Origin of the sequence: Chthonomonas sp. (assembly GCA_016788425.1) — a bacterium.
Taxonomy (GTDB): Bacteria; Armatimonadota; Fimbriimonadia; order Fimbriimonadales; family Fimbriimonadaceae; genus JAEURQ01.
On record JAEURQ010000003.1, the window covers coordinates 397,913 to 454,889 of the forward strand.

Consider the following 56,977-nt stretch of genomic DNA (forward strand, 5'->3'; position numbering starts at 1 on the left):
TTCAAATCGGAGAGTTGCTGCATTGGCGAGAACGTCACAATACTAACCTAAATAGACGCGAAAGGGCGACAGTATTTGCCGGGGTTCGACCAATAGCTAGCACTTTTACGATGCAAAAAAGCTATCCAACAATCGGTCGGAACACTCGCGTTGCAGCGGCGCATATTCTCCGCTGGCAACCTTGCCCGCGACCTTTTTGGCGATGCGATACACCTGCCCGCTGGTGCGCCCAAAGTAGCAGGCGACCTGATCCTCGCTGAGGGCGTGAACCTCCAGCATCATGTAAATCGCAAACTCCTCTCGGGCGGTGGTGGCGAGCGCGGAGAGCGGCGGCTGCAGCGATTCGAAGATGTGGTCGCGTACATCCCAGCCGCCTTCTTCGCCAAGAATCGGGCCGAGGATCCCCGCCGCGCGCAAGGCCATGTGCGGCTCATGCCAATCGGGCGAGACTAGTTGCAGGCGTTGCAGCGCGCTCGAGATGGAAGTGCCGGTGCGGCCGGCGCGACGGGCGACAAAGCTGACGAGGTGCGGCGGAAGGCGCAAGTCGCTGTTCAGGGACATCTGGTGCACCATCACCACGCGCTCAGCCAGCGTAGGCGTCTTGAGCGTGGCCTGTCGCCAATGGGATCCGCCCGGCAACAACAGTGGCAAAAATCGGCCGCCGCGCTCCTGCGTGTGGGTGAGCACCGTCGGTTTGCCGCCGCGAATCCGGCGTTCCAAGATCAGGCGAAGGCGTTGCCTAACGCGGGGGCTCGCGCCGATGATCTGCACGTGCTCCAGTAGAAGGGGCGCGGGCGAATCGGCCCGCTCGGGCTTGAGGATCCAGCTCTCGCCGCGGTGAATGGGAACCGTCTCGCCGAGACGCTCGGAGAGCACCTGCGCCAGGTTCCGTAGCAGGTGACTTTTCCCCCAACCGCTCGGGCCGGAGAACAGTACGAAGCGGCTCATGCCTTGCAGCAAGGAGATCGCCGATTCGCAAGCGTAAGCGTTGCTGGGAATGCGCACAAATCGGTCGAAAAGGTGCCGTTGATCCACCTTCGAGGAATTGGATTCGTGGGCAAATTCTGACATGGATTCGTATTCTCGGCGCACCTCTGGACCCATCCCCTAACGGGCCGAGAAGTCACGTTATTGTTACCGATGCTGGACCGCGAAACATAGGGGTTTCTGACCGCAATAACGATATTTTCCCCTGAGTTTTCCACCGCAGCATGTGCCCCGGGATAATTGCCTAGAAAGGTCTCTACTAATCCTCGCAAGGGTTGACACGGGTCAAGTCTTGCGGGCATAATTCTGTCCATGCGAGGACTTTTCGTAAATCCAAATTTCTATGGCGGCACTACCATGCCGACCATCTGGACGCGCGTCTAGCACCTCGATAAATCTAGCAAATTCGAGATTGGGCTCGCGCCGCAAAGCGAGCCCAATCTCTTTTTGCGTGCGCCTTCCCATCTCCTCAACAGGAAAACCAATGCACAACTATGATGGAATACCCGTTTGGGGAGAGCCAGTCCAAGAAGGAGCTCTCACCCAGATCAGAACAATTGCTCAAGAGGCCGACCGAGTCGCCCTCATGGCGGACCACCACGTCGGCTATTCGATGCCGATCGGTGGGGTCGCCGCGTACAAGAACCACATCTCGCCCAGTGGCGTGGGTTACGACATTGCCTGCGGCAATAAAGCTGTACTGACCGACATGACCGGCGTCGAACTTCGCCGCCGGTTGACCAAGTTCATGGACGAGATCGAGGCGAAAATCAGCTTCGGGATCGGTCGCGCCAACCAGGAGGTGGTGGACCATGAACTGTTCGACGACCCGCTTTGGTCAAGCGAGGTTCTCGCCGGCCACAAGGCGAAAGCCCAGGCGCAACTCGGCACCGTGGGAAGCGGAAACCGTTACGTGGACCTCTTCACTGACGAGGCCGATCGCGTGTGGGTCGGCGTGCACTTCGGTTCGCGCGGACTTGGCCACCACATTGCCACTTGGCACCTGAAGGCGGCGGGGGCGCGCACCGGAATGCACGACCCCGCTTGCTTGCTGGAAGTCGGCTCCGAACTGGGCGACAGCTACTTGGCGCACATGCGTCTGGGTGGGGAATATGCCTATGCCGGGCGTGACTGGGTGTGCGGCAAGGTGGCCCGCATCTTGGGTGCGCACATTCTGGAGGAGGTTCATAACCACCACAACTTCGCGTGGCGAGAAACCCACGACGGCGAGGACTTTTGGGTCATCCGCAAGGGGGCAACGCCCGCCTTTCCGGGCCAAAAGGGCTTTGTCGGCGGATCCATGGGCGACATCTCCGTGATTCTGGAGGGGGTTGAGCACGAGTATTCGTCGCTGGCCATGTACTCGACCGTCCACGGAGCCGGTCGCGTGATGTCGCGCACGGAAGCCGCGGGCAAAAAGAAGGGAATGAAGCGCATGGGAGGCGCGGTGACCGTGCGAATGATGGAAGCCTGGCTCGCCGAACAGAAAGTGATGCTTCGCGGCGGCGGGACGGACGAATCGCCGCACTGCTACAAGCGACTGCCCGAGGTGCTCAAGCTGCACAGTAAGACCGTGCGGATTCTGCACACTCTCACTCCGGTGGGCGTGCTGATGGCGCCCGCCAAGACCTATGACCCCTATAAGGATTAAGCTCGAAGGTCTCTTAGTCGTTGTAAATTGACGCCGTGCATGGTCTCGGCGTCAGGGGTTTCGAGAACGATCATCGTCTGCTCGAGCCGCGGATCGTTGACGAGGCAGCGGAACGCTTCGGGCCCAATCTCGCCGTCGCCGATGGCTTCGTGCCGGTCCACGCGGCTGCCGTATTTCTTTTTGGAATCGTTGCAGTGGACGCATTTGAGCTTGTCGAAGCCAAGCAGACGCTCGAATTCGGCCATGGATGCCTCGTAGGTTTCTGGCGTACGGATGTCGTACCCGGCGGCGAAGATGTGGCAGGTATCTAGGCAAATGCCCAGGCGCGCCGGGTTGCCGAGTAGCTCCATCACCAGCGCCCAATGCTCAAAACGGTAGCCCAAGTCGCGGCCCTGGCCGGCGGTCGTCTCCATCAGCAGCATCACGCTGTCGGGGGTTTCGCCGAGCACGCGCCGGGTGTTTTCGGCGATGGTCGCCAGGGCGGGCGCGGCGTCGCGACCGGACCCCATGTGGCTGACGCAATAGGGAATCTCGAGCAAGGCACAACGGGTGAGCTCGCCGACCAGAAAGTTGATGGACTTCTCCTGGTTTTCCGGAATCTCGGAGCTGAGGTCCACCAGGTAACTATCGTGCGACACGTACGCCTGAATCGGGCTGACGGCCTTGCGCGCATGCCACTTTTGCAGCACCTCGTCGGTCAGCGGACGGGCAGCCCACTGCCTCGGGCTGGTCGTGAACACTTGTACAGCGGTGCAGCCGATGGCTTCGGCGCGGTCGAAGGCGGTGACCAAGCCTCCGGCGGTCGGGACGTGCGCGCCGAGCAGTTGCGCGCTCATCGGGCAGTCGCCATGGCCGAAGTCAGGTTGGCGTAGGCCATCTCCGCGACGCGGGTGGCGGCCAGACCATCCTCGCCGGTGCACCGCGGCGCGCCGCCCTCGGCGATGCATCGCAAGAAGTCTTTCACCATAAGGTCATCTAAGTTGGCGCCGTAACTATCCATTCGGTGGGATGGCTTGGTGTCGGAGTAAACGTCGATGCCCGGGCCGAACAAATCCACTTCAATCACCCCCTCGGTGCCGACGATGTTGAGCGTGACATCGCCCCACGTGCGGTAGCTGCTGGTGCGCGACCACGACGCATCGAGCGTGGCGAAGACCCCGCTTGGGTAGTTCATCGTGATCATGGCGGTGTCCTCCACCGCGCCTTGCCGAAGGTTGTTGCCGACCGTGGCGGCCACGCTGGTCGGCTCTTCGCCGAGCAAGCGCCGAAGCAAATCGGCGACGTGAACCGAATGGTCAAGTAACGCGCCGCCGCCACTTTGGGCGGGGTCCATAAACCAGCCGCCGGGGCAGGTGCCGCGATTGGTCGCGCAGACGGCTTTGAGCGTCCCGATTTCGCCGCGCTGAACCCGCGCCAACGCGCGCTCAAACGCCGGAGAATAAGGGCAGGGGAACGCCGTCATCAGCACGCGATCCGCCTGCTTGGCGGCGGCGATCATCGCCTCCGCGTCGGCTATGGTGGGCGCCAGCGGCTTCTCGCAGAGCACGTGCTTGCCCTGCGCAAACGCGGCCAAAGCGATCGCGCGGTGCGAGACGTTGTTGCCGGCAATGACAACCGCGTCGCACGCATCCAAAAGTGCGTCGAGGCTCGCGAACACGGTTTCGCCGCGACCGAAATCTCCGCCGTCTTCGTCCCAAAACCCGATGTACGCGTCACCCAGGCAAGCGCGGTAACTGCCCGCATGGACGTGGCTCACTCCGGCCAAACCAACTCGAACTGACATGCCGCCAGTCTACTCACTCATCCGGGGTTTTCCACTTTTCCACAGGTTTTCTCCATATGGTTAAGAAATGGCAGCGCCAAACAAACCACGCTCGGCGTCCAGACATTTACACCAATTCTACGGAAGGTGTGCATGGATCAAGGAGTGAACGTGAAACCAGAAAGTCTTTTCGACAATCAGGCCAATATCAAGGTCATCGGCGTGGGTGGCGCTGGTGGCAACGCTGTTAACCGAATGGTGGAAGTCGGCGTGGCCGGCGTCACGTTCGTTTCGCTCAACACCGACGAGCAAGCCCTCGAGGCGAGTCGGGCCAACATCCGCATGCAACTGGGCACGGGCGTGACCCGCGGCTTGGGTGCAGGCGGCGACCCCGAAATCGGGCAGCGCGCGGCCAAGGAAAGCGAAAAGGAAATCGCCGAGCTGCTCGCCGGCACCGACATGGTGTTTATCACCGCCGGCATGGGCGGCGGCACGGGCACGGGTGGCGCCCCGGTTGTCGCGCAAATCGCGCGCAGCCTCGACATTCTCACCGTCGGGGTGGTGACCAAACCATTTTTGTTTGAAGGTCCGCGCCGCAAGCGCCAAGCCGAAGAAGGTGCCGCGCGACTCCGCGAGCACGTGGACACGCTCATCACGGTGCCCAACGACAAGCTTGTTCAGTTTGTCGAAAAGAAGACCACGATGCAGGCCGCGTTTAAGGCCGCCGACGATGTGCTGCGGCAAGGCGTCCAGGGCATCAGCGACATCATTTATCTGCCGGGCCTCATCAACGTGGACTTTGCCGACGTGCGCAGCGTGCTCAAGGAAGCCGGCGTGGCGCTCATGGGGATGGGTCGCGGCATCGGCGAGCAACGCGCTCGATTGGCGGCTCAAGCGGCGGTCAGCAGCCCGCTCATCGAAACCAATGTCGAGGGCGCGACCAAGCTGCTGGTGAACATCACCGCCGGACGCGACTTTACGATCGGCGAGGCTCACGACGCGATGGAATACATCATGCAGTTTGCCGACCCCGAGGAAGCCGAGGTTTACATGGGTCAGGTCACCCGCGACGGGCAGGAAGGCGAGGTTTACATCACGCTGCTGGCCGCGGGCATGCCGGAAAACGCGCGCGCCGCCGCGCGACCGAACGCCGTCTTTACGAACACGGTGCCGACGGATCGCCCGGGCGTGGTTGCCCCGCAACCGTCGACCCCGCAACCGACCATGCCGCAGGACATTGCGCTGGACGAAGTAGACGTTGACATTCCCGCCTTCCTTCGCCGCCAAAAGTTCGGCATGAACTAAAGAGAACGACTTAGAAGCATAACGCTACGTACTGGTCCAACACTCGCCCCGGCCACCCCGGGGCATTTTTTTGCCTCAGAAAAAGTCAGGACACAGCGTCGGCGTCGGAGAAAGCAACCGCTCGGCTTCCGCGATCCGCTCCGGTCGATGAACCTGGATAAGCCCCAACTCGGCGAATTCGCGTAGGCTCGGCTGACCGAGAAAGGCGGGCGAAAGCTGGCGGATGTCGAGCGAGAAATCGGGATCGCTTCCCGGCTCAATCGTCACGCCCGCGGGCGAGAAGTTGACTCGCCATGTGCCCGCGTTGTCAGGCAGGAGATCGTCGGTGAGAGCAAAGCAGAAACTGCCAGACTCGTTCGTTTGCAGCCGACCAAAGGTGCGAGGCACGTCCAAAACTCGCCACATGGTTAAACGGTCGTACGAGACTTTGACGTTACTATCCAAATGGTGAATAACGAACGGACTCAGGCTGGATTCGCGCCAGGATATCGCCCCGCGATTGATGCCGAGCGTGCGCAGAAAGCCGAGCGCCGACTCGTAGCCTTCACGCGTGGCGTAGATGAGTTCGCCGACCGTGAGGTCGTCCCAAAACATTCCTTCCAGGCTCGTCCAAAGATAGGCTTGCGCGGGTTCGCCAAAGGCATAAATCATCGGCGGAGTTTCGCCGAGGCGGCGCTGCCAGTTGTCAGCGGAGCGAAGGTTCACCCCGCTGTGCCGACGCGCGTAGGGAACCAGCGCGGAATCCAAGTCGGCCACATTCTCGGGCGCAATGCGTCGCACAGGCAACGTCATGGGCAAGTCGGGCATGCGGTCGCGCGGACATTCGATCATCACGCGCACGCCGGCGGTCGCGTAGCCAAATTTGCCGTAGTAGGTCTCGCGGAACGGATAAAGGCACGCGAGGTCGTAGCCGCGATCGCGCATGGCGGCCAGCGACCAGCGCATCATGGCCGAGCCGAGCCCGCCATGCCGCGCCTCGGGCAACACGCCCACCGCGGCCACGCCCGCGCAAGGCAAGGTCGCGGCGCGCCGCGAAACCTGCATGTCCATCACCAAAAATCCCGCGCCAACCCGGCCATCCACCAGGCCGATCGCGCCGATTTCGTCCGGCTTGAGCTGCGGCGGATCGACGGGTTTGCCGCGGCGATACACGTCGGCCAGCACCAACAATAGCGCATCCAAATCGGCTTGCGATTCTTGCCAACGAAATTCGACCATGGGCAGAATCTACCCGCTAGCCAAGTCCGAGCTTTTCCCAGATCGAATCAATTCGCGAAACCACGTCCGGCGACATCTTGATGAGCTTGGGAAAGTCGCGGTTAAAGCCGTTTTCGCCGGGCCATTTGTGAGTGCAATCGAACCCGATTTTGCCGCCGAACCCCTCAATCTGCGCCGCGTGATCGAGCTGATCAATCGGTCCGCGCGAGTGCAGCACGTCGCGGCCCGGGTCGCAGTTCGCTCCTAAGCGAAAGAGCACTTCGCCGATATCTTGCACGTTGCAATCCTCGTCGAAAATGAACACCATTTTGGTAAAGCTAAGCTGCCCCAGCCCCCAAATCGCGTTCATCACCTTGTATGCGTGGCCGGCGTACTTTTTCTTTATCGAGACAAACGCGACGTTGTGGAAGCAGGCGTCCACGGGCAGGTTCATGTCCACAATTTCGGGCACGGTCAGCTGAATCAGCGGCATAAAAATGCGTTCCACCGCCTTGCCCATCCAGCCATCTTCCATCGGCGGCACGCCGACAATCGTCGCGGGCCAAACGGGGCTTTTGCGCATGGTCACGGCGGTCACGTGCAGCACCGGGAAGTCGCCCGCCAGTGAGTAGTAGCCAGTGTGGTCGCCAAACGGCCCTTCCAGGCGGCGCTCGCCCGGGTCCACGTAGCCTTCAATCACCATCTCGGCGTCGGCCGGCACCTGCACGTCCACGGTTTTGCACTTCACCGTCCGCACGTTTTCGCGCCGCAAGAACCCGGCGAACAGCATCTCATCGATCCCGGGTGGCAACGGCGAGATCGCGCAGAAGTTGTAAACCGGGTCGCCGCCCAGCACCACCGCGACCTCGAAGCGTTTGCGCCCAGCGGCCCCGGCGTCTTCCATTTGGCGCATGCCGGTTTTGTGAATCTGCCAGTGCATGCCGCACGTGTTCTTGTCGTACAACTGCACGCGGTACATGCCCACATTGCGCTTGCCCGTGTTGGGGTCGTGCGTAAAAACCAGCGGCAGCGTGACATAGGGGCCGCCATCCTCCGGCCAGCAGGTGAGAATCGGAAACTGGGTCAGGTCCACCTCGTCGCCCAGCATCACAATCTCCTGGCAAATGCCGGTGGAGACCTCCTTGGGGCCGACGGTTTTTACCTCGCCGAGCGCATCCAGCCCGAACCGAATTTTCTCGCCGATAGACTTGGGCATGTTGCCGGGCGCTTGCAACAGCTTGCGCAGGCGGTCGGCGTGCTCCTCAAAGTCGTCGCAGCTCAGCGCCATGGCCATGCGTTTGCGCGAGGCCATGGTGTTGATGGCCACCGGAGTTTCGTATTTGTGCGCGCCGGTGGGGGCGCTGGCCGGGTGGATGCTCGGCTGGTTCATCACGGCGCTGTGGGGGTTCGGCGTGCCGCAGCGATGCGGCGGTCCCACAACGTTGTTGAACAGCAGCGCCGGGCCGCCCGCCTTGACCACGCGATCGGCGATTTCGGTGATTTCGAGATAGGGACTGATCGGTTCCGAAATCACGCGCAGCTCGTTGGCGCGGGTGAGCGCATCGAGGAAGTGTTGGTAGTCGCGGTAGGCCATGTCGTGCTCCTAGATTCTACGCGGGTGGGGTGGGGTTCGGCTTGCGGATAGGGTGTTTGGGTTTCTTGGGGTCGCGAGTTTGGCTCAGCGAGTTTTGCACAGGCACTCAGCTTTCAGCTCAGCGCCAGCACTAGCCGCGTCGGGGCGGGAGGACGACGCGAGCCCCGCGAGCAAGTCCGGGGGAGTGGCCGTGGGCCGACGCGGCTGAAACTTGGTCATCGATTTTCGCCAGATGTGGCTTATACTGTGTGTTCAGGTGGATTTCGCCTACGATTTGTGTCTCATGAGGAACTTGGAAATTGCGCTGAAGACGAATTCTCTCAACGAGGGGAGTGGGCTTTGGCAGATGAAGCAAGAGCTAAACACGTTCTTTACTGGAACTGAGCCAGCGAGTAGCTTCTCGAGCGACCGTGTCATGCGCGGCCATGTGGAGTTGTGGGCGGGGGACGGGCTTCAGCACGCGATCCCGACGGATTCGCACCCGAAGGATTTGAGTGCGCATTATCTTTACGTTTGGCACCCGGACATGGGTGGGTACGTCGCGGCTGATCCAGAGGATCCGCCCAATCCACCTCCTACGAAGTTCTCCTACCGGACGCTGCTGGATAAGGAGGGCCGGTTTGCCGTGAAGCTGCCGACGACTTGGGCCTATGTGTTCGTCCGCACAGAGCAATCGCTGTGGCGCAAGGTCGGCTTTGTGGTACGCGGCCCTGGTGGGCTCACTGATGAGTCGCGAGTCTTCCTTCCTTGGCAGGATATCAATGCATGGCAGACTCTAAAACTGGCCTACGGCGACATGGATGAAGATAATGTCATTGAGAACTTCTATCCTGAAGATCACGTTGGAGGCTGGATGAATTCGGCCGCAACCGACTTGAATCAATACGATGCCAGAATTGACGCAGTCGTTAGACTTATTACTGGTTCCCAAGAACAGAGCATCAATTACTATCATCTCGGCGTTGATCTTAACCGTAATCGAAGGATTGAAGATGATGATTATCAGATTCTTGCAAAATATCCCAATGGAAACATCGCAGGAGCCACTCCATGAAAGTGATTGTTCAGTTAGTGGCGTTGACGTTTGTGGTGCAGTCTGCTGCCACCACCCGTGATTTTCGCTTTTACTTATCTTACGGCGATCAACAACTCGTAGATCTGGCAAGGTCAGCTGGGGCCGACCCACATGCTGTGATTGGCAGCGAGATTCCGGCTAACTCTGGTCTTAGGGTCCCGTCAATGTCACAATTCAAGGTAAGGCTTGGCGTCCAGCATATTGACAACGGATTTGGGCCCGCGTATGCCCAGACCCTCTACAACTTTATTGCATATGATCAAGCGAGCTTGACAAATGTTAGCTATACCACTGCCCCACCTCTGGACCAGTTTTCATTCCGCAAGATATCACCGGTGTTTACGGGAGCTGGGCAGTTATTCCAAAACCTTAGCAACTATCGCCAAGCCATTGTCTATGATTTGAACAGAAATACCGTTGATGGCAACTCCGACGGAGTACCTGACGTAGCTACATACCGCTCTACCTCCGGCAACGGGGTCGGAGCGTACATATCGGGAAACGACGATCCTCGACAAGTGAGACCCGTTGGAGCTTCCTACGCGATACGGCCTTATTATGTTTTGCCTAGTGGTATTTCCGGAAACGGTTGGTTCAAAATTCAGCCTGGCGAAAGAATCGATATTTGCGACATTAGTTATAACAATTCGTTGCAAGTTAATGAAAGCTACGGTTCGCAACCAGGTGAGACTGGATTGCTCCTTCACACGACTAACGCATCTCAAACAGGTTATGGAAACAATCTTGGTTATCGACGCACATCTGGCGTAGACCTCGAAGAATGGCACAATTTTGGCGCGAAGTACACCCTTATCGGGGCTGCGCCTGTGCCAGAGCCGGGGGGGATGGTGGGCTTGCTCGCTGGACTCGGGATGTTGATTCGCCGTCGCCGCTAGCTCCGCTCCGACCCAACCCCGCGCAAAGCGTTCTGAACCCACCTTCCGCCGCGTCGGCCCACGGCCACTCCCCCAGACTCGCTCGCGGGGCTCGCGTCGTCCTCCCGCCCCGACGCGGCTGCGGCCAGCCCTGATAGGAGCAAAGTGGATGGCGAAAGTGCCCAAGCCGGACTCGCTCGCGGGGCTCGCGTCATCCTCCCGCTCCGACGCGGCTGAGACTGGCGCTAATGAGAATTTAAGTGGTTTGCCGGAGCTGAGCCGCTCCCTGGGCTCGCGTCGCCCTCCCGCTTCGACGCGGCGGAAAGTTAGTCATCGATTTTCACCAAATGTGGCTTATACTGTGTGCTCAGGCGGATTTCGCCTACGATTTGTGTCTCATGAGGAACTTGGAAACTGCGCTGAAGACGAATTCTCTCAACGAGGGGAGTGGGCTTTGGCAGATGAAGCAAGAGCTAAACACGTTCTTTACTGGTACTGAGCCAGCGAGTAGCTTCTCAGGCGACCGCGTGATGCGTGGGAACGTTGTCTGGCGCACGGGCGAGGGCCTTGACGATCCATTGCCGTCCCAGTCGGATCCGGGCGACAAGAGTTCGCACTACTTCTATGTATGGCACCCGGACATGGGTGGTCCGCTTGGAACTGGTCTAAACCCGCCGACGCGGTATTCCTACCGCACTCTGCTCGACAAGGGTGGTCGCTTTGCGGTGAAACTCCCAACCTCGTGGGCGTATGTATTCGTCCGAACCGAGCAGTCGTTGTGGCGGAAAGTCGGTTTTTCCGGACGCGGACCTGGTGGGACGAATAGTCCGCCTCCGGGTGAGTCGCGTACGTACTTACCTTGGCTAAATATCAATGCGTGGCAACCGCTGGAACTGGCCTACGGAGATATGGATGAAAACAATGAGATCAAGAACTCATCCACATCTGGTCATCCGGACGGATGGATGAATGCTTCAGCTACGGACCTTGATCAATGGAAGGCTAGGGATACTGCAAGCGTTAAGCTTGTCACCCCTTTTGGGAAATTGGCGATCAACTACTACCACCTTGGCGTCGATCTAAATCGAGACCTTAGCGTTGATAGTTATGATTTTCAGGCACTCGACAAGTACCCCGCCAACCCTGCTCAGCCAATCTATGGAGCCCGGCAATGAAGCTGTCAAGGCTGATCATCATTGGAACTTTGTCGCTCGCATTGTTACCAGAGATAACATTGGGCCAAAGGCAGTTTAGGTACTTCCTCACATATCAAGACTCGCAGCTGGTGCAATTGGCTCGTGGTAGCGGTTACGATCCTGATGCGGAGTTAGGGGCGGAGATCCCATCGAATGTTCCACTCTCTGTTCCATCGATGTCCTCGTTCACCGTGGGGTTGTCAATGCAGTATGTTGCAAATGGCTTTGGGTCGCTGTTTTTGAAAGGGTTCCGGAACTACGTGGTTTACGATCGAGCTAACGGTGATAATGGCGCCTACTTATCGGCGGTACCGCTAGATGAGCACTCCTTCCGTAAAGTTTCGCCAGTCTACACCGGAATAAGCCAACTCTCTCAGAACTTGAGCAACTTTGGATCTGGAGTAGTTTATGATTTACATGGAAATACAGTGGATATAAACGGTGATGGCATGCCCGACGTTGCAACGTATTCTGGAAGTGTTGCGCGTGGAGTAGGCGCATATGTAGCGGGCAACGATAATGCGGTGCAGATTCGGGGCGTTGGAACTTCATACTTTATGACACCTGACTATGACCTTATGAATGGATTTATCGGTTCAGGATGGTTCAAAATTCTTCCAGGCGCGACTCTTCATTTCTGTAATGCGACGTACACTAACACACTCGGTATTGGCGAAACGTATGGTAATGGAGGTGGGGAGACGGGCTTGCATCTGTACACCACCGGTGGGGAGCAAACTGGCTATGCCAACAACATGGGATTTCTCCGGAACGTTGACGACTATCCCGAAGCTTGGCAGAATATTGGTGCGAAGTACACCCTCATCGGGGCTGCGCCTGTGCCCGAGCCGGGGGTGATGGTGGGCTTGCTCGCTGGACTTGCGATGTTGATTCGTCGTCGCCGGTAAGTCGCCTGCGACTCAACCCCGCGCAACGCGTTCTGAACCCACCTTCCGCCGCGTCGGCCCACGGCCACTCCCCCGGACTCGCTCGCGGGGCTCGCGTCGTCCTCCCGCCCCGACGCGGCTGAGACTGGCGCTATGGAGGAGTGAGATCGTTTGCGAAGTCAGGGCTGTACCGGACTCGCTCGCAGGGCTCCCGTCCCGTCGCAACTGCGCGTGACCCCGAGCGCGGCGACACTAAACAAAATAACAGCCCCGTCGCTAAAACAAAATGGACTGGCGGAGAGAGAGGGATTCGAACCCCCGGTGGTTGCCCACAACGGTTTTCAAGACCGCCGCATTAAACCGCTCTGCCATCTCTCCGAACCGCAGGCAAGTATATCAGTTTCCCCCGAGAGCCGCGTGAATCCGCTGCTCGACTTCGGAGTTCGGCGTGGCATATTCGCGCGCTCGATTCAAGTAGTCTTGCTGCTCGCTAAGGCTGCCCATAAGGCGGGCACGCTCGGAGGCGTTAAAATAGGCCCCCGCCACCGCGTCGCGGTACCCACTGTTGCCGCCCGATAGCTGCATGGCCTGCTTCCACTGCGCGGCCGATTGGTCGTAGAGCAGCGACGCCTGGTGCCCGTCGGTGGTGCGCCGCGCGGCCTCGGAATACAAACTACCCAGGTTGGTGTAGAGCAACGCGTTGTCTTTGTCGTACGAAATCGCGCGCGAAAAATCGGCCTCGGCCAGTTCCAAGCGACCTTGTTGTTGCCACACTTTGCCGCGCTGTTCGTAAAGCGCAGCGAGATCACCCATGGCGTCGCTTATCAGCGCCTTGTCGGTGAGTTGCTTGAGCTTTTCCTCGCCGATGCGCACCTTGTCATCCAGCGTGGTGCCGGGATTGCCCGAGCCGACCATGTCGCGGATGGACATTTCCTTTTTGCGGACGCGGTCGCGCTCAATCACGTTGCTGATTTCGCGGATGCCGACAAACACCAGCGCAAACAGTGAACCCACCAACAGCGAGATCACCGCGAGCCGACGGAAGAAGAGCCGCGTTTCGGGCGCAAAGAGCGGTTGCCGCGGAGGCGGCGGATAGTAAACCGGAAGCGGATTGGGGGCGCCGGGGTTGTAGTTTTGTCCGTAGGTTGGGGCCGGCTGGTTCGGATTCTGGCCGTATGGGGTGCCGAACACCGGGCCCACCGGCGCGCCTTGCGGCGGCATGGGATTGTAGGCGTACGATGGCGGGGACGGAGCCGGCGTCGGGATGGGCATGGCCGGCGGCGCGACGGGCGTCGGGCGGTTGGCGTTGGCGAGCGCGGCGATCATTTCGCCGGCATCGGCAAAGCGCATGCTCGGCTGCTTTTGGAGCGAGCGCTGCACAACGGCCCACATGGGGTCGGACATTTGCGCGGGCCGGGCGGGGTGCGCGTGGACAATGGCGTGCGTAATCGCGACGATGCTGTCGCCGGGAAACGGCTTTTGCCCGGTGATCATCTCGTACAGCAAAATGCCGACGCTAAACACGTCGCTGCGGCAGTCAATCTCCTTGCCCGTCACCTGCTCGGGGCTCATGTAGCTGGGCGTGCCAAAGACTTGCCCGTCCATGGTCAGGTTCGGCTCAAAGGTCAGGCGCGCGATGCCAAAGTCGGTGATCTTGACCCGTCCGGATTCGGTCAGCTGGATGTTGTCGGGCTTAATATCGCGGTGAATGACGCCATGGCGGTGGGCGAATTCCAACCCCTCCAAAATCTCGGTGGCGGTTTTCACCGCGCGGGCGATGTCCATAAAGCCGCGCGTGTCAATCTCGTTGCGCAGGGTGTGGCCGTCCAAAAATTCCATCGCCATGTAGTGGCGATCGCCCTCCATGCCGACCTCGTAGACGGTCATGAGGTTGGGGTGGGCCAGGGACCCGGCGGCCTTTACTTCGCGCTGAAATCGGCGGATGCGCTCGTCGCGTTGGGTCGTGGAGCTTCCGTGCGGAATCGCCAGCTCCTTGAGCGCGACGCGACGATTCATCAGGGGATCGTACGCCTCGTAAACAATGTCGTTGGAGCGCGCGATTTCCCGGATGATCTGATACTTGCCGAGGGTGGCGGGCGTCGAGCTCATCTTGGTCTTGCTGTACTTACGTTATCGGTGACGAATTGGATCGTAAGCAGAGTTCGCCGGTATGAAATTTAATGTCCCGCGCCGGGCGCGCCTTCGCGAATAATCACCGGCGGTTCTTTCACGCCGAGCTTGTCGAGCTCGGCGCGGCGCTTGCGTACCTCGGCGATCAATCCGCGCTGGGCGTGGGGTGCCTTCTTGCGCTCCTTAAACGCGGATCGGAAAATGTCCCACACGTCGTCAATTTTGTGGCTGAGGTCGAACACCATGACGCCTTGCGTGGACCCGGCGGCGGCCTGTAGCGCGCGCTTGAGACCCTCGCGATTGTTGTAGAAGTCCATCAGCATAATGCCGGCGTAGCTCCACGCCTCGTCGCGAATCGCGCGATTGGTCAGCTGACCCGCGGCTTCGACTGTGCGTCCGGCGGGCAACATTTTCTCCATCGCCTCGGCGATGGTGGCCCGCGGATAGTAGCAGCCCGAAATCATGAGGTCGAGTTCGCTGGCAAACCCGGCCTTGCGGTAGCCGTCCGTCATAAACGAGAATCCGGCGTTGAACTCGCTGCTGCCGTAGTGCGCGCCGTACTTGTTGTATTCGCCAAACCACGATCCGGCGTAAACGCCGAACAGCCCGTCCGGCTTGATCGCGCGGATGGTGCTGCGGGCTTCGGCGACCCAGTTGCGGATGGTCTCGGCGCGGAACGCCATCCAGGCGTCGTACCACTTGCCGGGCTTGATTCCGCGACCCAGCCCGGGGGTGTAGGTGAACTGGAACACGTCGTCCGGCCAGGTGAGTTTTTCGCCGACCAGCTTCTCAAATTCGGCGCGGGTGATGTCGCTGAAGTCGGCGTTGAGGCCGCCATAGCGCAGGCGATCGTCGAACATCACGCCGTCCACGTCCTTGTAGTTGGTCAGAATCTCGCGGATGAAGTCGAGGCCGCGCTCGCGTACCCGCGGGTGGTGCGGATTCATCATCAGCGGCATTTGCTGCTCGGGGCGATCCGAGATTTTGACAAACGTCGGCTTGCTGGCGTAGCCGATGCCGAAGCCCATGCGAGCGTTGCGAATCAGGTATTCGCCGGCCTTGCCGACACCCACCAAAAGCGACCCGTTTTCGGGCACGGCCGTGATATCCCACGTCTCGGTGGTGCGGATCATGATGACCGCGCCGCGATCGTCAATGACCACTCCAACCGCCCGGGCGGGCGGGTTTTTGGTGCGGTCGGCACGGGTGATCACGCTAATCGCGCGGTCGCTGGTCGGCATGCGATCGGTCGAAGGATCAATTGGATACGTCTCCGAACTGAACGGCACGCGCGCTTCCAGCACCGGCTCGTACAGCACAGTTTGTTGGTCGGGCAGATCGTAGCCGGGCCCGGCCTTCGGCCCGAAATCTTGGCGATTGCCCGCGAGCGCTTCCTTGGCGATGCGGTGGCCTTCGCTAAACGCGTTGAGGCTCACCAGCAGCGTCACGCCGCGGCGCTTACACTCGCGGGCCATGAACTTGAGCGGGTCGAAATCCTTGGGCAGATTCTGGCCCTTCCAGGTCGTGAGCTTGTCGGTGAGTTTGCTCGGATACAGCGTGTAACCGACGATCGGCTTGACGTCGAACACGATGGTGTTGAACCCCACCTCGGCGATGCGGTTGACGAGATTGACGATTTTCGGCTCGCTGGAAACGCGCTCCAAGTTGGCGGTGCCGTCCACCCAGAGGATGCGGCCTTGCAGATTTTTGGCGCGGGCCCAGGTTTGGGCGACGCCCCAGCCGTTGCCGACCGCGTCGAGTGTGACGGTGGGTAGCGAGGGAAACGGTGCTTGTCGCTGGAAGCGACTTTCCTTCGGCTTTTGGTGAGGGCCAGGTTGGGCCAGGCTCGCGGTTCCGGCGAGGACAGTCAGGGCCAAAAGCAAGGGGAGACGCATAGTGCCAGTTTATCCCGTTTTGAGGTTGGCCGCGAGGGCCTTCATCAGGCGGATCATGCCCATGAGGCCCATGCTCTTGCCCATGGAGAGCTCGCGTCCGAAGACTTCGTAGACGATATTCTCGTCGATCGCGGCGATGTCAGCGGCGCTCAGGCCGTTGATGGTTTGGGTGAGCAGCGCGGCCATCGCCATGGCCGACATGCCCTGCGGGTTCTCGACGGCGACATGAAACTGCACCTGGTTCGCGTCGCCGACGGCGAACACATAGACTTCGCTTTCGCAGCCATGCACCTGGTGATTCCGGTCGTAGGGTCGGGCGGCGACCGACTCGGGCACGCCCTGCCACTGGTTGGCAAGGTCAATGAGCGCCTGAATCCGCTCCGAGCGATCCTCGAAGAAGTTCAGGTCGTCAATCGCCTCGCGGAGCCGCGCGGGAGTGCTCATCGCTCGATGGGCACGCCCACCGAATTGCCCCATTCCGTCCAGCTGCCATCGTAGTTGCGGACATTTTGGAAGCCGAGGATGTGGCGCAGCACAAACCAGGTGTGGCTCGATCGCTCGCCGATGCGGCAGTAGGCCACGGTCGGCGTGTTGGGGTCGAGTCCTTGCTGGTCGCAGTAGAGTTCTTGCAGCTGCTCGGCGCTCAGAAACTTGCCGGTCGTGGGATCGGTGGCCCGAGCCCAGGGCACGCTCTTGGCGCCGGGAATGTGGCCGCCGCGCAACGCGCCTTCTTGCGGATAGCCCGGCATGTGGAGAGCCTCGCCGCTGAATTCTTGCGGGCTGCGCACGTCCACGAGCGGCAAACCTTGCTGAATGTGGCTCAGAACATCCTCGCGGAATGCGCGCTGAGTACGGTCGTCGCGGTCGTTGGCCACGTACATGGTGGGGTTCGGGCGGGCGACTTCGCGGGTGAGCGGCCGACCTTCTTGCTCCCACAGCAGGCGGCCGCCGTCGAGAATCTTGGTGTTGGTGTGGCCGAAGAGCTCGAACACCCAAAGGGAGTAGCAGGCCCACCAGTTGCTCTTGTCGCCGTAAAACACAACCGTAGTTTCGGGACCGATGCCGCAACGCGACATGAGCGCGGCGAAGGCTTCCTTGCCCACGTAGTCGCGGACGAGCGGGTCGTTGAGGTCGCGCACCCAGTCGATCTCGAGCGCGCCGGGGATGTGGCCCGACGGATAGAGGAGCGGATCCTCGTTCGATTCGATAATGCGAATGTTGGGGGCGTCGAGGTTGTCCGCCAACCACTCGGTGGAAACCAGCTTGTCAGTGGCGATCGGCGTCTGTACGTTCATAGTTCTATTTTGAAGCAAATGGGGACGAAAAGGTATGATGTAGGGCCGTCTGGAGAGAACTCGTGAGTGGAACCTACAAACAAAAACTTCTCCAGGACTCCCTGTTTGACTTACTCCTGCTCCACCTGAGCCTGTTCGCCGCCTATGCGATTGGCAACGAACTTCTGTGGGATTTGGCGTGGCAAGACTTCCGCCGCGGTTACAGCATTCCGGTCACCATCTTCGCGATTGGCATCCTCGCCTGGCGTGGCATCTACCGTATTAAGCCGCGCTACATGGGGCTGTACGACGCGGCCAACATTCTGCTGGTCGGCCTGCTTTCGACCCTATTGCTAGCCGCAGCCGAGGGCTTTGTCAACCAAACCCGCGACTTCCGCCACGTCGTGCTGATCCCCTTTTTGTTCGGCTGTCTCGTAGGCGGTTCGCTGGTGGGCATTCGCCTTGTGCGGCGTCAACTGGAATACCGTTCGGCGGCGCGGGCCGGCCAGGGCCGACGCCCGAAGAAAACGCTCGTCGTGGGCGCCGGCGATGCGGGTGAACTTATTGTTCGCGAGATTGGGCGATCGCGCATGAGCGAGCACATGGCGGTTGGCTTTGTGGACGACGACCCGCTGAAGCGCGACTTGATTATTCACGGCGTGCCTGTTTTGGGCAAGCTTGACGACGTCCCGCAGCTCGTCAAGGACTACAACATTGACGAGTTAATCCTCGCAATTCCGAGCGCGGAGGGCACCTTGTTCCGCCGCGTGATGGAACTCTGCGAGCAGTCGAAGGTGCCGCTGCGCACCTTGCCGCCGGTGGCCGAGATATTGCGGACAGGCAACCGAATTCGGCACCAAGTCCGCGACGTGCAGATCGAAGACTTGCTTCGACGCGAACCCGCGCAGACCGACTCCGAAATTGCGCGCGGCTATCTGGGCGGCGAGACGGTGCTGGTGACCGGCGCGGGCGGCTCCATCGGCAGCGAACTCGCGCGGCAAATCGCGAAGCTATCGCCGAGCAACCTCATCCTGCTGGGTCGCGGCGAAAACAGTATTTTCGAGATCGAGCAAGAGCTGATTCAAAGTGGGGTTCACCCGATCTCGATCATCGCCGACGTGCGCGATGAAGCGGCGGTGGAGTCGGTGTTTCGGCGCTATCAGCCGGCGGTGGTGTTCCACGCGGCGGCTCACAAGCACGTTCCGCTGATGCAAGCGAACGTCCACGAAGCGATCTCCAACAACGTGCGCGGCACCCATCGCATGGCCGAGATCGCGGCGCGTCACGGTGCGCGCAAGTTTGTATACATCTCGACCGACAAGGCGGTGAATCCGAGCAATGTCATGGGCGCGACCAAGCGCGTGGGCGAGTTCATTATTCGCGCCATCGCCGAGCGTAGCGAGACGGAGTTCGGCATCGTTCGTTTTGGCAACGTGCTCGGCAGTCGCGGAAGCTTGGTGCCGGTGCTTAAGCAGCAGATTCGGCGCGGCGGGCCTGTGCGGTTGACGCACCCCGACATGACCCGCTACTTTATGACCATCCCCGAGGCGGTGCAATTGATTCTGCAAGCTGGCGCGATGGGCGAAAAGGGCGAGCTGTTTATTCTCGACATGGGCGAGCCAATCAAGATCGTGGATATCGCCAAGGACCTCATTCGCCTGCACGGCATGGTCCCCGGCGAGGACATGGAAATCACGTTCATGGGCGTGCGGCCCGGCGAAAAGATCGAGGAAGAATTGACCTACGCGCAGGAGTCCTTGATTCCGACCACGCACCCCAAGATTCGCATGGCGCAAGCCGATCGCGGCCTGGATCGCGAGGCGCTCGGCGTGGCGCTGGATAACCTCTACGCGATGAACGAGTCGGGCGAGACGGAGCAGGTACGGCAGGCGCTGATGACGATGGCGTGGGCCAAGGATCAAGCCCCGTTCCGATACGCGGTCGTGGACGATTCTCAGTCAATCAGCGCGTCGGAGAACCCGCCGGGCCAAGTCTGAAACACTTCGTTCTGACCGTCGATTAGTCTCAAAAACTCGTTGCCGATGAGCGCGCCCAGCAGGTACGAACCCTGGCGCAGCGGCCCCTTGCGAACGCGGACCTCGGCTGAGCGGGTCTTGTCCACCAATCCGTTCAGGCGGGCCGCCTCGTCGGTCGTAAATTTTTGCAGGGCCTCGGCCACGCCCGGATTACTCGGCGCGGCGGCGAGCAGCGCGATGAGCACTCGCTGGTGACCCGACTCCATGAGGTCGGCAAAATCGCCCAAGTGACTTCGCAAAGACTCGCCATCTTTGGCGGATTGCGACTTGCTGAGAGCTTCGCTCCATGTGGCCGCAGCCTGGCTGGCGGTGGCGGCGAGCAGGTCGGCGCGGCTTTTGTAGTAGTAGTGAACGCTCGCGTGATTGATGTTGAGCCGCGCCGCAATGCTCCGAGCGTGCAAGCCTTCCAGCCCCTCCTCGCGCAAAATCGCTAGCGCGGTCTCGAGAATTTGGGGACGAAGTTGGCTGGTACGGGGCATGTTAGTTCACGTATTGTTGGAGCAGGCGATATTCCTGCTCGGTGTCGAAATCGAGGGCGAGTCCGGGGTGACCATCCAGGTCGATCCACACTCGCGAAACGCCGAGCGTGTTGGCGATAATCGCCTCCGCTTGCTCTCGGTCGAGGCGGCCCAGCATGTAGCGGACGAGGTTGCCCCACCCGAACTTGCCGACCATCGCCAGCGGGCTTTTGCGCTTCTCGCGGAACTCCGCCACGCTCTTGGTGAGGGTGACGAAGCTGCGGTCGTCGCACGCGAAGATCGCGCCGGAGAGGAAGTGTCCCTCGCGAAGCCGCAAGGCCTTGGTGGGGACGTCGGGGTAAGCGCGGCGAAACTTGTCCAGCGTCGTGAGACTCACCGCCGCGCCACCGGTAAACCGCCGCATAAACCGATTGATGTCGTCGGCGTTGAGGTCGGGCGAGTCAGCCGGAAGCATCAGATACTGGCCAAATCCCGGGATGGCGGCCATGCCGAGGGCGACGTTTTCAACCGCATGGTTGCCTTCGGGCACGAACTGAGCGCCTTGGCAGTGCGCCTGCACGGCGCTCGGGCCGACCACGGCCACGCGGGAGCACTCGGTTTTGGCGAGCACGTTCAGTACCCGCGCCAAACTGGTGTGACCCTTGAAGCGGGCGAGCGCTTTGTGAGGCGAGCCCATTGCAGTAGCAAAAGAACCTTCTTCTTTGCCACCGGCCGCAATGACGGCTGCCCAACTCATAGGCGGGATTATAGCGAACCGAAGGCGCGCATTGTCAACCATATGGTCATGAATAGGCCATAAACGACGACGGCGGACTTGAGTCGCGAGGGATCCACCCGCTGCGAAACCCGCGCCGCGACGAGGCCGCCGAGCATGGAACCCGCCATGACGAGCAGGCACGGCGCCCAGGCGATCTGTCCGCGAACCACGAAAAACAGCGACGCGCTGAGGTTGATCAATACGGCCAGCACCGACTTGAGCGCGTTCCAATCGTGGATGTTGCGGTCGGGGAGGATGGTGCGGAACAGCGCCATCATGAGGATGCCCATGCCCGCGCCGAAGTAGCCGCCGTAGAGGCTGGTCGCAAACTGCAATCCGTGGATCGTGGGTCGGCTCAATGGCTTGCGGCCCGGCTTTGGCGTTCGGGCGAGCAGAAGCGTCGCGAACAACACTAGCGCCGGGACCAAAAAGTCGAACACGCGCGCCGGAGTGGCGAGCAACAGAACCGCGCCGAGCACGCCGCCGATCAGGGTGGTCGGCCAGAGATCGCGCGTGGGTTCGGTGATGGCCGGCCAGCGGTTGCGAAATCCCCAGGCCGCCGACGCCGACCCGGGCCATTGCGCAAAGGCGTTGCTGGCGTTCGCCGTGACCGAGGGAACCCCGAGCGCGAGCATCGCCGGAAAGCTCACGAGCGATCCACCGCCCGCGATGGCGTTGAGCGCGCCGCTGAGTACGCCCGCCCCGAGCAAAAACGCGCCGTTGCCGGCGGTGAGGGTCACCCGCCCACCGGCGCTTCCGGTGTCACCGTGAGCTTTAGTTCTTGGTCGCCACGCATAAGCACCACTTCGAGGGGAACCCCGGCCTTGGCTTCGACCAAAATCTGCTGCAGGTCTTGCACGTTGTTCACCGCCTTGCCGCCAATCGAGAGCAAGCGGTCGCCGGTCTTGATTCCAGCCTTGGCGGCGGGGCTATCGGCGGTCACGCCGTTCACCATCAGGCCCTTGCCACTCACCTCGTTCATGTCGGGCTGCACGCCGAAGCGAACTCGGCGCGGTCGGCTGGGATCCCCGCTCGCGCCCCCGGCTTGTCGCGAACCCGTGAACCCGAGTTTCGGCGCTTGGTCGAGCTGCAAAATCGTGCGGATCACGTAGTCGCCGACCTGACCCATGCCGGCCACATTGATCGTGCCGAACACGTCGCGCTCGGTGTGATATTCGTCGTGAAGGCCGGTATTGAAAAAGAGCACGGGCACGCCACGCGTGCTGAAACTTGCGTGATCGCTATTGCTCGGCGAGGTCGTTTGCCGCGCTAACTTGAGTTGGCCCGGCGCGGCGCGGTCGAGGATGGCGTCCATCTCGGCGGCGGTTCCGGTCCCGTAGATGGTCAGCCCTTCGGCGCGCAATCGGCCCACCATGTCTAGGTTCACCATCGCCTGAATCTGGCCGAGGTCCGATTCGTTGTCGAGGGTCCAAGCGCGCGAGCCAAGCAGGCCGATCTCCTCGCCACTGTAAAACTGGAACAAAATCGGTCGCTGGTTGAGTTTGGCGCGGGCGAGGGTGCGAGCGATCTCAAGCACAGTCACGGTTCCGGAGCCGTTGTCATCCGCGCCGGCGTGCATCGAGTCGTGCCCGGTGCGCGAGGAGGTTTCGCCAAACCCGAGGTGGTCGTAGTGAGCACCCACAACCAAGAGTTCGCGGTTGCTCGGGTCGCGCCCGGGAAGCTTCGCGATGACGTTGATCGCGCGGCCGGTTTGGGGCGCGGATTCGGTGACCAAGCGGACTTCGGGAAGTGTGGCTGTTGCTAGTGTCGAGCCGGTGCGCCGCGCTTCGGCGAAGTCCAAGCCGACGAGGTCGCGGAACCACTTACGGTGCACGGTCGCGGCGGGAATTCCGCCGCGGGCGACGCTGAATCCGCTGGCCAGCGGGGCGAGTTCGCTTCCGCCCGTCTGCTCCGGCCCGACAAATAGCACCGCCGCCGCGCCCTTCGCCGCTAGCCGCGCGGCTTTGCTGCTCATCGCGTCATTTGTGTCGTCGGGCATCCCGCGCAGAGCCACGGCGACCATGGCATCGAGCGATTTGTCCTGCAAGTCCGCATCGCGCGCGAACCCGACATACACCACACGTCCCCGAACCAGGCGCATGTCGGTCGAGCCGTTGCATGGCAGAAAATCCTCGCCGAGCCGCAGGGCGCGCCCGCCGATGGTGAGCAGGTTGCGGGGCGTGGCGACCCGGTTGATCGTCACCTCAAAGTCGTGGAAGTAGGTTCCGTTGCGTCCAGCCGGTTCGAGCCCGGCGCGTCGAAGTTCGGCGGCCAAAAAGTCGGCTGTCTTCTGCATGTAGGGGCTCAGCGTCATGCGTCCGCCAAACGCCGGACTGGAGATTTTGGCGAGATCGCGCCCCATCCGGGCCACGTCGACGGTCGGCGAATTCGAGACTAAAGTGAGAGCGAGCAGGGCGGCGGAAAACATGCCTGGAAGACTACCCGCGCGACCCTAAAATTGAACGGCGAGACCGCCTCGTTTCCGGGTAGAATATCTAGGTTCGGCGCAGGTTCATTTTGAACCTAGCCAACGTCCTTTAACAATATGATGTCTGACGACGAAAATCTGCCCCAGGACCAGCCCGTGGAAGAGGCGCTTACCAGCCGCGCCGCCGACGATGGCGAATCCATTGCCTCGCGGGTAGAAACCTCCTACGACGAAAGCTCGATTCAGGTGCTTGAGGGCCTCGAAGCGGTCCGCAAGCGTCCGGGCATGTACGTGGGCGACAACGGTCGCAAGGGTCTGCACCAGATGTTCCGCGAGGTCATTGACAACGGCGTGGACGAAGCCTTGGCCGGCTACTGCGACGAGATTCGGGTGACCCTTCACGAGGACAATTCGATGTCGGTGCAAGATAACGGTCGCGGGATTCCGGTGGGGACGCACGAAAAGATGGGCATCTCGACCCTGACCGTCGTTATGACCGTGCTCCACGCGGGCGGTAAGTTCGGCGAGGGCGGCGGCTATAAAGTTTCGGGCGGTCTGCACGGCGTCGGCGTTTCGTGTACCAACGCGCTGAGTAAGTGGATGGTCTCCACGGTTCGTCGCGACGGCAAAGTGTACGAGCAGCGCTTCCATGCGGGGGTTCCGCAAGGTGAAGTCGAGGTCGTGGGCAAGTGCGGAAAGGATGAAACCGGCACCACCCAGCGATGGTTGGCCGACGACACCGTGTTGACGGATACCACCTACGATACGCACATCATCATGAGCCGCATCCGCGAGCTCGCGTATCTTAACCCAACGGTTAGATTCGTCTTCACCAATGAGCAAAATCCGGAAGAATCGGAAGAATTCTTCTACCAAAAGGGAATTATCCAATTGGTTGAAGACATCAACGAAGCCAAGACCGAGATTCACAAGCCGATCCACTTTAAGCGCATCAAGGACCGCTATGAGGTGGAAATCGCGATGCAGTACCACGATGGCTACAACAACACCATCCTGGCGTACTCCAACAATATTCACCAACCGGATGGTGGAACTCACGTCTCCGGTTACAGCACGGCTCTTACGCGGGTCATTAACAGCTACGGCCGCAAGGTTAACCTGATTAAGGAGAAGGATAAGAACTTCACCAACGACGACGTGAGCGACGGTCTGACCGTCGTCATCGCGCTGAAACTGGAAAATCCGCAGTACAACTCGCAGGACAAGGTCAAGCTGGTGACCCCGGAAGTGCAAGGCGTCGTCAACTCGCTCACCGGCGACGGTCTGAGTACGTTCTTGGAAGAAAACCCGGGCATCGCCAAGCGCATTATCGAAAAGGCGCAGATTGCCCAGCGCGCTCGCGAAGAAGCCCGCAAGGCCTTCGAAGCGGTCAAGCGCTCGAACGTCATGGACTCGTTTGGCCTGCCCGGCAAGCTCCAAGACTGCACCAGCAAGGACCCGACGAAGTGCGAAATCTTCCTCGTCGAAGGGGACTCGGCGGGTGGATCGGCCAAGGACGCGCGCGACCGCACGATTCAGGCGATTCTGCCCCTGCGCGGCAAGATTCTGAACGTCGAACGAGCCCGCCTCGACAAGGCGCTGGACAACGAGGAAATCAAAACCCTCATCGCCGCGCTGGGCGTGGGTATCGACGTGCAAGTGGGCCGTAGCGAAGACGACGACGACCCCATGGCCGTGAAGAAGGAGAAGGAAAAGTCGTTCGACATTACCAAGCTCCGCTATCACAAAATCATCTTGATGACCGACGCCGACGTGGACGGCGAGCACATCCGGACGCTGCTGCTCACGTTCCTGTATCGCTACATGAAGCCGCTGGTCATGGAAGGCTACATCTACCTCGCGCAGCCGCCGCTCTACGTGGTGAAGGTGGGCGCTAACGAACGCCTGTACGCTCGCGACGCGGCTCACCGCGAGGAGATCACCAAGGGACTCGGCAAGAAGAAATTCGAGATCGGCCGCTTTAAGGGTCTCGGCGAAATGAATGCCGAGGAGCTCGAAGTGACGACGATGGACCCGGCGACCCGCCGGTTGGTCCGGGTGATTTACGATCCGGCCTTTGATATCGAGGTCGAGGAAATGTTCAGCCGCCTGATGGGCGACAAGGTGGAGCCGCGCCGCGAGTTCATTCAGCGGCACGCCAGCCAAGCGCTGAACGTGGACTGGCACTACTAATCTGGCATTTTTGCGAGGCGAATTCTTATACTTCTTTGATAGAATAAGGAGGTCTGGGTCAACTATGGCTCAGCAACTTAAACAAAGGAGCATAATGAAAAAAGTAATTTCCCTCGCGCTGGTCGCGGGTGCGGTGGCTTCGGCCAATGCCGCGATCATCTATTCGAGCACCGTTCAGACGGGATCCCGTGTGAACGCCAACAACCCTGGATTCTTGGCTGTGACTGACCCGGGTAGCCAAACCCGCATCAACTTTGACGATGTGAACATTTCGGCGGCGACCATGGGCGCGAACACCGCACTCAAGCTGAACAGCGTCACCGTCGGCATTCGACGTGGCCAAGGTGCCCTCCAAAACAATGTCCGTGTTTACGCATCTGCGGTTGCCGCAAATGGGAACGTGGTCGGTAGCCCCATTCTTCTGGGCAATCAAGTCCTGGCCGCACGAACAGCCGCCGGATTCGTGACCGAACTGGTGACGATTTCAAGCTTGACGCAAACCATCGGGATGCAAACTGGTTTTGCGGTCGGATTCTCGACCCTCCTCATTGGCGTTGCTTTGGATGCTGACACGACTGCTGGTAGCTCCGGATGGCGCATCACCAGTGGAACAGGCCCCAATGCTGGTGGCTTTGCCAACGCATACGAAACCGCTACTTCTACCAACTTCGCATACAGCTTCGGTGCTGCGCCCAACCCACCGGCAACGTTCTACATTGAGCTCGATGCCACTCCCGTGCCTGAGCCCGGTTCGGCGATCGCCCTCGTGGCGGGTCTCGGAGCCCTGGTTCTCCGCCGCAAGAAGGCCTAAGGCCGTCTGACCGTCGTTGATGCCTCACCCCGGAAAGGGTGGGGCATTTGCTTGTTTGCCATAATGATAGTTTGATGCCCTTGCCTTCCCTCATTGGTCTGACCTCGCCCGAGTTGGTGCAAGTTGCCCTCGAGCTAGGCGAATCCGCGTACCGAGGCAAGCAACTGGCGCAGTGGATTTACAAAAAAGCCGCTCAGTCGTTCGACGACATGAGCGATTTGCCGGCCAAGTTTCGCGAGGCGTTGGCTGAGCGCTATATTGTCTCGCCGCTGATTGTCGCCGATCACAAACGCAGCACGGATGACGTGGACAAGCTGCTGATCCACAACGGCGATGAGCAGGTTTTTGAGTGCGTGCTGCTCCCCTATGCCGACCGCGTAAGCTGCTGCGTTTCCACGCAAGTGGGTTGCCCGATGGCCTGCACCTTCTGCGCCACCGGCCTCGGCGGTTTCGACCGCAATCTGACCGTCGGCGAGATCGTGGGGCAGTACTTGTTGCTGCAAAGCATCTCCACTCGGCGCGTGGATCATCTCGTGTTCATGGGCATGGGCGAACCACTGCTCAACTACGACAACTTGGTGCGGGCGATGCGGATTTTGCACGACGAAATCGGCCTCAGCTACCGGCACATCACGGTGTCCACGGTCGGATTGGTGCCGCAAATTCAGCGTCTGGCACTGGAGAAGCTGCCAATCCACCTTGCGCTGTCGCTGCACTCGCCGCACAACCCGGTTCGCGATCGGCTGATGCCGGTCAACCACAGGTGGCCGGTCGAAGTGGTGGTCGGCGCGATGCGCGACTACTACCGCGCGACGGGCCGTAAGGTCACGTTCGAGTACCTTCTTATCCAAAAGGTTAACGACTCGCCCGACCAGGCGCGTGCGTTGGCCCAGTTGGTTCGCGGACTGCCGTGTGTGGTGAATCTGATTCCTTGGAACTGGGTGGATACCGGCCAAGGGTTCGCGCGACCCGATCGCGATCGGGTGCAGTCGTTCCGCAACATTTTGGCCGCGGCCAAGGTGAACGTAACCGAGCGCGTGGAGCGCGGTCACGATATCGCCGCCGCTTGCGGGCAGCTCGCCGGGCAGCATCAGGGCCGGTTCGGCAAGAAGAGCGGCCTGCGCGTGGTGAACTAGAACTCCCGCATTTCGCCCCAGTTAAGGCCGACCTTGCCGTCGGCGACCACTGGAACCTTGAGCGGCATGGCGCTCGCAATCGCTTCGCGGATGGGTTCGAGAAGCGAGTCCTTTTCGTGCGGCGCAACCTCGAACACGAGTTCGTCGTGAACCTGCAGCACCATGCGCGACTCCTTGCCTTCCAGCAGGGGCGCGACCCGCAGCATGGCAATCTTGATCATGTCGGCGGCTGAACCCTGAATGGGGGCGTTCATGGCTTGCCGCTCGGCGTACATTCGCTCGTTGCGGTTGGCAGCGTGAATCTCCGGGAAGTAGCGTCGGCGACCGCACAGCGTGGTCGAGAAACCTTTCTGTCTTGCTTCTTCGACAACACTTTGCGTGAACGCCTTAACGGCGGGAAATCGCTCGTTGTATTCCTTAATGAGCGCCTTCGTATCGTCGAGAGTAAAACCTGTGCCGAGTTGTTGCAAAAGTCCCCATTCCGTTACGCCATAGAGCACGGCAAAATTGAGCACCTTTGCGTAGCGGCGTTGCTCTTTGCTCACATCTTGTTTGTCGATTTTGAACATCAGCGCGGCGGTGGTTTGGTGCACGTCTTCGCCGGATTGAAACGCGGCGACCAGGTTCGGATCATCGCACATGTGGGCGAGCAAGCGAAGCTCGATTTGCGAGTAGTCGAAGCTCACCAGTTCACGGCCCGGCTCGGCGACAAACGCGCGGCGAATCTGGCGTCCGAGTTCGGTTCGAATCGGAATATTCTGCAGGTTCGGGTTTTCGCTGCTGAGGCGACCGGTCGCCGCGACTGCCTGGTTGAAGCTCGTGTGGATGCGGCCGTCGGCCGCGATCATGCGCGGCAGGCTCTCCGAATAGGTGCTACGAAGCTTAGTGAGTTCGCGCCAGTTGAGCACCTCTTGGCAAATAGGATATTGCTCGGCGAGAACGCTGAGCACCTCGGCGCCCGTTGCATAACCCGTCTTCGTTTTCTTCTGCGCGGGAATGCCCATTTTCTCAAACAGAACTTCCCCTAACTGTTTGGGCGAGGCAATAAGAAACTCCGTCTCCGCCATCTCGTAAATCAGCTTGGTGAGTTGGTCAATATTTACCGTCAGCGATTTACTAAAGTCTTGCAGAAACTCGGCGGAAACTTTGATACCGTTGTTCTCGACAACCGCGAGCACGCTGGTGAGAGGTTGCTCAATCTCGGTGAGCACACTTAGCTGCCCTTCCTTGTCGAGTTTCGCCGTCATTTCGGCATCGAGCTTCACCAGGGCCAACGCCATTTGGGCCGGCGTCACTGGCGCGGCAACATCCAGGTAGCCCTGCGCGAGATCGCGGAGCGCATATTGCGACCGTCCGCTCTGCAAAACGTAGCCGGCCAGCAAGGTGTCGGTTTTGATAAGCCCCGCGATTTGCCTCGCGCGATACTGCGGCTTCGCGTCGTGCATGATCGCCTGCCCCGGGATCTGCTGGAGCAGCGCCAACGCGATGGCCGGCGCGACGGTCGTCGCTTCGTCGCCGACGGCGATGGCCCAAGCTTGCTGATCATCGCCAAACAAATCGCTCTGCGCAAAAGCTTGCGTGCATAACAAACCAAATGGTGAGTTTCCGATCCACTCCCGGGCGGCGGCCACGTCGCGCGGTGAGTTCACTTCTTTAGGCGACAGGCTCTCGGTGCCCAGTTCCACCGCTGGCGCCGAGGCATCGAAACCATCCAGGTACATCGAAAAAATCTGCCGGAATCGGCGGTGGTGGTTCTTGAATTCCAGCGATTCGAGCATCGCCAAAGCGGCTTCGGCTTGCGGTTGCGAGAGCCGGAACGGAGCAAAATCCCAGCTGATCGGCGCGTTGCGATCAATCGTCGCGAGCCACTTGCTCTTCGGCATTTGCTCAAGACCCGGCACTAGCTTCTTGCGGAATTTCTCCTCAATCGAATCCAGGTTCTCGATGATCCCTTCAACCGATCCCCAATCGGCCAGAAGCTTACCGGCAGTCTTCTCGCCGACTCCCGGCACGCCCGGAATGTTGTCGCTGGTATCGCCGACCAGAGCCTTGTAGTCGGGCAAAATCGGCGGCTCGAACCCATAGCGTGCGCGCACCGCCTCCGGGTCGTAGATCACGACTTCAGTCACGCCGACTTTCGGCGTGACAACGCTAACGTGGCTATCCACCAGCTGCAGCGAGTCGAGGTCGCCGCTGATGATCGTGGTGTCGTAGCCGTTTTCTTCGGCTTGGCGACTGATGGTGCCGATGATGTCGTCGGCCTCGAAGCCTTTAAGCTCAATCTGCGGTATGCCGAGCGCCGCCAAAAGCTCGCGGGCAACCGGCATTTGGCTCTGCATTTCCTCCGGCATTTCACGCCGGGTGCCCTTGTACTCGGCGTATTCGACATGCCGGAACGTGCCGCCGGGCGCATCGAGCGCTACCAAAATGGCGTGCGGGTGCTGCTTTTCAATGAGGTTGAACAGCATGCTCACCAGCCCAAAGAGCGCATTCGTGGGGCGTCCGTCGCTGGTGCTGAGAAACTTTACGCCGTAAAACGACCGATAGAGAAGGGAGTATCCATCAAGGATCAGCAGTCGTTTCCGGGCCATGCCTTGTTTGTACCCGCCTGGCCGGGGCTAAACTTGAGGTTAGTCGTTTGGTATAATCTCCGATGGACCGCCTTCGTAGCTCAGAGGTAGAGCATTCCCTTGGTAAGGGAAAGGTCACGGGTTCAATTCCCGTCGAAGGCTCCAGCTCACTCCACACCCGTTTTCGGCAGACCGGTTTCTTCCCGGTGCTGGATCAACTTCGCGGCATCAGCATCTTGTTGGTTTTGGCGACGCACTATCTTCACTTTGCTTGGCTAGAACCGCTTGGTAATCTCGGGTTGATGGGGGTTTGGCTGTTCTTTACCATCAGCGGATTCTTGATTGTAACCAAATGGTTAAGAGAGAAAGAGGAGCGTGGTCGAGTGGATTTGCGGGCCTACGCGGCGCGGCGGATTCTGCGGATTTTCCCCTTGTACTTTCTGGTGCTCGGCGCGTACATTTTGGCGGTGCCGGCAATGGAGCCGAATGCGTTTCGCGTCGAGGAGTTTCATGAGAATCTGCCGTACTTCCTCACTTTCACGTTCAATCTCATCGCTCACCCGAGCATCAGCACCGCGATTTTCTACTACTCGTGGTCGCTCGCCACGGAAGAGCAGTTTTACGCCTTGTGGCCCGTGGTCGATCGGCTGCTTCGCGGTCGGATGTTGGCTATTTTGGGAGCGGGGTTGATGCTCGTTTCGTATGCCATCGAGATCGGGCTGATCGGCTGGCCGCGGTTCCTCAGCTTGCCCTATCGTATTCTCACCGACGGCATTATGGAGCCGATCATCTGGGGCGTGATCCTGGCGCACTGGATGCATCGCGGATCGTCGTGGGTTTGGCGTGTACGGCCCGGGTTTTGGTTGCCGCTGCTGGGCGCTTTCGCGTTCCTCTCGATGCGCTCGCACCTCAACGGGCTGTACTACGGGAAGTGGGCGAACCCGTTCATTCAGCTTTGCCTGGTGGCGTTGCTGGGCGGCGCGGTGCTGTTGGAACTGGCCGATCGCTCTCCGTTGCGCAACCGTTTGCTCAAGCGGCTTGGACAGCTTAGTTACGGCATCTACTTGTTCAATGTTCCGGTCAAAAACTTGGTTGAGAAAGTGGTGAATCCCGAGGCGACCTTGTTGGTCGCGATGCTCGGATTGGGCGTGACCTTTGCTTTGGCCGAACTGAGCTACCGGTTCTTCGAAGGGCCGATTTTGCGGCTCAAAGCGCGATTTTCGCCAGCCGCTCGTTAAGGGATTTTTCGAGTTCGGCTTCGGTCGGGCGGAGCAACACCGTGCCGCGATCGGAGTAGGGGCGAAACCGGTCCGGCGAATTGCGGTCGGTCTGGAAAAGGGTGAGAAACGGCGTGCCGTACGCGGCGGCCGCGTGGCCGGTACTCGTGTCGGCGCTAATGTGCAGCGCGCTGGCCGCAATCCAGGCGTAACACTCGGCGAGCGAGGTTTTGCCGACGAGGTTTTCGCCGGGGCCGGGCGGCGGCGGGTCACCTGGCCCGCCAACCCATGCAATCGGAATAGATGCCGTCTGTAAACTTGCACATATCTGCTGGAATTGCCAGTCGGGAATCTGCTTCTCGGCGCTGCTGGCACCCGTATTGATGGTGACAAACAGGCCGTCCCGCGGCGTGGTCACCGGCTCCATGAGGGGCCGCTCCGGGCAGACAAACTCGCCCCATGGGGCGAGCAGATCCATGTACTGCTCGACCTTGTGCGGTCGCGAACTGCGGACGATCGGATTCAATCGCTGGGCTAGGGCGTCGGTGCCAGGCATCTGCACCCGGTGCTTCGCGCCACTCAACCGAAGCAGAAGCGCCGTCTTGGAATGGCCTTGAAAATCCACCCCGTAGTCGAACTTCTCCTTACGCAAAGCGGTGTAAAACCGAACCTGTTCGGACCAAGTTTGCGGCGACCAGCGGTGCTTTTTCCAGCGGCCGCGCGGGACCTCCACCAAGTGGGGAACCATGCTGCGATTCACTCCAGCCGCGAATCCGCTTTCGCTTGCGAGCCAAAGCTCGGCATCGGGTCGCGCGCGATGGATCGCGGTGGTCGGCCACTGTGTCATCAGCACGTCGCCGATGGCGCGAAACCGAATGAGAAGCCACTTTTCGCTCATGGCACGAGGCCGCGTTGGCGGGCCGACTTCCAGCGATCGTGGAACCACAGCCACTGCTCGGGGTAGCGGCGCACCATCTCTTCAAGCGACGTGTGGATTGCGCGCATCAGGCCCTCGCCGCGGGTCTCATAGCCCGGCTCGGGCGTAAGCGGAGGCTCAAAGATAATGCGATACTTACCTGGCGCTTCGTAGGCGCAATATCCCGCCACAACCGTGGCGTCGGTGCGGGCATGGATCACGCCAGGCCCGAGCACGGTTCCGGCAGTGTGCCCAAACAGCGGGATGAAGAGTTCGGTCTCATTTTGGTCGGGCAAAATGCCGACGATGCCGTTCTCTTTGAGCACGCCGAGGATGGCGCGAGCAGCATTTCCGCGACTCAGCACCTTGGTTCCCGGCCCCAGCCGAATGGCGTTGACGGCGTCATTGAGATTCTTGTTCCGGACGTCGCGCGCGATCACGTGGAGCGGGTAGCCGTTGAACGCCATCCACTGCGCGAGCAGCTCCCAATTGCCAAAATGAGCCGTGATAAAGAGCGTGCCCTTGCCGCGATCGATGGCCGCCTGAATGTGCTCGCGCCCCTCCACCGTGACCATCGCGTCAATCTGTTCTTTGGTCCTTCCCTGGCTCGTCAGAAAGTCGGCTGTGGTGCGTCCATAGTGCTCGAACACCCGTTGCGCAAGCGCTTGCATGGCGTCTTGCGACATCTCGGGAAACGCTAAACGGAAGTTCCGGTAGGCCCGCTCGCGATGCTTTTTGCTCGCCCGGAAGAGCATGCGCCCGAGCTTTTCGCCGGTCCGTTCGCGATCGGCTCCTTGCTTGCGACCGAGCCAGCGCTGGGCTCGGCGGAACGCCCAAAAGCTCAGTTTGCCTTCGATATCGCGCCGTCGATCTTTCCAAGTTCGCTGATCAGCCATGCCAAAAATTCTTCGCCCTCGCGGACTTCGTGGTCGTAGTCGGCCACGATCCAATCGTAACGAGCCGCCTCCGAGAGCTCCTTAATTTTGACCCAATCCTTGGCCGTGCACAGAGCGAGGCCGCCGTTGCCGGCCAAATCCTGGTTGGTTATGCCCGCGTGGTCGGCCAGAATCACCTGGCGTTGCCACTCGAATCCGGCCATTTTCGCCTGCTCAATAAATTGTTCGGGACGCGCAATCGCGCAGATCATCAGCTCGACTTTGCGCCCGGTTTTCAGCGGCTCACGCTGAAAAAGGTACATCGGGTCGCGCACCAAATGGAAGTCGCGGCTGGGCATGACCAGGCTCGCCTTGCCTCGGAACAGCCTGTTTTCGCGGTACGGACCTGCCGGCAGACAGAACGGATTGGTTCCGGGCGGGTCGAGGACGATGGTCACGTCCTTCGCCAGAGGCAGATGCTGGAGCCCGTCGTCCATGATCAGGAGCGATTCCGGGAAATGTTTATGGCAAATCTGCGCGGCCAGCGTCCGGCGTCGCCCGACGATAATCGGCACCTGGGGCAGGGCGAGCCGCAGCAGAGCCGCTTCATCCCCCCACTCCTTCGCGTCGAGTTCGCCCTCCGGCGCCAGGGTCGCGGCCTCGGCGCGGGGGCTTCCGTAGCCGCTCGTGCTGAGCACAACCGACTTGCCGAGCTGCTGACAACGGAATGCCAGCCACCGGACAAACGGCGTCTTGCCGGTGCCGCCGACACGATAGTTGCCGACGCAAATAATCGGGCTATGCAAGCGCTTGCTCTGTTTTATTTTCAGCGCGTAAGTCAGCCGGTACAGTCCCCAGCCGAGGGCATAGAGCGCGCTGAGCGGTAGCAACATCCAGCGCATGGGGTGCGGACGATCCCACCAAACCGGACTGCTCATGCGGCTATTGTGGCACGCGCCTTCGGCTAAAATAGCACCGTGCCCTCCGCCGCATTCACCACCTTGGGTTGCAAGGTGAACCAATACGAAACGCAGCGAATCTTGCAGGATTTTGAAGCTGCGGGCTGGCAGATTGTGCCGTTCGAAGGCCCAGCCGATGTGTACGTGATTAACACGTGTAGCGTCACGAGCGATGCCGAGCGCAAGAGCCGCTACACGATTCGCCGCGCCGCCCGCTTTAACGAGGAAGCCAAGATCGTGGTCACCGGGTGCGCGGCGCAGATGTCGCTGAACAAGCGCGAAGAGGTCGAGGGTGCGCATCTGGTGGTTCCGAACCCGGAAAAGCTGGAGACCTTCGCGCGCTTTTCGCAGGCGTTCCCCGAGACCCGCGTCGTGGTGCGCCGCGACCTGCCTCAGACCAGCGTGACGAGCCGGACGCGCGCCACGGTGAAGGTGCAGGACGGGTGCAGCATTCATTGCAGCTATTGCAGCATTCCGCACACACGGCCCGGCATGGTCAGCCGACCGGCGACCGAGGTGCTGGCCGAGATCGAATCGCTGCGCGATCAGGGCTACCTAGAGGTCGTGTTGACCGGCGTGCTCATCGGGGCGTACGGCCCCGAAACCGGAAGCGGCGGCCCAGATTTTGAAGAATTGGTGGAGATGATCGCCGACACCTGCATCCCGCGGGTACGTATCAGCAGCATCGAAATGCGGCAGGTGACGCCGCGACTCGTCCGCCTCATTCAGGTCGGCAAAGTCGTGCCGCATCTGCATGTTCCCTTGCAAAGTGGCGACACGGGCGTTCTTAAGGACATGAATCGGCCTTACTCGCAAGACGATTATCTACAGCTTTGCCGGCAGCTTCTTATTGATATCCCCGATTTGGCGATCACAGCCGATATCATGGTCGGGTTTCCCACCGAAACCGAGGAACGGTTCCAAAGCAGTCTCCATGTCGCCGAGCAAGTCGGCTATCTCAAGGTCCACGCGTTCACCTTTAGCCCCCGATTTGGAACGGTTGCGGATCAGTGGGGCGATCCGGTTCCACCCCAAGAAAAAGCCGAGCGCCGACTCCGCCTGATGGCCATTGCCAACCGCACGGGCGAGGAGTTTCGGCGACGATTTGTGGGCCGAGTGATGCGCGTTTTGGTGGAGGGAAAGGTGGGCAAGGACGGCCTGTTGGAAGGCCTGACCGACAACTATCTGACCGTCAAGTTCGCCGGCGCGGCCGACATGCTGCGGACCATTCAGTGGGTGCGGCTCGACGAGGAGCGCGGCGGAACTCTGTTCGGCGAGGTCGTGCCCGAGGGCACGCCGAGCAATTTGCGGATTATTTGAACCTGGCGATGGTGGCGCCATCGCCGCCTTCCACCGGTTCGCCCAGTCGAAAATCCGCCACCCCGCGATGCGCGCGCAGGACTTCGTGGCACATCTTGCGCAGGATTCCCTGGCCCTTGCCGTGCACAATCCGCACCGATTCGAACCCGGCCAGCTCGCTGTCATCCAAAAACTTGACCAAACGGTTTCGGGCTTCCTCCTCGCGCAGGCCAATGATCTGAATCTCTATCGCGGATGAGAGGTTTTTGGCGAGACCGAGGTTCGCTTTCGGCTTGTGCTTCAGGGTGACCGGCTTCTCGTCGACCGGCACCACGTCGGCCACGGGCACCGTAAGCCGAAGCTGGCCGAGTTGCACCAACACCTTGCCGTCTTTGGGAGCCTGTAGCACGCGCCCCGCTTGACCCTGTCCGCGCAGCTTCACGGACATGTCCACCGCGAGTTCGATGTTGCTTGTCGCCCGCTCCGGCCGAAGACTCTTCAGTTGCTCCGCGCCCTGCTCCTGCAGGTTGCGCAAGCGCTTGCGCGCCGTGCTGACGTTCTCCAGCGAGTAGTTGGATTTCAGGTCCTCCAGAATCTCGGCGGTTTCAATTCGGATCGTTTGCAGGGTGGTTTCGAGCAGGTCGGCGGACTTCTGGCGCGCCTCACGGCGCGCTCGATCGGCTTGCTCCGCGGCGGTCGCGGCTTCCTTTTCCAGAGTCTCCAGCCGGCTCGCCATTTGGTCGGCGCGACTTTGCGCCTTTTGCGCTTGTCGCTGGGCATGGTTCAAACGCTCCAGGACCTCGCTGATTTCGCTCGCGACTTGCCCGTCCGTTTCCTTAGCCGACTCGATAATCTCGGTCGGAAGGCCGTACCGTTCGGCAATCCTGAGGGCGTGACTTGCGCCAGGCGTGCCGAGGAGTAATCGATAAGTTGGCATGAGCGTTCTTGTATCAAACTCCATGCTTGCGTTGGCAAATCCGGGGCGGTCGAACGCCAGAAGCTTGAGCTCGCCATGGTGGGTGCTGGCCAAAACCCGGGCATCCTTTTCCTGCAGGAACACCAAAATGGCGCGGGCCAAGGCCGCTCCCTCGGCGGGGTCGGTCCCGGAACCGACTTCGTCGAGCACCACCAGCGCGCCAGGCTTGAGGTTCTTCGTGATGGAGGCCAAGTTCTGGATGCTGCCGCTGAAGGTCGAAAGCGACTGCTCCAGCGATTGCTTGTCGCCGATGTCGGCCCAAATCTGCGGGAAGAAGCCAACGTAACTTTCGGCGGCGGGGATCATCAGGCCGCACTGTGCCATCGCGACGAACAGCGCAACCGCTTTCAGGGTGACCGTTTTGCCGCCCGTGTTGGGTCCGGTGATGAGCAAAATATTCGCGTCCGATCCCAACGACAAACTAAACGGCACGACCTTGTCGCGCGCGATGAGAGGGTGGCGGCCATGCCGAATGGTGAGGCAGTGCGCTGCCGTCGAACGCGGAATCGAGCTGCCCGTCGCGAGGCCAAACCGAACCCGGGAGAACACCTTGTCGAGCTCAATCGCGGCGCGGATGCCTTCCGCCAATTCCTTGCCATGCGTCCCGACGTACTCGCTCAGGTCGCGCAAAATACGCGCCACTTCACTGCGTTCGGCGGCTTCGAGTTCGCGCAATTGGTTGCTCGCCGCGACCACGTCTTCGGGCTCCACAAAAATGGTTTGGCCGCTGGCGCTGGTGTCGTGGACGATGCCCTTGATCTTGTTGCGGTTTTCGGCTTTCAGCGGAATCACGTAGCGACCATCGCGCTGCGTGTAGAGCGGGTCGCTCAGCAAGTCGCGTTGACGGCCGCTGGTGTAGCTCTGAATGCGCTCCAGCACGCGCTGGGTGGCTTGGGTCTTGCCTCGCCGAATTCGGTCGAGTTCGACCGATGCTTCGTTGCGTACGGTGCCGTCGCCGTCCAACGAGGTGAGTAACCGCTCTTCGAGTTTGGGGATCACTGGCATGGATTCTAACCATATGGTTAATGAAGTCCAACCCGCTCGACGGCTTTGCGTGAGCGCACTGATTTGCCGCATCACGGCCATGGCGTCGCCAATTTGCCAGAGAATTTCGCCGTTCTCCCGACCGCCCTTTGCCAGGCGTTCCACGTTCAATTCGAGGTCTTTGATTCGCCCGAGGTGAGGCAAGCTCAGGTCGTCAAGCAGTTCCAGTCCTTGCGCTGTTTGCAGTTGCAAAGCCGCCACCACGTCGGGGTGGAAGGCGGGCAGCGTGGCCAGGACCTCGGCGTGAGCAACTTCGTTTTCGCAGTGCTCCGCCCACATGTCCACCACTTGGTTAAATTCAAGTTGGCGGAGGGTTGCCTCCAGGTGTTTCATCGTCGTCGTCCGGCAACCTGCGCCTTTTCGCGATCGGTGTCGCGCTTCGCAATGGCGTCGCGCTTATCGAATGTTTTCTTACCGCGACCCAGTCCGATGAGCACCTTCACGTAACCTTTATCGTTAAAGTACACGCGCAGCGGAATGAGGGCGAGCCCCTTTTCTTGAGCCTTGCGTTGAAGCACGTCAATTTCTTTGCGCTTGAGCAAAAGCTTCCGGTCGCGGCGGCGATCGGGCAGATAGTTAAAGCTGTGCGTATACGGCTCCACGTCGAACTGCATGAGCCACATTTCGCTATTCATGACGCGACAAAAAGCATCGGTCAAGTTCGCTCGACCGAGATAAAGGCTCTTCACCTCGCTGCCAATCAGCACAATTCCGGCTTCGCAAGTGTCCTCAATGTGAAAGTCAAAAGAGGCTTTGCGGTTGTGGATTGTGGCGGGGCCCTTAGCTTCCTTTTGGCCCGATTTTTTCGCCATGGGAACCGTAAGTGTACCGGGCTGACTTGGTATAGTAGTGAACATGCAAAAACTCGTTCAATTGAGTTTAGGAATTGTGGCCGCCGTCACCTTCGTCGCATGCGGTCCAAAGGCCGATGACAAGATGGGCACGACCGAAAACCCGGAAAAGCCTGCGTTGCAAACCCACACGCACGCGGATGGGACGGTGCACGCCGGCGATAGCCACGGCACCGAAACCGAGCCGGCCAAGGACGCCGAACCCGGTCCTGCCGCCAAGCCACTAGAAAAAGGCAATCCCGTCGCCGAGCTTACTGGCAATGACAAGGCCGACCACGACAAGATCAAGATCGAAATCTTGAAGCCCGGCAAAGGCGATTTCGTTCGCAATGGCGACACCTGCTACATGGAGTACACCGGCATGCGAACCGACGGATTCGTCTTCGATTCGAACGCCAACGGTAAGCGCGAGCCGTTCAAGTTTGTGCTCGGCACCGGCTCCGTCATTCGTGGCTGGGATCTCGGCGTTCTCGGGATGAAGCCCGGCGAAGAGCGAAAGCTCACCATTCCGGCCGTCCTCGGCTACGGCGATCAGGGCGCAGGAAAGGACATTCCGGGCGGCGCGACCCTGATCTTTACGATCAAACTTCTCGATATCCTCAAGCCCGACGATGTGGCCATCTTCGACTTCCTGGCGCAATCGCCGGGCTCTGGTCCAAAGGCGAAGGCGGGCGACGTGGTTCGCTTTAACCTGGAAGTGAACATGCTCAACGGCACTCAGGTGTTTAGCACGGACGCAGATAAGAAGCCGATTACGGTGACGCTTGGCGCGACGAACACCGGTTACAGCACGGGCCTGATGGCCGCTCTGGAAGGACTCCAAGCCGGAAGCAAGTGCGAAGTGCGCATGCCGCCGGCCATTAATAGTGGCCTTGAGTCGAAAGGCACACAAGAACAACTTTTGAAGTACTCAATCAAAGTCCTCAGCGTAGGAAATAAATGACAATGATCAATCTGAAAGCTCTATCCCTTCTTGGTGTTGCTGGCCTCGTGCTGGCTGGTGCCGAAACGACTCAGGCCCAAATTACCAAGCAAGGTGATGCTTACTTGTTCCGCATCAAGTTTACGCCGGGCCAAACTATCAAGTACCTGATGAACATGAACATGACGGGCACTCCCCAGCCAATGAACATGAACATGACGGTGAGCCAAAAGGTCAAGTCGGTGAAGGGCACTACTGCCACCATTGAAGCCACGACCTCGGGCATCCCCGGCCAAAAGCCGATGACGCAAACCATGACCATCGACAACCGCGGTCGGGCAACCGGCGCGGGTGCGGCGGGCGGCTCGCAAGTTGCCTATCCGGAAGGTCCCGTTAAGGTTGGCCAAACCTGGAAGGGTCAGCTGCCGGGCATGGGTCAAGGGATGGGCGGCGACGCCACCTACAAGCTGGTTGCGATCAAAACCGTCAACGGCAAGCAAGTAGCCCAAGTGAGCCTGAGCATGAACCTTTCGCAAGGCACCGCCATGAAAATGAGCGGCACCGGCACCATGTATATCTTTATGTCCGACGGTTCACTGAGCACCATGAGCATGAACACCAATATGTCCATGAAGCAAGACAAGCAAACCATGAACATGAAGATGAACATGACGATGAAGCGCGGCTAACAAGCCTCCTTCAGCAAAGTGCGGCCCGCAGCCAACCGGTTGCGGGCCGTTTTGCGCATCGGGTTAAACTAGCGAACATGAAGGTCCTCGCCCTTGCCGCTTTTGCATTGCCCGTTTTGGCCGCCGCCAAGCTGTCGGCTCAGTACACCTACTACGGCGTGAATCGCCCGTTCGAAATCAGCGCGAGCGCGGGCGAGATTCGGTTGTACTCAACCAAGCAATCGGAGCCGCTGGCTAGCGCCATGATTAACGGCGGCAAGACCGATCTCGCCAAGGTGCTCAAAATCTGGAGCATCAAGTCGGTCGGCGTGCTGTACTTGCAGGAGTTTCAGCAGGGTCGGCCGGTAGGCGCGGCGCTGGTGTTGCAGCCCATGACCAATCCCGCGATCAGCACGCTCGCGCCAGACGGCCGGAATGTCGTGTTTACGCCCGACGAGGATTCGGCGAACTCGGGGTTCCGCGTGTGGCGCGATCAGGACGCCGAGTTCGACACGTCGCTGGGCAAAATCCGGGTGCGCATGCGACCCGACGCCGCGCCCAACACGGTGTGGAACTTCCTCAAGCTCGTTGAGGGCGGATTCTATCGCGACGTGATTTTCCATCGCGTGGTGGCGAAGCGACCTGACGGGACGGCGTTCGTGATTCAGGGCGGCGACCCCACCGGCACGGGTTCCGGCGCGCCGGGCTACGCGTTTCCGCTGGAAAAGAGTCCCTTGCCGCACGATTTCGGCGTGATCAGCATGGCTCGCTCCACCGACCCGAATACGAACGGGTGCCAATTCTTCTTCGCGCTCAGCCGCGAGGGCACGAAGCACCTGGACGATCGCTACGCCTCGTTCGGCGAAACGATTTCGGGCGGCGCGACGATCCTCAAAATCGCCGCCGTGAAGACAGGTGAGCAGGATCGCCCGCTGGAGCCGCCCGTGATCCGTCGCATCAGGCTTGTAGACGCCGCGCCCTATGGCACCGGGCCTATGCCGGAGAAGAAGCCCCAGTAGCGCGCCGCGACCACGCCGCGTAGAGGATGCCGCCCAGAATCGCCATGGCGAGGGCGAGCCCTTGCGCCTGCGTGATGGGCAGTCCGCCCCAGTAAGTGCTCGATGAGCCCGCGCGGAAGAATTCGAAAAGGAATCGGCTGAGGTTGTAGCCGATGATCGCGAACGCGAAGGCTTGCCCGGGGCCGAGCTGGCGTTTGTTTTCCCATAGACGGAGCGCGCCCCAAGCGAGCAACACCATGGCCGAATCGGCCAGCTGCGCGGGGACAAACAGCCCGGCGAGATTGTCCTGGTGCACGCCAAACCACTCGGTGGTTGGACCGCCATGGCAGCAGCCATTCAGCAGGCAGCCGACGCGCCCGATGGCGTGCGAAACCAGCAACGCGGGGGCGAAAATGTCGAGCATGGTCCGGGTCGAAATCTTGTGTCGGCGGCAGTAAATCACCAATGCCAGAACCCCGCCAATGAGGCCGCCAAAGCTGGTGAGGCCGCTGAATTGCAGGCTAAACAGCTCGTCGGTGTGCTGCGAAAAGTGCTTCCATTCCTGGGCAATAAACAGGATGCGGGCCCCGAGCGCGCCGCAAAGAATCAGCCACAAGCCAAGGTCCCAGACCTTTTGTTTGTCTATGTCGTAGCGTTTCGCGCGGCTGGCCGCCATCTGCAGACCCACGAAAAACGCGACCACCATCAGCAGCCCAAAACTGCGGATGGGGACCGGACCGATATTGAACAACACGGGAAGCATGTGACTACTCTTTCGAACCCTCGGCGCGGTCGGCGCGTTCCCAAATCACGGTCGCCAGGGCCATGTTGCGTTCGTGCGAAATGCTGCAATGCAGGCACCCCTCAACCGCCGTGCTGGGCCGAAGATAGGGCCGACCGACTTCGTCGTTGAAGACCTCCACGTCGTGCCACAGGTTCCAGGCGCGAACCGCCTTAGCCGCCGCTTCTTTGGCCGCCCAACGTCCGGCGACCGCGCTGGCCGACCAATTGGGCCGGCTCGCGAGTTCGCGCGGCGTGAGAATGCGCTCTAAAAACCGGGGGTTGCGCATGGCCGAGGCGATGCGCGAAATTTCAACGAGGTCGGTGCCCACGCCCAAGATCATAGGGTTTGGTGCCGGGGGCGGGACTCGAACCCGCACGGGTTTGACCCCAGTGGTGTTTGAGACCACCGCGTCTACCATTCCGCCACCCCGGCCGGAATCTGGCAGTGTACCTTCTGTCAAAATAGAGCTTCCCGTGCTACTTGCTGTTGCCGACCTAAGAAAGGAGTTTGCCACTGAAATCGTTTTCGAGGCGGTGAATCTTCGCGTCAACTACGGCGAGAAGCTCGCGATCGTGGGGCGCAATGGCGCGGGCAAAACCACGTTCCTGCGGATTTTGTGCGGCGAATACGAACCCGATGGTGGCAGCGTCAACCTGGGCCGAGGCGTCACGGTGGGCTACCTGAGCCAGCACAGCAACTTGCCTGAGGACCGCACTGTGCTGCAAGAGGCGCAGGCCGCGCAAGACCACTTGCGCGACTTGGAACTTCGCCTGGCCGAACTTGAGGGCCGAGCGGACAGCCTGAGCGCGGATGAGTTGGAAGAGATGTCCATGCTGCGCGAGCACTTCATCGCCGAGGGCGGCTACAACCTCGACCGCGACGTGCGCAGCGTGCTGGCGCGGCTTGGCTTCCAAGAGCCGGATTACGACAAGCCGATTGCCAAGCTGAGCGGCGGCGAACGGACCCGCCTTTCGCTGGCCAAGCTCTTGCTGGAAGAGCCCGAGCTTCTGATTCTCGACGAGCCGACGAACCACCTCGACCTGGAAGCCACCGAGTGGTTGGAAGGCTGGGTGCGACAGTATCACGGCGCGATTCTGCTGGTCTCGCACGACCGCAAGTTCCTAGAGGCAACCGCCGAGCGCGTCATGGACTTTCGGGATCAGGGCGCGAAGGTCTACCCGGCCAAGTTCACGCATTACCTAACTTTGCGGGCCGAAGAAGACGAGCGGCAAGCGACTCTGGCCGCGCGGCAAGCCGCCGAGATTGACCGCATGGAAGAGTATGTGCGGCGGTTCATGAACTCGCAGCGCACGGCTCAGGCGCGAGGTCGCCTCAAGCAGGTCACCAAGCTCAAGGCGCAGGCGGTGAGCGCGCCGAGCGCGGAAAAGGGCATCCACTTTAACTTTTCGCCGACTAAACGCGCCGGCGATATCGTGCTCGAAACCAAGGGCCTCGGCATGGCGTTTCCCGGGCGGACGCTGTTTCAAAACCTCGATTGGCTGGTGATGAACGGCGAGCGGTGGGGCGTCATCGGGCAAAACGGCGTCGGCAAGAGCACCTTGATCAAGTGCCTGCTGGGGCAGATGCCGCCGAGTTCGGGCAGCTACCGCATTGGCGCGAGCGTCGAGGTGGGCTACTTCGCGCAGGAACTGGTTGACCTGGACCTCACGCAAACCGCGCTGGCCGCGCTGATCAATCGCACCGGCCTGGAAATCGGACCGGCGCGCAATCACCTCGGGCGGTTCTTGTTCACCGGCGACGACTGCATTCGACCGATCAAGACGCTCAGCGGTGGCGAGCGGAACAAGTTGCAACTCGCCATTCTCATGGCGATGCGCCCCAACGTGCTGGTGCTCGACGAGCCCACGAACCACCTCGATATGCCGTCGCGCGAGGCGCTCATTGAGGTGCTGCAAGAATTCACCGGCACCTTGCTCTTGGTGTCGCACGATCGCTGGCTGTTGGAGCGCGTGACCACCAACACGCTCGACCTTCGCCGCGACGGCAACACGATTTATCCGGGCAGCTATCCCGAATATCGCGCGTTTCGCGATCGCGCGAGTGCGCCGAGCCCGGTGAAAAAGGCCGCTGTCATCGAGGTCGCCAAGCCCGCCTCGACGATGACGCCGCGCGAGCTCAGCAAGGAAATCGGGCGATTGGAAAAAGCGGTGTCCGCCGCCGAATCCGATGTGGAACGCGCCGAAACGGCGCTCCAAAAAGCCAGCGCAGCGATGGTCAGCGCGGGGCCGGACGCCGACCACTTGGCGCTAAGCATGGCCTATGCCGATCAAGAATCGAAGCTGGCCAGCGCGATGAGCACGTGGGAGTCGGTCAGTCTGGAATTGGAAGAGCGCCGCGCCGAGCAGGGCTAGGTCTCTGCAACCCCGCGAGGCAATCTTAGGTAAACACATTCATATGCTTCAGGTTCGAGGTCTGTGCAAGGACTTCCGCAAATTCCGCGCCGTGGATCAGCTGTCGTTCGACATCCATCCCGGCGAAATCGTTGGACTCCTCGGGCCGAACGGAGCGGGCAAAACCACGGCGATGCGTAGCATCACCGGCATCTTGCGCAAAACGGAAGGTCAGGTGCTCATCAACGGGTTTGACCTGGATACTGAGATGGCCCAGGCGAAGTCGGGCATGGCCTTTGTGCCCGAACTGCCCAGCCTGTACGAGCTTTTAACAGTGCAAGAAACCCTCAAGTTTGTGGCGATGTGTTACGACACGCTCGATGTCTTCAAGACTCACGGCGACAACTTGCTGGAGCGCTATCACCTGAGCGACAAGAAGAAAGAACTCGTGGCGACCCTCAGCAAAGGGATGCGCCAAAAACTGAGCATCGCCTGTGCCATGGTGCACAAGGCCAACGTGTTCCTGTTCGACGAGCCGATCATCGGCGTGGACCCCGCCGGTGTGCACGAGATTAAGCAGGACTTCATGGACGCGCGCTCCCGCGGCGCCAGCATCCTGGTTTCGACCCACCTGCTTGATGTGGCCGAAAAGCTATGCGACCGCGTGGTGATTTTGGCGAAGGGCAAAAAGCTGTTCGAGGGTACGCCCGACCAACTTCGAGCTGAGTTCAGCATGGAAGGCATGGACCTTGAGGCGGCGTTCCTCAAGATCACCGAGGAGGCGCCGACATTCGCCCCCTAATCTGGCTGCTCGGCCACACGATTAAGAACTCGATCATTCGCAGTTTAAAGTCGCCTCGGCGACTCATCGGCGTGCTGATGTTTGTCGGCTGGTTCTATATGATCACCAGCGGTCGCGTCACCAGCCAGCGCACCAACGCGCGCATGGAAGAGATGTGGAAGGTCCCCTTTAGCGGGGACGCGCTCTACGCCATGGCGTTCGCGGCGTTTGCGCTGATGACGTTCATCCTCTTTGCTTCGCTCGGCAATAGCCTCTCATTGATGTTCAAGTCGCCCGACGTGGACGTGCTCTTCCCGACGCCGGTTTCGCCCAAGAAGCTGCTGGCACTACGGGTGTTGCGCGACACGATCACCTCCACGCTCGTGCCGCTCCTGATCTATGCGTTCATGTTTCGGCAGGCGGCCAACGAGATGATCGCCTCGTTCCAGCGTGGAACGCCCGGTGTGCAGAATCTGTCGCTGCTTACTCCGATGGGCGTATTGGCGTGGATATCGCTGAGTTTTACGTTCACCACGGCGAGCTACGCGACGTCGCTGCTGTTTAGTCGCGGCACCGACGAGGCGGATCGGGCCGGGCGCAACGCCCGCATTTTGGGCCTGCTGTGCGTGCTCGGCGCGATGGGTTTTGTCGCGGTGACGATGTATACCAAAGGCTTGTCGGCGGTCCCGGCGAGCACCCAACATCCGGTCGTGGCGATCCTCATGTTCCCGGCGACGCTGGCGAGTTGGATCGCGACCGCGCCCTTGACCGGAAAGTGGCAGTTGGCGGCGGCCGGCATGGGTGGTCTCGCTCTGCTTTCGGTCGGGCTCTACTCAATCGCGCTCAAGAACATCCACTGGCTGTACGACATCAGCACCACCAGCACGACCAAGTTTGCTGTGCAAATGGAGGCGGCGAAGAGTCAGGACATGGTGGCGCAAGCCGCGTCGCGGGCGCGGCAAGGCAAGATGCGGGTGCGGGATACCGGCATCTATCGCTGGTCGCCACGGGGGCCGCTCGCGCTGGTTTGGAAGGAGGCGATTGTCTTTGGCCGCACGCAAAAATGGGCCTGGGCGAGCTTAGCGATCACGGCGGTGGGGCTGTGCGTCCTGATTGCTCGGGTCCCTCTCAGCAAGGGCGATGGTCCGCGGGATATTCTTCTCCTCTTTATCGCGGGCAGCATGGTCTTCACGGCGGCGGTTACGTTCGGGCAGACCGGCTTCTTGCAGATGCTGCGGTTGGGTGACATTCAAAAGCCGTTGCCATTCGGCTCGGGCCAAGTCGTGTTTTACGAAATGCTTGGCAAGTCGATCCCTCCCTCGTTGATGTCGCCGCTCATGGGATTGGGGATCGTCATTTCCCGCCCTCAATTGGGCAATATTGCCGCCTCGATCACAATCCTGGGCAGCGCCTTAACGCTGGTGATGATGGCGGTCATGGCGGTGGTGATCCTGCTGTTCCCGGAACACGAAGACCCCACCCAGCGCGGGATTCGCGGCTTGCTGATGATGCTCGGGATTTCGGTGTGCACCGCGCCACCGGTGAGCGCCTACATTGGACTGGCGTTTTTCGCGAAGGTGCCTCACGTGCTGGCCGCGCTGTTGCCGAGCGCGCTGTGTGTCGCCATCGCCGTCATCTGCACGAGCGTCGCGGGCAAACTGTACGCCTCGTTTAACCCCAGCGACTAACCCGGTCATAATCTGGGCAGGGAACTTAGCACTCCTTGGAATGTGTTGAACGTCCCACATTTGTCTATGGCATCGTCTCGTCACATGAACCCCTCGCTTCGTATCGCGCTCCTCTGCGCGGTGGTGGGCGGAGGCGCTTACGTGGGCTACCAGGCCTATGCCGCGCTGACGGTAGACAACGCCAAGTTCGACCCCGTAGTCGCCGATGACATCTCGCTGGTCGCGATTGAGTCCGGCCGGGGCTTCCGCGTGATCGTCGCGAATCAGATGGCGCAACTCGCCGACGGCGGGGCGCGCGAAAAATCGGACGAGTATGATGCCGAGTCGACGGGCGATCTCGACAACCTCAAACGCCTTCCGATTCGCGAGTTAATCCTCGCTCACAGCGGCGACCAAAAGGCGCTAAGCACGCTGATCAGCCGCATGAACGACCTCGACAAAGAGGATCGGCTGCCAACGACCCGGGTCATGTGGCGATCCGAAGACGTGCAAAAGGCGATCGGCGGCGACGCCACGTTGCGCGCTAAGTTGGAGCGCAACCTCAACGTCAAACTTGACGGCACGCCCCTGGCGGGCCTGAGCGTCAACGCGATTGAGAACGGCATCGTCGTGCCGGTGAAAGTGCCCGTGCTGTTTGTTGCCAACGGACAAGATCGTTCGATGACGGCCGAAGTCCTGCAGTGGTTTTTGCCCACATTTTCGCAAACCGTCATGAATCGCTACAGCAGCGAGGCGGACGTAACCCCCGAGCGGATTGCCGCCTACTACCTGGAGGAAGCCAAGAAGGTGGAGAAGCCGCAAGACGTGGCCAAGTCGCTCACGCAGATGATCACCAAGCCGAACCAGGAATGGTCGGAGCGCACGGGTGCGCTGCTTTCCGCGACGCATGTGTTGATGAACTCCACGTATATCAAAGGGTTGACCGTGGACGAGCGGGTCACCGAATCGGGCAAGAAACTGCTCGACCTGCACCTCGACGTTTCTGACGAAGGTCGGCGGCGCATGTGGCAGTTCAGCCGCAAAAAAGATAAATTTCAACTCATGTTGATCGTGAATGGCATTGCAATTGCAGCCCCCACGGTAAGAGAGGAGCTTTCGGGCTCCACCGTCACCATCAGCAATTTGCCGGACGAAGACTTTATCCGCGATGCTGTAAGTACAATTCAGGAACGAATAAAGAAATGAAGATGAATCGAATGTCGAAGATCGCGCTGCTGGTGCTTCCGGCGGCCGTCGCGCTCAGCGGCTGCGCCAAATCCGGCGATAGCTACAAGGGCACGGCCAAGGCCGATGATGTGAAGGCCCTGAACATTGCCAAGGGTCAGGAAAAGACGCTGTTCCCGGTGAAGGAAGGGAACTCGTGGGTGTTTGACACCCAAACAACCTCGACGTTCGGCGCTCAGCAAGCCGTGAACGACACGGTCTTCACGTTCACCATCGGCAAGGTGTTCCCCATCGAAGGTGGCGTCGAATTCGAAATGCTCATCGGTTCGGATCAGGAAGTGAACGGTGAAAAGTCGAGCGAAAAGCAAATGTGGCGACTCACCGATAAGGGTGTTTCCGTCGCCGCCGCTCGGGTTCGCCCCAACCTCAAGGTGGACAAACTGGAGATGGTGCCTTTCAACCCGCCGCAGCCGTTTATGTTCTTCCCGCTCGAGGAAGGCAAGGTCATTGACTGGTCGGGCGTGGGCCCGCTCCCCGCGGGTGGTGGCTCGGATACGAACCCCGTCGGCCCCTCCAAGTTCTCGCTGACCTGCGCCGGTACGCAAAAGACGGACACCGCCGAGAAGTCGTACATGGCCTACGTGTTCGAGCAAGAGCAAACCTGGACGATTCCTGGCTTTGACAAGGCGAAGTATCAAGCTGAACTCGCCAAGCAACAAGGCGTGGCTCCCAACTCGGGCGGCACCTCGCCGATCCCCAAGGATAAGGAAGAAGCCAAACTCATGGCCGAACTCGAACCCAAGGTCGGCCAAGGCATTAGCGCGGTCACCAGCCACTGGGCTCCGAACGTGGGCCTCGTGCGATTGCGACAAGAAATCGCGATCAACAATCTGATCATCATTCAAATCTTCAAGCTCAAAAAAGCGAACCTCAAGTAAATGCAAGCTCGTTCCTGGATTCCCCTTGCGCTCCTCGCCCTGGTGGGGTGCGGCAAGACTCAGGCTCCCGAATCATCGGGAGCCTCTTCGTCTACCGGCACGGTCGAAACGCCCGTCAAAAAGATCGAGCTGCCCGCCAGCCTCATGCACGAGGGCCTGGAGTACTACGGCCTCAGTGAGCCCGGCAAGCACACCATGACCGAGACCCGCAAAACGGGCGATCAAACCCAGACGCTGGTCGGCGACATGACCACGCGGTTGGTGGACGCCACCGCCGACAAGGCGACCTATGAAATGGAGTTTGATGGCGACCTTTCTGCGCTCGGCACCACGACGATCATGGTGGATAAAGGCGGAGTTCACATTGTTACCAGTAGCACGGTAAAGACTGACAAACCGACCCTCGACCTGCCCGCCGTGTGTAGCGTCGGTGCCACCTGGGCCTCGGACATGTCCGGCGAAATGGCCACCCAAAAAGTGAAGGGGAACTCCAATTACAAGATCGTCCGTACTGAAAAGGTCAAAGTTCCGGCTGGAGAATTTGACGCCATCGTCGTAGAAAATGTGGGGACTTTGTCCCTTGGCGGCTCCAAGTTTCCGCTCAAAGCGACGGCTTGGTACGTCAAAGGAAAAGGGATGGTTCGCCAAGTGACCGAAGCCACGCAGGCTGGTCAAAAAATGGTGAGCACGCTCGAACTTACGAAGTAAATCGCCATGTTGGTCGCCGCAACTCTCGCCCTTTTCGCCTCGCAGGCGTCCTCCGCGACGCTGACCGTCGCGGACTTCTTCCCGGTTGACGCGGGCAGCGTGTGGACCTACAAGGACACGATTAACAAGGTGGACAGCATTTGCGAGGACCAAGTGGTGGGCGCGGCCGAGATCAATGGCCAAACCACCTATGGCATTCGTAGCCGCATTGACGATCGCAACTTCGAAACGACGTATTACCGGCTCGATAAAGAAAAGGTGATGCTCATCGGGTTCGACCTCAAGGAGCCGCTGACCAAGCCGTACCCGGTGGTCGTGATGGCCAACGGCGGCGTGCAGAAATGGTCGCACGTGGGCGACACGATGATCTTTGACGAGCGCGCCCCGCTGCAAATGGACTGCTCCTCGAAGATGCTCTACAGCTTCAGCTACAAGGGCGAGAAGCTTCCGGCGCTGGAAGTGACGATCAAAGGCACGGTGGATATGGATTCTCGGGCGGCGGTAAAGAGCGAGCAGGTCGCGGTTTACGCCAAGGGCATCGGCCTGGTGCGACTCCGCGAAACCGGCAGCTTCGGTAAGCAAAAATTCACCCGCATTCGGGAACTGGTTTCCTATCGAATTGGTCCTGAAAAGTAACGCCAATCATGAACCTTCGTGTCCTTCCGCTCGCCACCCTGGGGTTGCTTTTGGGCGGTTGCGTAACCAAAAAGGGGCATGACAGTTGGGCGATTTCGGTGGGTGTTTCTAACAAGATTCACTCTGACACGCTGAATCCCGGCGCCATCCCTTACACGAAAGCGCGATTGGTGATGAACGGCCACCCGTTTCAGGTGGATGTGAAGTCGGCGACGAAGGGCGAGATCATCACTCACTCGTTCGAATCGCATGGCGTGGCCATCGAAACCGAAACCTATCGCCAAGCGCCCGGCCTTTTTGAGCTCGTGGCCTACGGTGACGAGGTCTTCAAGCGCCCGATTCCGCTGTTGAAATTCCCGTTTTCGGTGGGTGATTCCTGGACGTGGCAGGGTAGTTTCGGCGCGGACTTGAACCCGATTCCGGCGACCGCCGAGATTACGACCGCCGACGAGCCGCTCGCCTTGGAAGGTTTCCCGCAGAGCGATTCGGTGCGGGTCGAAGTCAATCTTCAGTACGGCTCGCCGACGAAGCCCTCCGAGCGCAAACTGCTGTTCTGGTTTGTGGAAGGCAAGGGCATGGTCAAGCGGCAAATCCACTTCGGCAGCACCCGCCAACCATAACGCGCCATGCAAGCGAGTCAGAGTCGGGTCGGCACGCCAACCGGAGTTCGCACGTGGGGCGACCCGGTGATGCTCATCTCGGCCGTGCTGCTGTTGGGCGCGGGTTTGCTCAGCATCTACAGCATTGACCACGCCCGGCAGATCGGCATTTTCAAAAAGCAGGTGGTGCTGATGATCCTCGGGCTGGCGCCATTCTTCGTGTTTTGGCGGACGTCGCTCTCCTTATGGCAAAAGCATTCCGGCAAGATCTATCTCATCAACATTGCGCTGCTGGTGCTGGTGTTCCTCGCGCCAAAAACGACCAAGGGCGCGGGCCGGTGGGTGGACATCGGACCGATGCAGTTTCAGCCGAGCGAGTTCAGCAAGCTCGCCGTCATTCTGGCGGTCGCGGCGTTTTACGCTGAGAACCGCCATCGCGTCAAAGAGTTCCGCACGTTCGCGACTTCATTTTTGTACTTGTTGCCAACCGTCCTGCTGATCTTCAAACAGCCTCACCTCGGCGCGACCATCAGCGTGCTCGCCATATGGTTTATGATCAGCCTTGTGGCTGGCGTGCCGTGGCGCACCATCGCCACCGTGGTGCTCATTGGCATCATCGGCATCGTCGGGATTCTCAAATTCAAGCCCGAGCTCGTGCTGAAGGATTATCAGATCAAGCGGGTGCAGACCATGAAAGATAAGTCGCGCGGCGTGCGCGACGTGGGCGGGAGCGACTACCAGGTTCACGAAGCGCAAAAGGCGTTTGCCAACGGCGGCGTCACGGGCAGCGGCTTTCTCAAAGGCGAGCAGACGCGCCTTGGGTTTATCCCGGAGCAGCACAACGACTTTGTGTTCACGGTCGTGGGCGAGGAAGGCGGACTGGTCGGCGCGGGGCTCGTGCTCAGCATCTTTGGGGTGTTCTTCTTCCGGGTGGCGCGGGCGATTGTGCAAGCCACGGACGTGTACTCGCGCCTCGTGGCGACCGGCATTCTCACCATTCTTGGATTCCACACGCTGGTGAACCTGGGCATGAACATCGGGATTCTGCCGGTGGTGGGGCTGTGGCTGCCATTTCTCAGCGCAGGCGGAACGGCCGTGCTGCTTTGCATGGGTTTGGTGGGCCTCGCCATGGCCGTCAGCCGCGAAAACGAGCGCGTGAGCTTCTAGCGGCGCAGGAGCCACAACAACGCCGGCGCGCCGATTACCGCCGTAACCGCGCCGACCGGCAGTTCACCGAGCCGCTGACTGGCAAGATCGGCGAGCACCAACAGAATTCCGCCGACGAGTCCGGCGCTGACCGCGCTTTTGGCCGGCGATTGCCCTTGCAACAACCGCGCGATGTGCGGTGAGACGAGGCCGATAAACCCGACCAAGCCCATGATTCCGGCGACCGCCGCGGTGAGGGCCGTCCCGATCCACAGCGATTCGCGGATGAGGCGGCGCGGCGAAACCCCGAGGGTCTGCGCCGACTCGCTGGAGATCATGAGCAGGTGCAGCCCATCGAGCCGCGGCCGCAGCGCCATCAGGCCGAGCCCAATGAGGGCCGCGAGAAAAGCGACATGGATGAGCGTCGTGTTGGAGGCGGTGCCCAACAGCCACCGCAGCACCTGGTTGGAATCCGCTCCGGCGAGCAGCAAGATCACGGTGTTAAGCGCGGCCAGTAGCGACCCGATGACCACGCCGCCGATGAGAAGTCGCTCGGCGGAGGCTCGGCCCCGCCCGCCCAGGACGAGCACCAAAGGCAGCGTGAGCAACCCGGTCGCCATGGCCGCGAGCGGCCCGGCGAGCCCGCCCAGCAACGTGAACACTCCGGTGAGCGCCGCCACCGAGCCGCCGATCGCCGCGCCACCACTGACGCCGAGCAGATACGGCTCGGCGATGGGGTTGCGAAACACAGCCTGAAAGATCGCTCCGGAAAGGCCAAGCGCAAACCCACCCGTGACGCAGGTGAGCACCCGCGGCAAGCGCAAAGCGCCGATCGCGGCATGATCCGGTTGCCATAGATTCCACGGCGCAATCCACATGGTGCTGCCCGCCGCCAGGTGCAGGAGGGTCGCGGTAAGCAGGATGAGCAGGAGTTCTCCGTTGAGCTTGGCCGCGCGCGTCATGGGCAAGAGTATAACCACGGGTATCCTACTGCTGTACTCGCAACCGTGGAACTCTCGCAGCGCATTCAATCCGTCCGTTCGTCGCCCACGCTCGCAATTACCGCGAAAGCTCGGGCGCTTCGCGATGCCGGAGTGGATGTGATTAGCTTCGCGGCCGGTGAGCCCGACTTCAATACCCCCGCCCCGATTTGCGACGCCGCGATTGAGGCCATAGCCCGCGGCGAAACGAAGTACACGGCCAGTGCCGGGCTTCCCGAGCTCCGCCAGGCGATCGCCCGCACGGTCGTGTCGCGCACCAACAGCAAGGTTGAACCGGCCCAAGTGGTGTTGAGCTGCGGTGCCAAGCACTCGGTTTACAACGCTTGCCAAGCCGTGTTGAACCCCGGCGATGAGTGCATTTTGCTTGCCCCGTTTTGGATGACCTACCAAGACCAGGTGGTGTTGACCGGCGCGACGCCGGTGATTGTGCAAGGTTGGGCGGATACCGGATTTGTGCCGAGCATCGAGGATGTTCGCGCGGCGATCACTCCGCGCACCCGCGCGTTGATCATCAATTCGCCCTCGAACCCGACCGGCGCGGTGTTGCCGCGGGCATTCCTTAAGGAGGTTGCCGCGCTTGCTTTAAAGCACGACTTGTGGCTGATCTCAGACGAGATTTACGATCAACTGGTGTACGACGGCGCTTCGCACGAAAGCATCTACGGGCTGGGCGAAGAAGTCCGCAACCGCACGATTTACATTAATGGATTCAGCAAGACCTACGCGATGACCGGCTGGCGGCTCGGCTATGCCGTTGCGCCCAAAGCGGTCGCCACGGCGATGTCGAACCTGCAAGACCAGGTGACAAGCAACCCGACTTCGTTTGCGCAGTTTGGCGCGATGGCCGCGTTGGAACTTCCCGCCGAGGATGTCGCCGCGATGCGCGACGAATTCGACGCGCGGCGTCGCTTGATTGTTGGGGGTCTCAACGATGTACCCGGCTTTACGTGCCCCACACCCGGCGGTGCATTTTACGCGTTTCCTGATGTGCGGCCCCTGTTGGGCGGAGTTTTTGCCGACGACGCGGCTTTGGCCGAATATCTGCTGGAGGAAGCTCACGTGGCGGTTGTGCCCGGTTCGGTGTTCAATGGCGCAGGTCATCTGCGATTGAGCTATGCCACCAACCAGGACAACATCCGCGAAGGCTTGGCGCGCATTCACCGCGCGATCAGCAAAGTACGCTAATGGTTATTCCGTCGCCCATCCCGCTTAAGAGCCAGGAGCTATTCCGGCTGGCGATGACGCATCGCTCGGCGGCGACCAACGTCGTGCGGGACAGCTACGAGCGCCTGGAATTCTATGGCGACTCGGTGTTGGGCCTGGTGGTGGCGCAGTACTTCTATGAGCACCAACCGGACTGGGACCAGGGCCTGATGTCCAAAGCGAAGTCCAGTGTGGTGCAGGAAAATCCGCTTGCCGAGACGGCTCTGCGTTTGGGTCTCGACGAGTTCTTGGTGTTGAGCACCGGCGAGGAATCGACCGGCGGCCGCCAACGCGCCTCGATTTTGGCTGACGTGTTTGAGGCGGTCATTGGCGCGATCTACATCGAATCGGGGCTGGAACAGGCGCGCTGGTTTATCCTGGAGCAGCTGAATCAGTATCTGATCATGGTGCGGACGGGTGACGTCAACCCGAACGACCACAAGTCCAAATTGCAAGAGGTGGCGCAGGCCATTTGGCGTAAAACTCCGACCTACCGTGTGGTGGGCGAGTTCGGTTTCGCTCATGAGCGTCGCTTTCAAGTCGAAGTTTTGTTCGACAATGAGGTGATGGGCGAAGGAAGTGGAAGAAGTAAGAAGGAGGCGGAACAATCGGCCGCCCAAGACGCTCTAGAACTCATTGAACGGGTTCGTCGTGCGCGTGAGCACATGGCGGACGATCGTTCAGATTGAATTGAACCGCGAAATTGCTAGGATGAGACGGGTAAATTTACTAGAGTTTCCCCAGATTCATGCTTGGAGTCTCGGATTGCGGTTGTTTTGGCAAGGATAGTGCTCGTACAATAGTCAACGAGGAGAAGGTCTCAATGAATTTTAATCGAATTTTTACGGTTGTAGCTCTGGTGAGTGTGGTGGGAGCGGCAGAAGCTCGACTTCCGCGGAACTCTTACATCACCCGCCCCACCCCCACGAAGGAATCGTTCATCAAGCTGCTGAACAACGAACCGGTCGTGATGGACCGCTACATGCGCCACTTCGCCATGACTCGCAGCGAAGTGATGGCTTACATGTCGCAGATTTCGCTCTCGACGGTTAAGGAAGGTGGTCTCTACACGGTTTATAACGTCCCCGCCGCCACCGGCGAACTTCGCAGCAAACTGCTGAAGATGAAGAAGGGCGAAAAGATTTGGGTCGACCGTTTTGGCAACCCCGTGATGGTGGTGGTCTGCGGTAACCCGATGACCCGTGGCCCGAAGACGGTTGTTGCTTTGGATCAAAGCCGCCGTCCGCTGCTGACCGACACGCTTGAATCGCCGGTCCGCGTTGGTGACGAAGAAATCCGCGTCGAATCGACGCCGAGCCCGGTGGCCGAAGCTCCCGAAGTGGTGGCCTTCCAACCGGCCATGCCGACGGTGGAAACTCCGGTGACGGACGTTGTGGAACCGACCCGAGTTGTGGAGAACGCTTCGTTCAGCCGCCGCATCGGTGGTGCATTCCTCGGTCTGATCCCGCTGGCGATCATCGGTACGAACCGCAAGTCGAATCCGCCGGTTCCGGAACCGGCCTCGGGTCTGATTCTCGCGGCTGGCGCTGGCCTGTTCCTTGCTCGCCGCAAGAAGTAAGGCTCGCTGGACCTAACCTCAAACTGAAGCCCCCTGCCATCGGCAGGGGGCTTCGTTTTGCCCTGCCAGCACTGGCTCGGTCGGGGTATAACGTAAGGGCGTTGGCGGATCGTCTAATGGCAGGACAGCGGTTTTTGGTGCCGTCAGTCAAGGTTCGAGTCCTTGTCCGCCAGCCACTCGCACTTCCAATTACCTAGCTCCCAGTTATTGTTGGAAGGTGTTGCTCACCAGTACCGCAACATGCATTCGATAACCTGCACCACCTGCTGCGACGTCAGCAGTGAGGACCCACGCCCCTGTCCACTGAAGACGGCGTTGCCCTGATGCTGCAAGACGTGGACCTCCCCGTTGATTTCTTCGGCACGGCGGAAGTCCATGGACCGGCGTCGGGTGCTAAAACACGTGGCCGGTGAATAAGGTGGATGACCCCGCCCCGAGCAGTTCCAGAACTTTCTTCTCCGCCGATTGGCGGATGAGTTGGGGGAGGGTGGCGAGGTCTTTCTTGGCCACAGTGAAGGTCAGAGTTGCTTTCGTCGAGCGTTGAAGACTCGCGTCGATGTACTGCACGAATACCTTCACATTCACCGTTTCACCCTCCACGGAGTAGGTTGCCGAGACGCGGTGCACGTTCGGGTGTTTGGCCACCTCGGGCCAGTACTTCAGCGATTCGGATTTCGCGAATTCCTTTTGCATCATTGGCTCCAGGTTCAGGGGGTCTTCCTCGTCTTGGCTAAACGAGCCCAACAGAATAATCGGCTTGGGCGGTTTGAGGCCGACCATCCCGCGCTTGCTCGGGCTGGTCACGCCCAGATCAAACGACTGATTCGTCGGCGACGCCTTTAGTTCGGGGCGTTGAACCGCCTTGAGGCCGACCTCGTTTTTTAGGCTCTCGACCCGCTCGGCGGCATAGCGCAACCACGTGCGCACATCCAAAAAGAGTTCGCCGCCGGGCGCCTCACGCAGACCCTCGCCGTTGGCGCGGTCAATTGCCTCGAGCAGCGAATAGGTCAGCATGCCGTGCTCCACGTTGCTCGCCTCGTAGCTCAGTTGGTCGGCGGCCGAGCCGGCCAGCACCCACGTGCCGGTGCTCTCGCGAATGGATTCGTAGGCGCGTTGATAGTCGCTGGGCACCGAGCGGGCCGCGAAGAGAGACTCTTGCGCCGCGCCGCTGTGGCAGGTGTCCAAAATCACGACCTGCTTTTTGGCGGGAATCTGGCTCAACGCCAGGCGAAGGTCCTCGCCCGAAATCGTCGCCGTCGCCGCCGAAAGCTCGCTGAGGTCTGCCGGGTTTGCTTCGGCTGTCAGATAGAAGTAGCCCGATTTTTCGCCGATTTGGCTAGTGCCGTGGCCGCTAAAGAACACAACAATGATGTCGCCGGCGGTCGCTTTGCTTTGCACATCTTTGAACCACGCGAGGATGTTTGTCCGGGTCGGGC

At 60.4% G+C, this 56,977-nt stretch carries 51 protein-coding genes and 4 tRNA genes (2 of these 55 cut by a window edge); 29 read left to right on the forward strand and 26 right to left on the reverse strand.

All coding sequences use genetic code 11. The features are described 5' to 3' along the window. Both JNJ45_09200 and JNJ45_09205 read right to left on the reverse strand, forming a co-directional pair. Window positions 1-38 carry the 5' end (the start) of a diguanylate cyclase gene (locus JNJ45_09200; GenBank protein MBL8048845.1) on the reverse strand. The gene continues 907 nt to the left of window position 1, outside the view, so the window shows 38 of its 945 coding nt (coding positions 1-38); its start codon is at window positions 36-38; the stop codon falls past the left edge of the window. Between the two features lie 67 nt (window positions 39-105). After that, a complete protein-coding gene (locus JNJ45_09205) occupies window positions 106-1,071 on the reverse strand; it encodes a hypothetical protein (protein ID MBL8048846.1) in 966 nt (321 codons plus the stop codon). Between the two features lie 400 nt (window positions 1,072-1,471). Here JNJ45_09205 and JNJ45_09210 point away from each other — a divergent pair, with 400 nt between their 5' ends. Continuing rightward, entirely contained in the window at window positions 1,472-2,638 is a 1,167-nt protein-coding gene (locus JNJ45_09210) for an RtcB family protein (protein MBL8048847.1), read from the forward strand. Here the strand turns inward: JNJ45_09210 and JNJ45_09215 are convergent. Both JNJ45_09215 and JNJ45_09220 read right to left on the reverse strand, forming a co-directional pair. Beyond that, complete coding sequence (locus JNJ45_09215) at window positions 2,635-3,474, reverse strand: deoxyribonuclease IV (GenBank protein ID MBL8048848.1); 840 nt, start codon at window positions 3,472-3,474, stop codon at window positions 2,635-2,637. The genes JNJ45_09210 and JNJ45_09215 overlap by 4 nt on opposite strands. Continuing rightward, window positions 3,471-4,421 (reverse strand): Gfo/Idh/MocA family oxidoreductase, encoded by a 951-nt coding sequence (locus JNJ45_09220; GenBank protein ID MBL8048849.1) that lies wholly within the window; start codon window positions 4,419-4,421, stop codon window positions 3,471-3,473. Before JNJ45_09220 ends, JNJ45_09215 begins: the two co-directional genes overlap by 4 nt. A 132-nt stretch (window positions 4,422-4,553) precedes the next feature. On the opposite strand from JNJ45_09220, the gene ftsZ reads away from it, so the two are divergent. Next, window positions 4,554-5,705, forward strand: coding sequence for a cell division protein FtsZ (gene ftsZ / locus JNJ45_09225; GenBank protein MBL8048850.1), 1,152 nt, complete (start codon window positions 4,554-4,556; stop codon window positions 5,703-5,705). Window positions 5,706-5,780: 75 nt separating this feature from the next. Here ftsZ and JNJ45_09230 read toward each other — a convergent pair whose 3' ends face one another. Both JNJ45_09230 and JNJ45_09235 read right to left on the reverse strand, forming a co-directional pair. Next, entirely contained in the window at window positions 5,781-6,923 is a 1,143-nt protein-coding gene (locus JNJ45_09230) for a GNAT family N-acetyltransferase (protein ID MBL8048851.1), read from the reverse strand. Between the two features lie 16 nt (window positions 6,924-6,939). Then, window positions 6,940-8,496: a menaquinone biosynthesis decarboxylase gene (locus JNJ45_09235; protein ID MBL8048852.1), complete on the reverse strand. Its 1,557-nt coding sequence runs from the start codon at window positions 8,494-8,496 to the stop codon at window positions 6,940-6,942. A 256-nt stretch (window positions 8,497-8,752) separates the two neighbouring features. Between JNJ45_09235 and JNJ45_09240 the strand changes: the two genes are divergently transcribed. From JNJ45_09240 to JNJ45_09255, 4 genes are all read left to right on the forward strand, one after another. After that, window positions 8,753-9,550, forward strand: a complete 798-nt coding sequence (locus JNJ45_09240) for a hypothetical protein (GenBank protein ID MBL8048853.1) — start codon at window positions 8,753-8,755, stop codon at window positions 9,548-9,550. Then, on the forward strand, window positions 9,547-10,467 hold the full coding sequence (locus JNJ45_09245; GenBank protein MBL8048854.1) for a PEP-CTERM sorting domain-containing protein: 921 nt from the start codon (window positions 9,547-9,549) through the stop codon (window positions 10,465-10,467). The genes JNJ45_09240 and JNJ45_09245 overlap by 4 nt, the downstream gene beginning before the upstream one ends. Before the next feature lie 377 nt (window positions 10,468-10,844). Then, window positions 10,845-11,621: a hypothetical protein gene (locus JNJ45_09250; GenBank protein ID MBL8048855.1), complete on the forward strand. Its 777-nt coding sequence runs from the start codon at window positions 10,845-10,847 to the stop codon at window positions 11,619-11,621. Beyond that, entirely contained in the window at window positions 11,618-12,550 is a 933-nt protein-coding gene (locus JNJ45_09255) for a PEP-CTERM sorting domain-containing protein (protein ID MBL8048856.1), read from the forward strand. The genes JNJ45_09250 and JNJ45_09255 overlap by 4 nt, the downstream gene beginning before the upstream one ends. A 271-nt stretch (window positions 12,551-12,821) precedes the next feature. Here JNJ45_09255 and JNJ45_09260 read toward each other — a convergent pair. From JNJ45_09260 to JNJ45_09280, 5 genes are all read right to left on the reverse strand, one after another. Next, window positions 12,822-12,907, reverse strand: a tRNA-Ser gene (locus JNJ45_09260). A gap of 18 nt (window positions 12,908-12,925) precedes the next feature. Next, on the reverse strand, window positions 12,926-14,638 hold the full coding sequence (locus JNJ45_09265; GenBank protein ID MBL8048857.1) for a protein kinase: 1,713 nt from the start codon (window positions 14,636-14,638) through the stop codon (window positions 12,926-12,928). 68 nt (window positions 14,639-14,706) lie between these two features. Then, window positions 14,707-16,554 (reverse strand): family 10 glycosylhydrolase, encoded by a 1,848-nt coding sequence (locus JNJ45_09270; GenBank protein MBL8048858.1) that lies wholly within the window; start codon window positions 16,552-16,554, stop codon window positions 14,707-14,709. Between the two features lie 9 nt (window positions 16,555-16,563). After that, a complete protein-coding gene (locus JNJ45_09275; protein ID MBL8048859.1) occupies window positions 16,564-16,998 on the reverse strand; it encodes a SufE family protein in 435 nt (144 codons plus the stop codon). Then, window positions 16,995-17,849, reverse strand: a complete 855-nt coding sequence (locus tag JNJ45_09280) for a sulfurtransferase (GenBank protein MBL8048860.1) — start codon at window positions 17,847-17,849, stop codon at window positions 16,995-16,997. Before JNJ45_09280 ends, JNJ45_09275 begins: the two co-directional genes overlap by 4 nt. 62 nt (window positions 17,850-17,911) lie before the next feature. Here JNJ45_09280 and JNJ45_09285 point away from each other — a divergent pair, with 62 nt between their 5' ends. After that, window positions 17,912-19,825 (forward strand): polysaccharide biosynthesis protein, encoded by a 1,914-nt coding sequence (locus tag JNJ45_09285; GenBank protein ID MBL8048861.1) that lies wholly within the window; start codon window positions 17,912-17,914, stop codon window positions 19,823-19,825. Here JNJ45_09285 and JNJ45_09290 read toward each other — a convergent pair. Genes JNJ45_09290 through JNJ45_09305 form a run of 4 tightly spaced genes read right to left on the reverse strand, consistent with a single transcriptional unit; the run spans window position 19,783 to window position 23,528 of the window. Further along, window positions 19,783-20,343 carry a TetR/AcrR family transcriptional regulator gene (locus tag JNJ45_09290; GenBank protein MBL8048862.1) on the reverse strand — a complete coding sequence of 187 codons (561 nt, stop codon included), beginning with the start codon at window positions 20,341-20,343 and terminating at the stop codon, window positions 19,783-19,785. The two genes, JNJ45_09285 and JNJ45_09290, sit on opposite strands and share 43 nt — an antisense overlap. Window position 20,344: 1 nt before the next feature. After that, window positions 20,345-21,079 carry a nucleotidyltransferase family protein gene (locus JNJ45_09295; GenBank protein ID MBL8048863.1) on the reverse strand — a complete coding sequence of 245 codons (735 nt, stop codon included), beginning with the start codon at window positions 21,077-21,079 and terminating at the stop codon, window positions 20,345-20,347. Window positions 21,080-21,087: 8 nt separating this feature from the next. Continuing rightward, window positions 21,088-21,840 (reverse strand): sulfite exporter TauE/SafE family protein, encoded by a 753-nt coding sequence (locus JNJ45_09300; GenBank protein ID MBL8048864.1) that lies wholly within the window; start codon window positions 21,838-21,840, stop codon window positions 21,088-21,090. Then, window positions 21,837-23,528, reverse strand: coding sequence for a M20/M25/M40 family metallo-hydrolase (locus JNJ45_09305; protein MBL8048865.1), 1,692 nt, complete (start codon window positions 23,526-23,528; stop codon window positions 21,837-21,839). The genes JNJ45_09300 and JNJ45_09305 overlap by 4 nt, the downstream gene beginning before the upstream one ends. 120 nt (window positions 23,529-23,648) lie before the next feature. On the opposite strand from JNJ45_09305, the gene JNJ45_09310 reads away from it, so the two are divergent. The 3 genes from JNJ45_09310 (at window position 23,649) to rlmN (ending at window position 27,668) form a co-directional block, all read left to right on the forward strand. Continuing rightward, window positions 23,649-25,721, forward strand: a complete 2,073-nt coding sequence (locus JNJ45_09310) for a DNA gyrase subunit B (GenBank protein MBL8048866.1) — start codon at window positions 23,649-23,651, stop codon at window positions 25,719-25,721. Window positions 25,722-25,815: 94 nt separating this feature from the next. Further along, entirely contained in the window at window positions 25,816-26,532 is a 717-nt protein-coding gene (locus tag JNJ45_09315) for a PEP-CTERM sorting domain-containing protein (GenBank protein MBL8048867.1), read from the forward strand. A gap of 74 nt (window positions 26,533-26,606) precedes the next feature. Next, complete coding sequence (rlmN, locus tag JNJ45_09320) at window positions 26,607-27,668, forward strand: 23S rRNA (adenine(2503)-C(2))-methyltransferase RlmN (GenBank protein ID MBL8048868.1); 1,062 nt, start codon at window positions 26,607-26,609, stop codon at window positions 27,666-27,668. Here the strand turns inward: rlmN and polA are convergent. Continuing rightward, entirely contained in the window at window positions 27,665-30,259 is a 2,595-nt protein-coding gene (gene polA / locus JNJ45_09325; GenBank protein MBL8048869.1) for a DNA polymerase I, read from the reverse strand. The two genes, rlmN and polA, sit on opposite strands and share 4 nt — an antisense overlap. A 69-nt stretch (window positions 30,260-30,328) precedes the next feature. Between polA and JNJ45_09330 the strand changes: the two genes are divergently transcribed. Together JNJ45_09330 and JNJ45_09335 are read left to right on the forward strand one after the other, a co-directional pair. Next, a tRNA-Thr gene (locus JNJ45_09330) sits at window positions 30,329-30,403 on the forward strand. A gap of 41 nt (window positions 30,404-30,444) precedes the next feature. After that, entirely contained in the window at window positions 30,445-31,476 is a 1,032-nt protein-coding gene (locus tag JNJ45_09335; GenBank protein ID MBL8048870.1) for an acyltransferase, read from the forward strand. On the opposite strand, the gene JNJ45_09340 is transcribed toward JNJ45_09335, so the two are convergent. The 3 genes from JNJ45_09340 to lpxK are packed head-to-tail and all read right to left on the reverse strand — an operon-like array spanning window position 31,445 to window position 34,184. Further along, a complete protein-coding gene (locus tag JNJ45_09340) occupies window positions 31,445-32,353 on the reverse strand; it encodes a glycosyltransferase family 9 protein (GenBank protein ID MBL8048871.1) in 909 nt (302 codons plus the stop codon). The genes JNJ45_09335 and JNJ45_09340 overlap by 32 nt on opposite strands. Next, complete coding sequence (locus JNJ45_09345; protein MBL8048872.1) at window positions 32,350-33,267, reverse strand: lysophospholipid acyltransferase family protein; 918 nt, start codon at window positions 33,265-33,267, stop codon at window positions 32,350-32,352. The genes JNJ45_09340 and JNJ45_09345 overlap by 4 nt, the downstream gene beginning before the upstream one ends. Continuing rightward, window positions 33,213-34,184 carry a tetraacyldisaccharide 4'-kinase gene (lpxK, locus tag JNJ45_09350; protein ID MBL8048873.1) on the reverse strand — a complete coding sequence of 324 codons (972 nt, stop codon included), beginning with the start codon at window positions 34,182-34,184 and terminating at the stop codon, window positions 33,213-33,215. Before lpxK ends, JNJ45_09345 begins: the two co-directional genes overlap by 55 nt. Window positions 34,185-34,223: 39 nt before the next feature. Here lpxK and mtaB point away from each other — a divergent pair, with 39 nt between their 5' ends. Continuing rightward, window positions 34,224-35,525: a tRNA (N(6)-L-threonylcarbamoyladenosine(37)-C(2))-methylthiotransferase MtaB gene (gene mtaB / locus JNJ45_09355; protein MBL8048874.1), complete on the forward strand. Its 1,302-nt coding sequence runs from the start codon at window positions 34,224-34,226 to the stop codon at window positions 35,523-35,525. Here mtaB and JNJ45_09360 read toward each other — a convergent pair. Further along, the gene (locus JNJ45_09360) at window positions 35,518-37,857 is read right to left on the reverse strand and encodes an endonuclease MutS2 (protein ID MBL8048875.1); all 2,340 of its coding nucleotides are present in this window, start codon (window positions 37,855-37,857) and stop codon (window positions 35,518-35,520) included. The genes mtaB and JNJ45_09360 overlap by 8 nt on opposite strands. After that, window positions 37,854-38,336 carry an SsrA-binding protein SmpB gene (gene smpB / locus JNJ45_09365; protein ID MBL8048876.1) on the reverse strand — a complete coding sequence of 161 codons (483 nt, stop codon included), beginning with the start codon at window positions 38,334-38,336 and terminating at the stop codon, window positions 37,854-37,856. Before smpB ends, JNJ45_09360 begins: the two co-directional genes overlap by 4 nt. 43 nt (window positions 38,337-38,379) lie before the next feature. Between smpB and JNJ45_09370 the strand changes: the two genes are divergently transcribed. From JNJ45_09370 to JNJ45_09380, 3 genes are all read left to right on the forward strand, one after another. Then, window positions 38,380-39,318 (forward strand): FKBP-type peptidyl-prolyl cis-trans isomerase, encoded by a 939-nt coding sequence (locus JNJ45_09370; protein ID MBL8048877.1) that lies wholly within the window; start codon window positions 38,380-38,382, stop codon window positions 39,316-39,318. Between the two features lie 2 nt (window positions 39,319-39,320). Next, a complete protein-coding gene (locus JNJ45_09375) occupies window positions 39,321-39,986 on the forward strand; it encodes a hypothetical protein (GenBank protein MBL8048878.1) in 666 nt (221 codons plus the stop codon). A 77-nt stretch (window positions 39,987-40,063) separates the two neighbouring features. Then, complete coding sequence (locus tag JNJ45_09380; GenBank protein MBL8048879.1) at window positions 40,064-40,984, forward strand: peptidylprolyl isomerase; 921 nt, start codon at window positions 40,064-40,066, stop codon at window positions 40,982-40,984. Here JNJ45_09380 and JNJ45_09385 read toward each other — a convergent pair. The 3 genes from JNJ45_09385 to JNJ45_09395 all read right to left on the reverse strand — a co-directional run bounded on the left by JNJ45_09385 (window position 40,959) and on the right by JNJ45_09395 (window position 42,179). Further along, a complete protein-coding gene (locus tag JNJ45_09385) occupies window positions 40,959-41,726 on the reverse strand; it encodes a prolipoprotein diacylglyceryl transferase (GenBank protein MBL8048880.1) in 768 nt (255 codons plus the stop codon). The two genes, JNJ45_09380 and JNJ45_09385, sit on opposite strands and share 26 nt — an antisense overlap. A gap of 4 nt (window positions 41,727-41,730) precedes the next feature. After that, a complete protein-coding gene (acpS, locus tag JNJ45_09390) occupies window positions 41,731-42,087 on the reverse strand; it encodes a holo-ACP synthase (GenBank protein MBL8048881.1) in 357 nt (118 codons plus the stop codon). 6 nt (window positions 42,088-42,093) lie between these two features. Beyond that, window positions 42,094-42,179 (reverse strand) — tRNA-Leu (locus JNJ45_09395). Between the two features lie 41 nt (window positions 42,180-42,220). Here JNJ45_09395 and JNJ45_09400 point away from each other — a divergent pair. The 9 genes from JNJ45_09400 (at window position 42,221) to JNJ45_09440 (ending at window position 51,779) form a co-directional block, all read left to right on the forward strand. Then, on the forward strand, window positions 42,221-44,119 hold the full coding sequence (locus JNJ45_09400) for an ABC-F family ATP-binding cassette domain-containing protein (protein ID MBL8048882.1): 1,899 nt from the start codon (window positions 42,221-42,223) through the stop codon (window positions 44,117-44,119). A 43-nt stretch (window positions 44,120-44,162) separates the two neighbouring features. Next, a complete protein-coding gene (locus JNJ45_09405) occupies window positions 44,163-44,900 on the forward strand; it encodes an ABC transporter ATP-binding protein (protein MBL8048883.1) in 738 nt (245 codons plus the stop codon). After that, a complete protein-coding gene (locus JNJ45_09410; protein ID MBL8048884.1) occupies window positions 44,888-46,567 on the forward strand; it encodes a hypothetical protein in 1,680 nt (559 codons plus the stop codon). The genes JNJ45_09405 and JNJ45_09410 overlap by 13 nt, the downstream gene beginning before the upstream one ends. 66 nt (window positions 46,568-46,633) lie before the next feature. Next, window positions 46,634-47,752, forward strand: coding sequence for a hypothetical protein (locus JNJ45_09415; GenBank protein MBL8048885.1), 1,119 nt, complete (start codon window positions 46,634-46,636; stop codon window positions 47,750-47,752). A gap of 11 nt (window positions 47,753-47,763) precedes the next feature. After that, window positions 47,764-48,669, forward strand: coding sequence for a hypothetical protein (locus JNJ45_09420; GenBank protein ID MBL8048886.1), 906 nt, complete (start codon window positions 47,764-47,766; stop codon window positions 48,667-48,669). Next, entirely contained in the window at window positions 48,670-49,377 is a 708-nt protein-coding gene (locus JNJ45_09425; protein MBL8048887.1) for a hypothetical protein, read from the forward strand. Window positions 49,378-49,383: 6 nt separating this feature from the next. Then, entirely contained in the window at window positions 49,384-50,013 is a 630-nt protein-coding gene (locus tag JNJ45_09430; GenBank protein MBL8048888.1) for a hypothetical protein, read from the forward strand. A gap of 8 nt (window positions 50,014-50,021) precedes the next feature. Beyond that, on the forward strand, window positions 50,022-50,633 hold the full coding sequence (locus JNJ45_09435) for a hypothetical protein (GenBank protein MBL8048889.1): 612 nt from the start codon (window positions 50,022-50,024) through the stop codon (window positions 50,631-50,633). Between the two features lie 6 nt (window positions 50,634-50,639). Continuing rightward, window positions 50,640-51,779: a rod shape-determining protein RodA gene (locus JNJ45_09440; GenBank protein MBL8048890.1), complete on the forward strand. Its 1,140-nt coding sequence runs from the start codon at window positions 50,640-50,642 to the stop codon at window positions 51,777-51,779. Here the strand turns inward: JNJ45_09440 and JNJ45_09445 are convergent. Then, window positions 51,776-52,720, reverse strand: a complete 945-nt coding sequence (locus JNJ45_09445) for an iron ABC transporter permease (GenBank protein MBL8048891.1) — start codon at window positions 52,718-52,720, stop codon at window positions 51,776-51,778. The genes JNJ45_09440 and JNJ45_09445 overlap by 4 nt on opposite strands. 45 nt (window positions 52,721-52,765) lie before the next feature. On the opposite strand from JNJ45_09445, the gene JNJ45_09450 reads away from it, so the two are divergent. From JNJ45_09450 to JNJ45_09465, 4 genes are all read left to right on the forward strand, one after another. After that, window positions 52,766-53,944 carry a pyridoxal phosphate-dependent aminotransferase gene (locus tag JNJ45_09450; GenBank protein ID MBL8048892.1) on the forward strand — a complete coding sequence of 393 codons (1,179 nt, stop codon included), beginning with the start codon at window positions 52,766-52,768 and terminating at the stop codon, window positions 53,942-53,944. After that, a complete protein-coding gene (gene rnc, locus JNJ45_09455; protein ID MBL8048893.1) occupies window positions 53,944-54,651 on the forward strand; it encodes a ribonuclease III in 708 nt (235 codons plus the stop codon). Before JNJ45_09450 ends, rnc begins: the two co-directional genes overlap by 1 nt. A 134-nt stretch (window positions 54,652-54,785) precedes the next feature. After that, window positions 54,786-55,541 (forward strand): PEP-CTERM sorting domain-containing protein, encoded by a 756-nt coding sequence (locus tag JNJ45_09460; protein MBL8048894.1) that lies wholly within the window; start codon window positions 54,786-54,788, stop codon window positions 55,539-55,541. Between the two features lie 102 nt (window positions 55,542-55,643). Further along, window positions 55,644-55,717: transfer RNA gene (locus JNJ45_09465), tRNA-Gln, on the forward strand. Window positions 55,718-55,934: 217 nt separating this feature from the next. Here the strand turns inward: JNJ45_09465 and JNJ45_09470 are convergent. Further along, a protein-coding gene (locus JNJ45_09470) for a caspase family protein (GenBank protein ID MBL8048895.1) crosses the window boundary here: on the reverse strand, window positions 55,935-56,977 show its 3' end. 3,073 nt of this gene lie beyond the right edge of the window; 1,043 of the gene's 4,116 nt are visible here — the last part of the coding sequence; the start codon falls outside the window, past its right edge — the gene reads right to left on this strand; its stop codon occupies window positions 55,935-55,937.

Excerpts from the sequence above, each read along its gene's own strand:
- JNJ45_09205 (MBL8048846.1), bottom strand. The coding sequence starts at position 1,071 with ATGTCAGAATTTGCCCACGAATCCAATTCCTCGAAGGTGGATCAACGG.
- JNJ45_09210 (MBL8048847.1), top strand. The coding sequence starts at position 1,472 with ATGCACAACTATGATGGAATACCCGTTTGGGGAGAGCCAGTCCAAGAA.
- JNJ45_09215 (MBL8048848.1), bottom strand. The coding sequence starts at position 3,474 with ATGAGCGCGCAACTGCTCGGCGCGCACGTCCCGACCGCCGGAGGCTTG.
- JNJ45_09220 (MBL8048849.1), bottom strand. The coding sequence starts at position 4,421 with ATGTCAGTTCGAGTTGGTTTGGCCGGAGTGAGCCACGTCCATGCGGGC.
- ftsZ (MBL8048850.1), top strand. The coding sequence starts at position 4,554 with ATGGATCAAGGAGTGAACGTGAAACCAGAAAGTCTTTTCGACAATCAG.
- JNJ45_09230 (MBL8048851.1), bottom strand. The coding sequence starts at position 6,923 with ATGGTCGAATTTCGTTGGCAAGAATCGCAAGCCGATTTGGATGCGCTA.
- JNJ45_09235 (MBL8048852.1), bottom strand. The coding sequence starts at position 8,496 with ATGGCCTACCGCGACTACCAACACTTCCTCGATGCGCTCACCCGCGCC.
- JNJ45_09245 (MBL8048854.1), top strand. The coding sequence starts at position 9,547 with ATGAAAGTGATTGTTCAGTTAGTGGCGTTGACGTTTGTGGTGCAGTCT.
- JNJ45_09250 (MBL8048855.1), top strand. The coding sequence starts at position 10,845 with ATGAGGAACTTGGAAACTGCGCTGAAGACGAATTCTCTCAACGAGGGG.
- JNJ45_09255 (MBL8048856.1), top strand. The coding sequence starts at position 11,618 with ATGAAGCTGTCAAGGCTGATCATCATTGGAACTTTGTCGCTCGCATTG.
- JNJ45_09265 (MBL8048857.1), bottom strand. The coding sequence starts at position 14,638 with ATGAGCTCGACGCCCGCCACCCTCGGCAAGTATCAGATCATCCGGGAA.
- JNJ45_09270 (MBL8048858.1), bottom strand. The coding sequence starts at position 16,554 with ATGCGTCTCCCCTTGCTTTTGGCCCTGACTGTCCTCGCCGGAACCGCG.
- JNJ45_09275 (MBL8048859.1), bottom strand. The coding sequence starts at position 16,998 with ATGAGCACTCCCGCGCGGCTCCGCGAGGCGATTGACGACCTGAACTTC.
- JNJ45_09280 (MBL8048860.1), bottom strand. The coding sequence starts at position 17,849 with ATGAACGTACAGACGCCGATCGCCACTGACAAGCTGGTTTCCACCGAG.
- JNJ45_09290 (MBL8048862.1), bottom strand. The coding sequence starts at position 20,343 with ATGCCCCGTACCAGCCAACTTCGTCCCCAAATTCTCGAGACCGCGCTA.
- JNJ45_09295 (MBL8048863.1), bottom strand. The coding sequence starts at position 21,079 with ATGAGTTGGGCAGCCGTCATTGCGGCCGGTGGCAAAGAAGAAGGTTCT.
- JNJ45_09305 (MBL8048865.1), bottom strand. The coding sequence starts at position 23,528 with ATGTTTTCCGCCGCCCTGCTCGCTCTCACTTTAGTCTCGAATTCGCCG.
- JNJ45_09310 (MBL8048866.1), top strand. The coding sequence starts at position 23,649 with ATGTCTGACGACGAAAATCTGCCCCAGGACCAGCCCGTGGAAGAGGCG.
- JNJ45_09315 (MBL8048867.1), top strand. The coding sequence starts at position 25,816 with ATGAAAAAAGTAATTTCCCTCGCGCTGGTCGCGGGTGCGGTGGCTTCG.
- rlmN (MBL8048868.1), top strand. The coding sequence starts at position 26,607 with ATGCCCTTGCCTTCCCTCATTGGTCTGACCTCGCCCGAGTTGGTGCAA.
- polA (MBL8048869.1), bottom strand. The coding sequence starts at position 30,259 with ATGGCCCGGAAACGACTGCTGATCCTTGATGGATACTCCCTTCTCTAT.
- JNJ45_09340 (MBL8048871.1), bottom strand. The coding sequence starts at position 32,353 with ATGAGCGAAAAGTGGCTTCTCATTCGGTTTCGCGCCATCGGCGACGTG.
- JNJ45_09345 (MBL8048872.1), bottom strand. The coding sequence starts at position 33,267 with ATGGCTGATCAGCGAACTTGGAAAGATCGACGGCGCGATATCGAAGGC.
- lpxK (MBL8048873.1), bottom strand. The coding sequence starts at position 34,184 with ATGAGCAGTCCGGTTTGGTGGGATCGTCCGCACCCCATGCGCTGGATG.
- JNJ45_09360 (MBL8048875.1), bottom strand. The coding sequence starts at position 37,857 with ATGAAACACCTGGAGGCAACCCTCCGCCAACTTGAATTTAACCAAGTG.
- smpB (MBL8048876.1), bottom strand. The coding sequence starts at position 38,336 with ATGGCGAAAAAATCGGGCCAAAAGGAAGCTAAGGGCCCCGCCACAATC.
- JNJ45_09370 (MBL8048877.1), top strand. The coding sequence starts at position 38,380 with ATGCAAAAACTCGTTCAATTGAGTTTAGGAATTGTGGCCGCCGTCACC.
- JNJ45_09375 (MBL8048878.1), top strand. The coding sequence starts at position 39,321 with ATGATCAATCTGAAAGCTCTATCCCTTCTTGGTGTTGCTGGCCTCGTG.
- JNJ45_09380 (MBL8048879.1), top strand. The coding sequence starts at position 40,064 with ATGAAGGTCCTCGCCCTTGCCGCTTTTGCATTGCCCGTTTTGGCCGCC.
- JNJ45_09385 (MBL8048880.1), bottom strand. The coding sequence starts at position 41,726 with ATGCTTCCCGTGTTGTTCAATATCGGTCCGGTCCCCATCCGCAGTTTT.
- acpS (MBL8048881.1), bottom strand. The coding sequence starts at position 42,087 with ATGATCTTGGGCGTGGGCACCGACCTCGTTGAAATTTCGCGCATCGCC.
- JNJ45_09405 (MBL8048883.1), top strand. The coding sequence starts at position 44,163 with ATGCTTCAGGTTCGAGGTCTGTGCAAGGACTTCCGCAAATTCCGCGCC.
- JNJ45_09415 (MBL8048885.1), top strand. The coding sequence starts at position 46,634 with ATGGCATCGTCTCGTCACATGAACCCCTCGCTTCGTATCGCGCTCCTC.
- JNJ45_09420 (MBL8048886.1), top strand. The coding sequence starts at position 47,764 with ATGTCGAAGATCGCGCTGCTGGTGCTTCCGGCGGCCGTCGCGCTCAGC.
- JNJ45_09425 (MBL8048887.1), top strand. The coding sequence starts at position 48,670 with ATGCAAGCTCGTTCCTGGATTCCCCTTGCGCTCCTCGCCCTGGTGGGG.
- JNJ45_09430 (MBL8048888.1), top strand. The coding sequence starts at position 49,384 with ATGTTGGTCGCCGCAACTCTCGCCCTTTTCGCCTCGCAGGCGTCCTCC.
- JNJ45_09435 (MBL8048889.1), top strand. The coding sequence starts at position 50,022 with ATGAACCTTCGTGTCCTTCCGCTCGCCACCCTGGGGTTGCTTTTGGGC.
- JNJ45_09440 (MBL8048890.1), top strand. The coding sequence starts at position 50,640 with ATGCAAGCGAGTCAGAGTCGGGTCGGCACGCCAACCGGAGTTCGCACG.
- JNJ45_09445 (MBL8048891.1), bottom strand. The coding sequence starts at position 52,720 with ATGACGCGCGCGGCCAAGCTCAACGGAGAACTCCTGCTCATCCTGCTT.
- rnc (MBL8048893.1), top strand. The coding sequence starts at position 53,944 with ATGGTTATTCCGTCGCCCATCCCGCTTAAGAGCCAGGAGCTATTCCGG.
- JNJ45_09460 (MBL8048894.1), top strand. The coding sequence starts at position 54,786 with ATGAATTTTAATCGAATTTTTACGGTTGTAGCTCTGGTGAGTGTGGTG.